The organism is Streptomyces sp. NPDC054796 (genome assembly GCF_053611545.1).
In genome coordinates, this window is record NZ_JBSHAO010000001.1 from 1 (window position 1) to 57,085 (window position 57,085).

Genomic DNA, 57,085 nt, shown 5'->3' on the forward strand with positions numbered 1-57,085 from the left:
GGTGGCGACGAGTGCCGGGAGAAAGCAAGCAACGAAACCCGCACTTGTCGCCGCCCGAGGAGACACCCCGGCGCGGCACCGACCCCCACCACACACGGGCCCCATAACCACGACCGGCACCATGAATCACGCGGCGCAAGCCGCGAACAACCGCAACCACACGCCGCGCCGAAGCCACCGGCCCGCACCGGGCCCGCCCCCGCCAGGCGACGACGCCAAATGTTGTGGGCAATCGTCCCGCAAGGCGGGACGGGTGGGCACAACCCGTGCCACCGGCCCGCCACACGCGCACGCAACCCCAAGAGGCACCAGCCAAGGCGCACCCCAACAAGAGCCGGGCACCCCGTGTGGCGGTCAACCTCGCACCCCGTGAAGCGGTGCAGCCCGGTGAAGGGGGAACCCTGTGTTTCCTTCCGCACCCCGCGAAGGGGACCCGCGTGTCCTGGCGGAAGTGTCGTATTGATGACGATAGTTTGCGGTTTCCATGGAACCGCTGATCACGCTGCGCGGCGTCAACAAGCACTACGGAAGGCTCCATGTCCTCCAGGACATCGACCTCACCGTCGGCCGCGGAGAAGTGGTGGTCGTCATCGGCCCCTCCGGCTCCGGAAAGTCGACGCTCTGCCGCACCATCAACCGGCTGGAGACCGTCGAGTCCGGCACCATCACGCTCTCGGGCCAGCCGCTCCCCGCGGAGGGGAAGGCGCTGGCGCGGCTGCGCAGCGAGGTCGGCATGGTCTTCCAGTCCTTCAATCTCTTCGCGCACAAGACGGTCCTCGCCAACGTCATGCTCGCGCCGCTCAAGGTGCGCAAGAAGCGCAAGGACGAGGCCGAGCGCAGGGCGCGGGAGCTGCTGGAGCGGGTCGGGCTCGCGGCGCACGCCGACAAGTACCCGGCGCAGCTCTCGGGCGGCCAGCAGCAGCGCGTCGCCATCGCCCGCGCCCTGGCCATGGACCCGCAGGCGCTGCTCTTCGACGAGCCCACCTCCGCGCTCGACCCGGAGATGATCAGCGAGGTCCTGGAGGTCATGCGGCAGCTCGCGGAGGACGGCATGACGATGGTCGTCGTCACGCACGAGATGGGGTTCGCGCGTTCCGCGGCGCACCGCGTGGTCTTCATGGCCGAGGGCCGGATCGTCGAGGACCGCACGCCTGAGGAGTTCTTCACGGCGCCGGAGAGCGACCGTGCCAAAGACTTCCTGTCCAAGATCCTCAAGCACTGAGAGGGCGAACCGTGCGACGACGACCGCGCCGTACCGTCCGTACGCCATCCGCCGCCGCGCGGGCCTCGCGCGCCATGGCCGGGCTGTGCGCGCTGGTGCTGCTGGCGCTGCTCGCGACCGCGTGCGGGCGCTCTGGCAGCCCTCCCGCGCGGGGCCCGCAGCCGCCGCGACCGCCCTCCTACACGGTCGACGAGGGCTTCACGCTGCCCGCCTCGGACACCTGGAAGCGGGCCAGGCAGCGCGGGTATCTGACGGTGGGCGCCAAGGAGGACCAGCCGGGGATGGGGGAGATGAACCCCGCGACGGGCGCCTACTCCGGCTTCGACATCGAGATCGCCAGGATGCTCGCCGCCTCCCTCGGCTTCGACCCGGACAAGGGCGTGCGCTTCAAGGCCATCGCCTCGGCCAACCGCGAGACGGCGCTCCAGAACGGCCAGATCGACTACTACGTCGGCACGTACACCATCAACGACGGCCGCAAGAAGCTCGTGGGCTTCTCAGGGCCGTACTACATCGCGGGCCAGAAGCTGCTGGTGCGCGCGGACGAGAAGCGGATCACGGGCCCCGAGTCCATGGCGGGCCGGAAGATCTGCTCGGCCGTCGGCTCCACCCCGTACCAGCGGATCGTCGCGGACTACCCGAAGGCGAAGCCCGTCGCGTACGACAGCTACGCGATCTGCGTCGACAACCTCCTCAACGAGCAGGTGGACGCCGTCACCACCGACGACACCATCCTGCTCGGCTACGCGGCCAAGGACCCCGACGGGCTGAAGGTCGTGGGCAAGCCCTTCTCCGAGGAGCCCTACGGCATCGGCGTCCCCAAGCCGGACAAGGCGCTGGCCCGCGCGCTCGACGACGCGCTGGAGGAGCGGGAGAGGAACGGCGACTGGAAGAGGGCATACGACGCCACGCTGGCGCTCTCCGGTGAACCGGCGCCCAGGCCGCCCGCCATCGACCGCTCGCTGACGAGCTGAAAGGGGGGACGGCCGAAGCCATGAACGGACTCGACGTACTCACCGACAACTTCTCGCTCTACGGCGAGGGGTTCCTCGGCACGCTGAGGCTGACCGTCTACGCCTCGCTCCTCGCGCTCGCGGTCGGGGTGGTGATGGCGGGCTGCCGGGTCGCGCCCGTCGCGGCGCTGCGGGCGCTGGGCACCGCGTGGGTGACGGTGCTGCGCAACACCCCGCTGACGCTGCTGTTCTTCGCGATGCTGCTGGGGCTGCCGCGCTTCGGGGTGGCGCTGCCCTTCGAGGTCTTCGCCGTGCTGGCCCTGGGCTGCTACACGTCGGCCTTCATCTGCGAGGCGGTCCGCTCCGGCATCGGCACGGTGCCTGTGGGGCAGGGCGAGGCGGCGCGCAGTCTGGGGATGACGTTCGGCCAGACGCTGGCCACGGTGATCCTGCCGCAGGCGTTCCGCACCGTCATCCCGCCGATCGGCTCCACGCTCATCGCGCTGGCCAAGAACTCCGCCATCGCGGGGTCCTTCAGCGTCGTCGAACTGCTGAGCACGTACAAGACGCTCAACGAGAACGGCTACAGCATCATCTGGAGCTTCGTCTGGATCGCGCTGGGCTATCTCGTCCTGACCCTGTCCATCAGTGCGCTCTTCAACGCGCTGGAGAAGCGCTACGGAGTCGCCCGGTGAGCCCGCACGGTACGTCGAAGGCCGCTTCGCAGGCCACGCCCACTGCCCTCTACGACATCCCCGGGCCCAGGGCCCGCGTCCGGCACCGGGGCTACGGGGTCGTCGCCACGCTGCTGCTGGCAGCGCTGGCGGCCTGGCTGATTCATCTCCTTGTCGACACCGGCCAGTTCGAGGCGGCCAAGTGGCGGCCCTTCGCCTACGAGGGCATCCAGGAGCTGCTGCTGCGGGGGCTGGGCAGCACGCTCAAGGCGTTCGCGCTGGCCGCCGTGCTCTCGCTCGCGCTCGGCGCGGTGCTGGCGGCGGGGCGGCTCTCGGAGCACCGGCCTGTGCGCTGGGTGGCGACGCTCCTCGTGGAGTTCTTCCGCGCCATGCCGGTGCTGGTCATGATCTTCTTCGTGTTCGTGGCGCTCCAGGTCCAGCCGCTGCCCGCGCTCGTCGCCGGTCTGACGCTCTACAACGGCTCCGTGCTCGCGGAGGTCTTCCGCACCGGAGTGGTCTCCGTGGACAAGGGCCAGCGGGAGGCGGCCTACGCGCTGGGGATGCGCAAGACGCAGGTGATGACGTCCGTGCTCGTGCCGCAGGCCGTGCGCGCCATGCTGCCGACGATCATCAGCCAGCTCGTCGTCGCGCTCAAGGACACCTCGCTCGGCTACCTGATCACCTTCGAGGAGTTCCTGCACGCGGGCAAGCTCATCGCGATCAACCTCGACTACGCCATGCCGTTCATCCCCGTCGTCATCGTCATCTCGGCGATCTACATCGGGCTGTGCATGCTGCTGTCCTGGTTCGCGCAGTGGGTCGCGCGGCGTGAGCGGCGCAGCGTCAAGACCGAGGCCGTCGAGGTCAACAGGGCGGAGGCGGGCTCCACGATGCCCGGCTCGCGGGCCTGAGTCTCATGGCCATGGCCTGATCGGTGCCGGTGCGTCGCCGGGAATTCCGTTGGTGTGCCGGGCGCCCGGTTGCCAGGCTTGGGGCATGACCTCCCAGACCGACGAGACGCACGGGCACGCCTGGCTCGGCAGGCCCATCGACGCACGCCCGCTGTTCGCCCCGGAGCACGCGGCGCTGATGGCCACGCTCAGGAAGCTGCGCCCCGCCGACTGGCGCAGGGAGGCCGTGCCGGGCTGGACCGTCGCCGATGTGGCAGCGCACCTGCTCGGCGACTTCTACGGTCGCCTCGGCCGCCGCGACGGCCACGACGGCGGGCTCGCCTTCGCGCCGGGCGAGACGCTGGAGGCGTTCGTCCACCGCGCCAACCACGAGTGGGTCGAAGCGCACCGCCGGGTCAGCCCGGCCGCGCTCACCGACACCCTGGAGCTGGTCGGCGGCCAGGTCGCCCGGAACTTCGAGGCCGCCGAACCGGACGAACCGTCGCTGGGCGTGTCCTGGGCCGGTGCGGACCCGGCCCCCATGTGGCTCGACAGCGCACGGGAGTTCACCGAGCACTGGACACACCGTCAGCAGATCCGCCACGCCGTCGGCCAGGGCACCGATCCCGGTCCGCGGCCCCTGTCGGTGGTCCTGGACACCTTCCTGCGGGCACTGCCGCACACCCTGTGCGATACCCACGCGCCCGTCGGCACCCAGGTCAGGGTGGACGTCGAGGGCCCGGCCGGTGGTGCTTGGACCGTCACCGCGACCGAGGGCCGCTGGTCTCTGGCCGAACCCGGGGCCGGGCCGCCCGCGGCGCGTGTCGTGCTGGACGCGGAGACCGCCTGGCGGCTGTGCACCCGGGGGATCGGCCCGGCCTCGGCCCTCGCCCGTGCCCGCGTCGACGGTGACCGTCAACTCGCCGCGGCGGTCTGCGAGATCGTGTCCATCGTCTACTGATCCGGCCGTCGCCCTCTGGCCCGCCGTCAGCCGACCGCGCGGTGGCCGCCCCTGCGGGAGCCGTTCGCGGGCGGGGGAGTGGGCTGCGGTGAGGTGGCGGCGCGGGTGACGTCGTCGACGAGTTCCACCACGTCGGGCCCGTACGCCTGCGAGTTGACGACCTTCAGCAGGAGGCAGAACGTGCCGGTGGGCCCGTACTTGCGGCCCAGGCGGGCGTGGTGGCGGGCGAGATAGCGGGCCGCTGCCTGGTTGGTGATCCCGCTCTGGCCGCACAGCAGGAACACGGGCCGCGGGGTGTCCCCGTCCTGCTGGCCCGCGGTGAGGCGGGCGAGCAGAACGTACTCGGTGATGCCCTTGTCCATCCGGTAGCGCTCGCTGCCGATGGTGAACGCGGCACGGTCGGGCCCCGGTTCCGGATCCGGGTTGACGCTCACCCCCGGCAGCAGCGACCGCAGATGCGCCAGCGTGCGGCGGTTGGACGCCGGGCCGCCGAGGCAGAACTCGGTGCGCTCGCCGAAGCCCTGCTGCGCGGTCTCGTGCGAGATGATGTTCGCGTGCGCGCGGCAGTCCTTGATGAGCGCGGACAGCTCCAGCAGCGCGTACACGTCGCGCCGGTGCACGGCGAGTTCGGCCGTGGCCGGGTCGCGGTTGACGATCAGCAGGCACTCGGAGTTGTCGGGCAGCCCGAAGAACCGCTGCGTGCGCCGTAGCCGGCGTCGCCACAGGTACGTACGCGCGAACCAGCCGAGCGCCGTGGTGACGGCCGCCGCGAGCACGCCGAGCACGATCTCCCGCAGGTAGTCATCCATGGGGCGGCAGCGTACAGGCGTACGACGGAAGCGGAACGCCGAGTTACTGACGTGTGCAGAACACGCGGGCTAGGCTGCGCTGACGCTCGTCGACAGGAGGCACTCATGCGGCGCACGCACCGCCGGTCAGCCCGGTTCCTGGCCCTGTTCACCGCGGCGGTCGCGGTGGGCGCGCTGACAGCGGGCGCGCCGCCGCCGGACCGCTCCGACGATGAGACGGCCGCCGGGTCCCCCGAGAAGACGCCGGTCGCCGTCGGCGAGGGCGGCGCCGTCTCCAGCGTCGACCCCGACGCCTCGGCCGCGGGCATCGAGGTGCTGCGCGAGGGCGGCAACGCGGTGGACGCTGCCGTCGCGACGGCTGCGGCACTTGGCGTCACCGAGCCGTACTCGGCGGGCGTCGGAGGCGGCGGCTACTTCGTCTACTACGACGCGGCCAGCCGCCAGATCCGCACGCTCGACGGCCGCGAGAAGGCGCCGCTGAGCGCCGACAAGAACCTCTTCCGCGAGGACGGCAAGGCCATACCCTTCGCGGAGGCCGTCACCAGCGGACTGTCCGTCGGTACCCCGGGCACGGCCGCCACCTGGCAGAAAGCCCTCGACTCCTGGGGCAACCGCTCCCTCGCGCAGGTGCTGTCCCCCGCCGAGAAGCTGGCGCGCGGCGGCTTCGAGGTCGACGAGACCTTCCGCAAGCAGACCGCCGACAACGAGGACCGCTTCCGCGACTTCCCCGCCTCCGCGAAGCTCTTCCTCCCCGGCGGCGAACTGCCGGAGGTCGGCTCGACCCTCCGCAACCCCGACCTCGCCGCCACCTACCGCACCCTCGGCCGCAAGGGCGCCGACGCGCTGTACGAGGGCGCCATGGCACGCGACGTGGTGAACACCGTGCGCAAGCCTCCCGTCGCCGACGACGCGGAGCGCACGGTGCGGTCCGGCGATCTGACGGCCGACGACCTGCGGACGTACACCGTCCGCCAGCAGGAGCCGACCAGCACCGACTACCGCGAGTACGAGGTCTACGGCATGGCCCCGTCCTCCTCGGGCGGCACCAGCGTGGCCGAGGCGCTCAACATCCTGGAGGGCACGGACCTCGGCGGCATCAGCGAGAAGGAGTACCTGCACCGCTACATCGAGGCCAGCCGCCTCGCCTTCGCCGACCGCGGCCGGTGGGTGGGCGACCCCACCCAGGAGGACGTGCCCACCAAGGGCCTGCTCTCCCAGGAGTTCGCCGACTCGCGCGCCTGCCTGATCCAGGACGACAAGGCCCTGACCAGCCCCGTCGCACCCGGCGACCCCAGCGATCCGCGCCCCTGCGAGGCCGGTGACAAGGCGGCCCCGACGACGTACGAGGGAGACAGCACCACCCACCTGACGGCCTCCGACAAGTGGGGCAACGTCGTCGCCTACACGCTCACCATCGAGCAGACCGGCGGCAGCGGCATCACCGTGCCCGGCAGGGGCTTCCTCCTCAACAACGAGCTGACGGACTTCTCCTTCGAGCCCGCCGACCCCGCGGTCCACGACCCCAACCTGCCGGGGCCCGCGAAGCGTCCGCGCTCCTCGATGTCCCCGACGATCGTGCTGGAGGAGGGCAAGCCGGTGCTGGCCCTCGGCTCGCCCGGCGGCGCCACCATCATCACGACCGTCCTCCAGACCCTCATCAACCACCTGGACAGGAAACTCCCCCTGGTGGACTCCATCGCAGCGCCCCGCGCCAGCCAGCGCAACGCGGCCCAGACCGAACTGGAACCGGGCCTGTGGAACCGCACCGCACTGCGGGGCCAGCTGGAGGCGCTGGGCCACTCCTTCAAGCAGAATCCCGAGATCGGCGCCGCGACGGGCATCCAGCGACTGCCCGACGGGCGCTGGCTCGCGGCGGCGGAGAAGACGCGCAGGGGAGGGGGCGCGGCGATGGTCGTGAACCCGTGAGCCTCTGCGGCGGCGGCGCGGGGGCCCACGTCAGCCCGCCTGGCCCGGCGAGATGCTCCGCGACTACTGGCGCGACGCCGAGGAACGCTGACTGAACGTTCAGACAGGCCGCCGCGCGGTGGGCGTCTGCCTCGGCCTGTCCCTGGGCAGCGCATCGATGCGCTACGGGTACAGGAAAGGAGTACGTAGCCTCGCCGTAACACCCCGCGTAACACGGCTGGTGTCCAATGCGCGCATGGCTGACATGCCCGCGGCGGCGCACCGCCTACCGCAAGCGGTCGGCGCGTTCACCGCCGAACTGCGCTGGCTGACCGCACTGCTCCACCCCGGCGAGGGCTGGTACGGCGTCTTCGTCGGCAACGATCCGGCGGGCATGCGGGAGTGCCTGGAAGGGCGGGAGATCCCGCCGTGGGACGTGGTCGTCTCGCTGATCCAGGACCTCGTGGGGCGGCACGGCCAGGAGGCGGGCGCGCGTGCGGGGGAGCGGTTGCGGGCGCGGTACGCGGACTCCGTCGCCGCGTACGACGATCTGGCGGGCGGCGAGCCGGTACTGCGCGAGCGCCTCGACGCCGCGCGCCGCGAGCGCGACGAGGCGGCACGGCGCGTGCGTGACCTCGTCGCGCTCCCCGGGGGCTCCGGCACGGACCTCGCGTGGGCCCGCGACCACCACGCTCGCGCGAGCGCCCGCTGTACGGAACTGACCGCCCGCCTCGCGGCGTCGCGTACCCGTGCGGCGGGCGCGGCGGGCGCGGCGGGTGCGGCCCCGCCCGGAGCCCAGGCGGCGCCGGTCGACGGCCAGGGCCCCCGGCACGAGCACTCCTCCGACGAGGGCGCCGGGCTCGGGCACGATCACGGAGACGGGCACGGTTCCGGGGCCGGTGCGGGGGCGGCGTCCGGCAAGCGGGACAAGTGGCGGGGGCGGCCCAGGGGTTCACGGTTCGCCGGGGTCGTCGAGGAGGGAGCAGAGGGGGCCGACGACGCGCCCGTGCCCAGCCTCGTGCCGCCCGGTGCGCCCGGCGTCGTGGAGCGTGCCCCGCGCGGAGCACGTTTCGCCGGAGCCGTGGACGTGGACGGGGCTGAGGGCGCGGACGAGGCGCCCGCCGCGTACGGCGGACCCGGTGCGGACGAGGAGGAGTGGGCGCGGGCGCGCGGCGCGGCGGCCGGCGCCGTCGCGCGCATGGCGCGGCTGCGCGAGGCGGGGCGGCCCGGCGAGACGCACGTCGTGCTGTGCGAGGCGGCGGCCTGGCCCGCGCTCCATCTCGCCGCCATGGCACGGGAGTTGGCGGACGCGGGCCTGGACGCCGACGTGGCGACCCTGCTGTGGGAGGCCGCCTCGCTGCCCCCGGCAGCGCTCGCCGCCGCAGCCGACGCGCTCGCGGCGACGGGCCGTGCCGAGGACTGCGCGCAGTTGCTGCGCCAGGGCGTCGCGCGCCCCGTCGAAGAGGTGTCGGCCACCGCGCTCGCCCTGCACGGCGCCGGCCGCGGCGACGAGGCGGCCCAGTTGCTGTCGGCGCTCGTCCGCGCCCGTACCCCCGTCGAGGTGGCCGCGGCAGCGCACGCGGACCCCGCGACGCTCGTCCCCTCCCTCCTCGACGCAGCGCGTGCCGTCTCCCCGCACCACTACCGATCCGTCGCCAACGCGCTGCGCGGCACGGGCCTCCCCGGCGTGCCGGAGCCCGGCAAGGGCTGACGGGAACGGGCTGGCCCGCCCCCCCCGGCCGGGAGCCGGTCTCAGTCCCCGAACGGCACCGTCAGCGTGGACGGGGCGTCGGCCGGAGAGGAGAAGGAGAGCCGCGCGTCGGACGGGTTGTGGTCGATGTAGAGGGGGTCGGCGCCGTCGATGACGAGGGCGAGCCGGTGCCCGGCGGGCACGTCGTACGCCGTCGAGAACAGCTCCGCGTCCACGGTGAAGGGCTCGCCCGGCGTCTTCCCGTGGAAGGTGAAGGGCGCGTTGGTCACCAGCTTGCCCGTGCCGAGGGGGCCCACGTCGTAGAGGTAGGCCACGCCCGTGCCGCTCGACGCCTTGCTGGTCACGGTCGTGTGCAGGGTGGCCGTGCCCCGCACGCGCCGCGTCTCCTCGTACCGCTCGGACTGCCAGACCGCAGCCCGCGAGCGCGGCAGCAGCGGCATCGAGGCGGTCGGCGGGAGCTTGAGGAACTGGTCGAGCGCGTTGCTCAGGAGGACGAGGCCGCCGTTGGCGCCGGAGTCGTGCCCGTCGATGTTCCGGGTGTCCTTGAGCGGGATCCTCTCGTGCGTCGCGGGCACGTCCTGCCAGCTCGCGTAGCCCTCGTAGCCGCCCGTGGAGCGGGACTTGAGCTGGACGGGTGCCTCGCGGTCGATGCCGTTGTCCTCGCCCCGCAGGTAGTGGTCGAACCAGCGGCGGGTGTTCGTCCAGGTGTCGTTCGGCAGTCCGAGGAGCCCCGTGGCCTCGGCCGTCGCGTGGTCGCCGGGCCGGAACTCCAGCCGCTTGGGGCCCTTGAGCTTCTCGTAGAAGTCCGCGTACTGGTTGGGCGGGAAGATCGTGTCGCCCCAGGCGTTGCCCATCATGATGGCGGCGCCGTTGGCGTTGATCCGGTCGAGGTAGGTGGCGGGGGAGCGCTTCGCGCCCCAGTCGATCATCTCCTGTTCCTTGTCGAGGTTCGAGCCGAGGAAGTTCTTCAGGATCTCCCGCAGTTCGGCGCTCGGCCGCCCCGTCAGCTCGCCCGCGCCGCCCAGCAGCGCCGCCGCCTGGGAGTGCTGCGTACGGCCGCTGTAGATGGAGTCGATCAGATCGGCCCAGCCGCTGAGCGCCGCGACGGCCTTGATCCGCTTGTCGTGCCCCGCTGCCAGCAGCCCGATGCCCGCTCCGTAGGAGACCCCGGCCATGCCGACCTTGTCCGGGTCGGCCGGTGTGTTCGCCAGGGCCCAGTCGATGACCTTGGAGGCGTCGGCGATGTCCTCGGGGCCCGCCGTCTCGATCTCGCCGCCCGACTGCCAGAAGCCGCGCGAGTTGTACGTGACCACGACGTAGCCGGAGTCCGCCAGCTTCTTGGCCTGCGCCAGGTACTCGACCTGCGGGGTGGCCCAGCTCGTGGGCAGCACGATGACGGGGTGGCGCGCGCCCTTCGCCGCTCCGGAGGGTGTGAGGACGTTCGCGGCCAGCTTGGTGCCGCCGTCGCCCTCGATCTCGACGAACCGCAGCCCCTCGGCGGCGGCTTGGGACGAGGCGGCCGGGGCGGCCGGTTCCGCGTGCGCCGCCGGTGCGGCGACGAGCGAACCGGTGGCCAGCAGCCCGGCGGCGAGCGCACCAGCGGCGGTGCGGTGTCCGGGGGTGCGAGGGGCAGGGGTGTGAGGGGCGGGGGAAGCCATCATGAGCTGCTCCAGAACGTCGGCGTTGCCGGAGGACGGGAAGTGACTGGAGAGTAAGCTCGCGGGCTTACCCGTAGTAACCCGTCGGTAGGTTACGTACGGGTAACGAAGCGCCGTGAGGAGCACCCCTCGGCGGAAACGAGATCGATCCGGCGACGTTACGCCGATGGTCTTGCCACGGTGCGTGACGGGATTTACGGTCACATCCTCACGTGGATCTACGCGTGTCGAACAGGCAGCCGCCCCCGTGAAGGAGCCGCTCATGCCCGACGTCGTACGTGCCGCACTGGTGCAGGCCACCTGGACGGGCGACACCGAGTCAATGATCGCGAAGCATGAGGAGCACGCCCGCGAGGCGGCCCGCCAGGGCGCGCGGATCATCGGCTTCCAGGAAGTGTTCAACGCCCCGTACTTCTGCCAGGTACAGGACCCCGAGCACTACAAGTGGGCGGAACCCGTGCCCGACGGGCCGACGGTGCGGCGGATGAGCGAACTGGCCCGGGAGACCGGGATGGTGCTGGTCGTCCCCGTCTTCGAGGTCGAGCAGTCGGGGTTCTACTACAACACCGCCGCCGTCATCGACGCGGACGGCTCGGTGCTCGGCACGTACCGCAAGCACCACATCCCCCAGGTCAAGGGCTTCTGGGAGAAGTTCTACTTCAAGCCGGGCAACCTGGGCTGGCCCGTCTTCGACACCGCCGTCGGCAAGATCGGCGTCTACATCTGCTACGACCGCCACTTCCCCGAGGGCTGGCGCGAACTCGGCCTCGCCGGCGCCCAGATCGTCTACAACCCCTCCGCCACCTCGCGCGGCCTCTCCGCCTACCTCTGGCAGTTGGAGCAGCCCGCCGCCGCCGTCGCCAACGAGTACTTCGTCGCCGCCATCAACCGCGTCGGCGCCGAGGAGTACGGCGACAACGACTTCTACGGCACCAGCTACTTCGTCGATCCACGCGGCCAGTTCGTCGGTGACGTCGCCAGCGACAAGGAGGAGGAACTCGTCGTCCGCGATCTCGACCTCTCCCTGATCGACGAGGTGCGCCGGCAGTGGGCCTTCTACCGCGACCGGCGGCCCGACGCGTACGGAGGGCTGGTGCACCCCTGATGAGCGGCGCGCGGAGCGAGCACCACGACCCGGGTGAGCTGCTGGAGCGGCACCGCGCTGTGCTGCCCGACTGGCTCGCCCTCTACTATCAGCGGCCCATCGAGATCACCCACGGCGAGGGCCGCCACGTCTGGGACGCCGAGGGCAACCGCTATCTCGACTTCTTCGGCGGCATCCTCACCACCATGACCGCGCACGCGCTGCCCGAGGTCACCAAGGCGGTCGCCGAGCAGGCCGCGCGTATCCTGCACACCTCCACCCTCTATCTCGACCGCCCCATGGTGGAGCTGGCCGAACGGATCGCGTGCCTCTCCGGAATCCCGGACGCGCGCGTCTTCTTCACCACCTCCGGCACCGAGGCGAACGACACGGCGCTGATGCTGGCCACCGCCTACCGCGGCTCCAACCAGATCCTGGCCATGCGCAACAGCTACCACGGCCGCTCCTTCTCCGCCGTCGGCATCACGGGCAACCGCGCCTGGTCCCCGACCAGCCTCTCGCCGCTCCAGACGCTGTACGTGCACGGCTCGGTCCGCACCCGGGGCCCGTTCGCCGGGCTCGACGACGCCGCGTTCACCGCCGCCTGCGTCGAGGACCTGGAGGACGTGCTCGGGCAGGCCAGATGCGGGGTGGCCGCGCTGATCGCGGAGCCCGTGCAGGGGGTCGGCGGCTTCACCTCGCCGCCCGACGGCCTGTTCGGCGCGTTCCGCGAGGTGCTGCAACGGCACGGCATCCTCTGGATCAGCGACGAGGTGCAGACGGGCTGGGGCAGGACGGGCGACCACTTCTGGGGCTGGCAGGCACACGCGCAGGCGGGCCCGCCGGACATCCTCACCTTCGCCAAGGGGCTGGGCAACGGCATGTCGATCGGCGGGGTCGTCGCCCGCGCCGAGGTCATGAACTGCCTTGACGCCAACTCCCTCTCCACCTTCGGCGGCAGCCCCGTCACCATGGCGGCTGGCAACGCGAACCTCGCCTACGCGCTGGAGCACGATCTCCAGGGCAACGCGCGCCGCGTGGGCGGCCTGCTGCTGGAGCGGTTGCGGGCGGTGGCGGCGGGGCTCGGGATCGTACGGGAGGTGCGCGGCCGTGGCCTGATGATCGGGCTCGAACTCGTCCTCCCCGGCACGGACACGCCCTCGCCCGAAGCCGCATCCCTCGTCCTCGAAGCGGCCCGCGAGGGCGGGCTGCTCATAGGCAAGGGCGGCGGCCACTCCACGGCCAGCGTGCTGCGGATCGCGCCGCCGCTGACCCTCACGGTGGCCGAGGCGGAAGAGGGCGCGGCCATCCTCGGACGCGCCCTGCGCGCGGCGGAGCTGGACCTGTCCACGGCGCGGTGACTTCCGCGGTGACTTGCGCGGTGACTCGCGCGGCGACGGCGTACGCGCCCGCCGGGGTGCGGCGGAGAGCAGGGGCGCTGTGCCCCGTACGGACACGAAGGCACGAAGGGACGTAACGGAATGACGCGTACGCGGACAGCGATCCGGGGCGGGCTCGTGATCACGGCCGCCGACGAACTGCACGCGGACGTCCTCATCGAGGACGGCCGCATCGCCGCGCTCGCCGCACACGGCAGCGACGCCGCCGCGTGGGAGACGGAACGGAGCCTGGATGCCACGGGCAAGTACGTCATCCCGGGCGGCGTGGACGCGCACACCCACATGGACTTCCCGTTCGGCGGGACCTTCTCCTCCGACGACTTCGCGACGGGCACCAAGGCGGCGGCCTGGGGCGGCACCACCACCATCGTCGACTTCGCCGTGCAGACCAAGGGCCACCCGCTCCGTGAAGGGCTGGACCACTGGCACGCCAAGGCCGACGCGCAGTGCTCCGTCGACTACGCCTTCCACATGATCCTCTCCGACGTGAACGAGGGCACGCTCAAGGAGATGGACCTGCTGGTGGAGGAGGGCATCACCTCCTTCAAACTCTTCATGGCCTACCCCGGCGTCTTCTACAGCGACGACGGCCAGATCCTCCGCGCCATGCAGCGCACCGCCGCCAACGGCGGGCTGATCATGATGCACGCGGAGAACGGCATCGCCATCGACGTCCTCGTCGAACAGGCCCTCGCTGCCGGCCGCACGGACCCGCGCCACCACGGCGAGGTCCGCAGGGCCCTGCTGGAGGCCGAGGCCACCCATCGGGCCATCCAGTTGGCGCGGGTGGCGGGTTCGCCGCTGTACGTCGTGCACGTCTCGGCCGAGGAGGCCGTCGCCGAACTGTCCCAGGCCAGGCGGCTGGGCCTGCCCGTCTTCGGTGAGACCTGCCCGCAGTACCTCTTCCTGTCGACGGACAACCTCGCCGAGCCGGACTTCGAGGGCGCCAAGTACGTGTGCTCGACGCCGTTGCGCCCGCGCGAGCACCAGGCCGCGCTGTGGCGTGGCCTGCGCACCAACGACCTCCAGGTGGTCTCCACCGACCACTGCCCGTTCTGCTTCAGCGGCCAGAAGGAGCTGGGGCGCGGCGACTTCTCGAAGATCCCCAACGGGATGCCCGGCGTCGAGCACCGCATGGACCTGCTCCACCAGGCGGTGCTGGAGGGGCACATCGGCAGGCGCCGCTGGATCGAGATCGCGTGCGCGACCCCGGCGCGGATGTTCGGCCTCTACCCGAAGAAGGGCACCATCGCGCCCGGCGCCGACGCCGACATCGTCGTCTACGACCCGCACGCCGAGCAGACGCTGTCGGCCGAGACGCACCACATGAACGTCGACTACTCCGCCTACGAGGGCAAGCGGATCACCGGGCAGGTCGAGACGGTGCTCTCGCGCGGCGAGACGGTCATCGACCGCCGCACGTACACGGGGCGCGCGGGGCACGGCCAGTACGTTCCGCGCGGAACCTGCCAGCTCCTGGGCTGAGGACTCAAGGACCCAAGGACTCAAGGGGGACCACCATGGACTTCGGACTCGTGCTCCAGACCGACCCGCCAGGGGCGAGGACCGTCGGCCTGATGCGCCGCGCGGAGCGCAACGGCTTCCGCTACGGCTGGACCTTCGACTCGGCGGTGCTGTGGCAGGAGCCGTACGTCATCCACAGCCGCATCCTGGAGCACACCGAGAAGCTCGTCGTCGGTCCCATGGTGACCAACCCGGGCACCAGGGCGTGGGAGGTCACCGCCTCCACCTTCGCCACGCTCAACGAGATGTACGGCAACCGCACCGTGTGCGGCATCGGGCGCGGCGACTCCGCGATGCGCGTGGCGGGGCGCAAGCCGAACACGCTGGCCACCCTGGGGCAGGCCATGCGGGTCATCCGCGACCTCGCCGAGGGCAGGGAGACCGAGCTGGACGGCACCGCCCTGCGCATCCCCTGGGTACGCGACGGGCGGCTGCCCGTCTGGATGGCCGCCTACGGGCCCAGGGCGCTGGCCCTCGCGGGCGCGGAGGCGGACGGCTTCATCCTCCAGCTGGCCGACCCCTACCTCACCGAGTGGATGGTCAAGGCGGTGCGCGACGCGGCGGCCGACGCGGGCCGCGACCCCGCCGAGGTCGCCATCTGCGTCGCCGCGCCCGCCTACGTCTGCGGCGACACCCCCGAGGCGCTGGCCCACGCCCGCGAGCAGTGCCGCTGGTTCGGCGGGATGGTCGGCAACCACGTCGCGGATCTCGTCACGCGCTACGGCGAGCACTCGGACCTGGTGCCCGACGCGCTCACCTCCTACATCAAGGCCCGCCAGGGCTACGACTACGCGCACCACGGACGCACGGGGAACCCGGACACGGCCTTCGTGCCCGACGAGATCGTGGACCGCTTCTGCCTCGTCGGCCCGGCCTCCGCGCACATCGAGCGGCTGCGCACACTCCGGGACCTGGGCGTGGACCAGTTCGCGCTGTACGCGATGCACGACGCGGTGGAGGCGGTGATCGACGCGTACGGCACGGACGTCGTTCCGGTGCTGGAAGGCGACGCCTGACGAGGGGTCAACTAGCGCGATACGGGCTGGAGTTGGGGCGGGGGCGCCCGTACACTCGTCGCCAGTGCTGCCCGGCCACGGAGGCCGGTGCTCCCTAGCGGGGGGAGAAAGGTGCGTGCCCGATGGGCATCGTGCTGATATCGGCGGTCGCTTCCGCCCTCTACGCCGGAACCGTCTCGTTCCTGGCCCTCACGGCGACCTTCGCACGGCGGGGGGAACTGCGCCGAGAGGCCCGTTCCACCCTCGCGGTCATCGTCCCGGGGCGCGCGGCGGAGCCGCGGCAGGAGTCAGTCACCCCGTGACCCCGGCCCCTCGGCAGGGGCATGCAGTGCGGCCCGCGCCTCCCTCGCGAAGGCGCGGGCCGCGTCGCGTACGGGTGCGAGCAGTGCCCGTACATGCGTTGCCGGCTCCTCCTCGGGCCACTGCGTCGCCGCCCAGTACAGCCGCCATACGTCGTCCTCCGTGAGCGCGCCCGTCGTGAGCGCCGTGTGCATGGAGCCCTCGGCCGCCCGGTCCAGCGCGGCGTGCAGCGCGGCCACCGACTCATCTGAGGGCACCTCTTCGGCGTCCTCGCCGGGGCCCGGCCTCGTCCGGAACGCGAACGGGTCGTCGGGGCGCCGCCACAGCTCCCGCGCCCTGCCGCGCCAGCCCTCGGGCAGGCGCCGTGACGCCGACTGGACGGCGCGGAGGTCCCGCTCGATCGCCAGGCCCAGCTCCATGGTGCCGGGCGACTCGACGAGCGCGGACACCTTGCCGGCGGCGAGCAGGAGGCTCGCGTAGCCGCTGCCGCGCTCGCGGACCGCGATGGCCTCGTTCACCACGCGTGCGCCCAGCGCGGCCAGTTCCTCGGGTCCTTCGAGTTCGAGGTCGGCGTGCGCGGCGCGCGCCTTGTCGAAAGCGCGCAGATAGGGCTCGGTCTCGGACGAGGGATCCATGACGTAGGTGTGCACCGCGTCGGCGAGGGTGTGCGCGCTGCGCAGGAACGCGGCGTACACGGGGCGCCTGGCGGCGAGGGCCTGCCCGGCCGTCGCGGCCCTGACCTGCTCGCGGGCCGAGTCGAGCGCCGCACGGTAGGCGGCGACCGCCTGGGCCTGCTGCGCCGCCGCCTGTTTCTCGCTCGCCCGCGCCGTGGTGCGCGCGGCGAGCAGGGTGGCCCCGCTGCCGAGGCAGAGACCGAGGAGACCGGCGACCGCGCCGATGAGGTCGGAGGACATGCCCCGATCATCCCGCCCGCGCCGTACTCCCGGGCGGGAACGCCCTGTTCCGGTGGGTGGTGGGCGGTGTCCGGCGGCGGGCTGGTCCGGGCGAGGTGCGCGGATGCCGCCGGGGGTGCGCGCGGCCCCCGGCGGTGTGTGCGCCGGTCAGCTCAGCCGGGTGTCGGCGTAGACGAACATCGCGTCGCGCTGGTAGACCGCGAGACCGTCGGCGATCTTGTCGTAGTTCGCGCGGATGGTGGGGTCGTCGACGTAGGTCTGCCCCAGTCCCTTGTACGCGGTCGCGTCCGGCGTCCAGTAACGGCAGATGCCCTGGTAGTGGTCGTCCAGTTCGGCCTGCACGGCGGGATCGGTGACGGGCTTGCCCGCCACCATGAACTCCGCGAAGCGGACCAACTGCGCCGTCACCTCCCGCTGCCACCGCTCCTGGTCCTCGACGGTCATCGCCTCGACGGCCTGCCGGGACTCCTCCCACGCCCGTGGCCACCGCTCGCGCACCTCGGCCTCGCCGGGGTAGGGCTCGAAGCCGTCGAACAGGTTCTCCGGCCTGTTGATCTTCGCCATGTCGTTGTCGTCCCTGCTTTCCTCCAGTTCGGCGATGGTGCGGCCCACCGTGCGGACGAGCGTGTCCAGCCGGTTCCGTTCCGCCAGCAGCCGCTGGTGGTGCTCACGGAGCACGGTCACCTCGTCGGCCTGCCGCTCCAGAACCGTCCGGATCTCCCGCAGCCCCAGGCCCAGTTCCCGCATCAGCAGGATCTGCTGCAAGCGCAGCAGTTCCGCCTCCTCGTAGTAGCGGTGCCCGCTGCTCGCGGTCCGCGCGGGTGGCAGCAGGCCGATGTCGTCGTAGTGCCGCAGTGTCCGTGACGTCACCCCGGACATCCGGGCCACGTCGGCGATCGACCACGCCATGGTCCGCCTCCCCTCGCCGGGCCGGTCTTTCCGGCCACACGGAGGACCGTAGAAGTTGACGTTACGGAAGCCGCAAGCCCGAACCCGAACCGGAACCCGAACCGGCGCCGGGCGACGGCGACCGGGTCCCGTCCGCCTCCCGCGTAGCCGCGTACTCCGCCAGGAGCGGTTCGAGACGGGCCACCATGAAGTGGTAGTACGCGCTCATTCCGTCCAGCCGCTCCCGTCGCACCGCCGACATCCCGGCGCCCCGCTCGCGCGCGTCGTCGGCCAGGTCGCGCAGGCGCGCTGTCGAGTCGACGACGTGCTGGAGGCACCCGGCCCACGCGTCGTCCCGCCAGCGGTAGACGAAGTGCCGCTGCCCCGCCTCCTTGTAGCGCTCCACCGTGCCGTGGGCGATGAGCAGCCGGGTGATCTCGGAGACCGATCCCTTGCTCGCGCCGAGGGCGTCCTGGAGCCGGGCCAGGGTCATGGGCCGCTCGCTCAGCATCAGCAGCCCCGCCGCCCGGCCCGCCATCCGCGGCCAGCCCATCGCCCGCCCGATGTGCAGGCCGAACTCCTCGACGAGCGCGTCATGGACGTCGGCTTCCTCGGCGTTCTCGGGCTGCTCGGCTTCGGGGGACACGGGAGCCTCCGAGAAATCAGTTGAATCTGAACGTTCGGTCTTGACTGAATGTACGCCTCGGCGGAGAGTCCCCGGAAGACTCCGCAGAACCGCAGCACCCCACAGGGACCCGCCTCGCGGCAGGGCCCGGTCACCCTACGGCGGGAGAGCAAGGAATGACGAGCATCGGCTGGGACCTCATCGTGGTGGGCGCCGGATCCGCCGGTGCCGCGCTCGCGGCGCGTTCCGCGGCGAAGGGGAAGCGGGTCCTGCTGCTCGAAGCGGGCCCCGACTACCGCTCGGCCCGCATGCACGAGGCGTGGCGCTCGCCGAACCCGGCGGTCGCGCTGCTGGATCCGACGGCGGCTGCCGGACTGCTCTGGGAGGACCTGAACTCCTCGCGTACGGAGGCGCAGCCCCAGGCCCCGTACTGGCGCGGGCGCGGAGCCGGGGGCAGTTCGTCGGTCAACGGGCAGATCGCGATCCGGCCCCCGATGGCGGACTTCGAGGACTGGGCAGGACAGGGCTGCACCGGATGGTCGCCCGAGGAGGTGCTGCCGTACTTCGCGAAGCTGGAGGACGACGAGGAGTTCGGCGACGAGACGTACCACGGCCGCGGCGGGCCGACGCCCGTCCACCGGATGCCGCGCCGCGCGTGGGGCGGAGTGGACACGGCGCTGGCCGAGGCCGCTCTCGCCGCCGGGCACGCCTGGGCCCCCGACGTCAACGCGCCCGGCGCCACCGGCGTCTCGCCGTACCCGGTCAACTCGCGCGACGGACGCCGGGTGTCGGTCAACGACGCCTACCTGGAGCCCGCACGGGACCTGAGCACCCTCACCGTCAGGGGAGACGCGCTGGTCGACCGGGTGCTGTTCGAGGGGGACCGGGCGGTCGGGGTCAGGGTGGTGGGGGCCGGGGGACAGGTGGTGACGGAGCACGCGGAGACGGTCGTCCTCAGCGCCGGTGTCATCCACTCCCCGGCGATCCTCATGCGCTCCGGCATCGGCCCCGCCGACGACCTGCGCGCACTCGGCATCGATGTGCGCCACGCGCTTCCGGTGGGGCGGGGGATGCAGGACCATCCGATGGCGATGGTGTCCCTCCCGCTGACGGAGCGCGCTGCCATCACCTCGCCGCACGACCGGCACACCAACGTCTGCGTCCGCTGGACCAGCGCCCCCGGAGCCCCGCACAACGACCTGATGTTCGTGTCCCTCAACCAGAACGTGCTGGCCATGGCCACCGCCTCCACCAGCACCGCCTCCGGCGCGTACGGCGTCTGGCTCAACCTGAACCACTCGCGCGGCACGCTGACGCTGACATCGGCCGACCCCGTCGCACAGCCGCTGGTGCGGCAGCGGATGCTGTCCGACGAACGCGACCGCGCACTGCTGCGCCAGGGCGTGCGGGCGCTGGCCGAGCTGGCGCTGCGGCCGGAGACCGGGGCCGTCACGGAGGGACCGGGGTCGGTCGAGACGGCGAACGAGGCGCTGTTCTCCGTGCTGGAGAGCGACGACCGCCTCGACGCGCACCTGCTGGCCACGGTCATGGACGCACAGCACGGCACCAGCACCTGCCGGATGGGCGCGGCCGGGGCGCCGGACACGGTCGTGGACGACGAGTGCCGGGTCCTCGGCGTCGACGGGCTGCGCGTCGTCGATGCTTCCGTGTTCCCGTCGGTGCCCCGCGCCAACACCAACCTGGCCACGATCATGGCGGGCGAGCTGATGGCGGACCGCATCGCCTGACCGCGTCGACGGACCGCCGTACATCCACCACCCACCCCCGCACCACCCCACCACCCACCGGGAAGGGACCCCAGATGCCGACGGACCCCAAGCGCGAGATCGAGCGCCGGATCAGGGGCGCGGAAGAGGCCCTGGTGGCCCTGTCCCACCGCGTCCACGGCCATCCGGAACTGGCCTTCGAGGAGGTCAGGGCCAGCGCCTGGGTCGCGGAGGAGCTGAGCGGCGCCGGGTTCGACGTCGAGCACGGCTGCTACGGGCTGCCCACAGCCGTCCGCGCCCGCGCGGGCTCGGGGCCGGTGCACGTCGCCGTCTGCGCGGAGTACGACGCGCTGCCGGACATCGGCCACGCCTGCGGGCACAACGTCATCGCCGCCGCGGCGGTGGGCGCGGGCCTCGGACTCGCCGCGCTCGCCGACGACCTCGGCCTCACGGTCACCGTGCTCGGGACACCGGCCGAGGAGGGCGGCGGCGGCAAGGTCCTGATGCTGGAGCGCGGCGCCTTCGACGGGCTGGACGCCGCGATGATGGTGCACCCGGCCGCCGTCGAGATGGCGGCCATGCCCGGCTCGGCCGTCTCCCGGTTCGACGTGACCTACCGGGGCACCCCCGCGCACGCGGGCGCCTATCCCGAGCGCGGGGTCAACGCGGCCGACGCCATGACCGTCGCGCAGGTGGCCATCGGGCTGCTGCGGCAGCAGACGACGGGCACCGACCGCATCCAGGGCATCGTCACCGAGGCGGGCAGTGCGTCGAACGTCATCCCGGACGTCAGCCGGGGCCACTGGAACGTCCGCACCGAGACCCTGGAGGCGCTCGCACCGCTCACGGAGCGGGTACGGCGCTGCTTCGAGGCCGGGGCCCTCGCCACCGGCTGCGAACTCTCGACGGTCCCGGCCGGGCCCGACTACGCCGACATGCGCCCCGACCCCGGGCTGCTGGCGCTGTACCGGGCCAACGCCGAGGCCCTGGGCCGGAGCTTCCCCGAACTGCCCGGCGGCGCGGCAGTCGGAGCCGCCACCGACATGGGCAACGTCTCCCACGCCGTGCCCGCCATCCATCCGATGCTGGGCCTCGACTGCGCGCCCGCCGTCAACCACCAGCCCGAGTTCACGGCCGCGTGCGTGACCCCGGCCGCCGACCGTGCCGTCGTCGAGGGCGCCCTCGCGATGGCGTGGACGGCCGCCGACCTCGCCGCGCGGCCGGTGACGAGGGAGTGACCGGCCGTCAGGCGAAATAGGATTCGAGCGTGCCGCGCCGTCTGACGTCGAGCGTCGCGCAGTGGAACGAGCCGCCGAAGGGCGCGTAGTGCAGCAGATCGCACGGGATCGGCTCGAAGCCCCACTTCTCCAGCGCGCGCAGCATGCCGGTGTGGTGCCGCTCCGCGATCACCTGTTTCTCGTCGACCATGAGCACGTTCATGCTGAGCCACTTGCCGCACATCGACGTCGTCCTGAGCAGGCGTTCCTGGATCGGCTCGGGCTCGGGCGCCGTCAGGATGTCCCACGAGTCCAGGACGGCGGGCAGCCGGTCGACGTCGACGTATTCGGGATTGATCAGCGCCTTGCCGGGTGCGAGGGGGAGGAACGTCGTGTCGATGTGCATGGGCGTACGGCAGCGGCTCTCGATCTCGTGGATGCGGTAGCCGGGCCCGAGATGGCGGCGCAGCCACTCGATTCCCATGCCGTTGGTGACATTGCTCCGTGTGACGAAGAGATCGCGTCCGGCGCGGACGAAATCCGCCGCGTCAAAGACCGGTTCGAACTCCGTGAGGATGTAGCGCACGGGCTCGCCGGGCTCCGGGAGGGAGAAATCCGGGTCGAACAGCGCGTCGGTGAGCTGCGGTCTGGGCGCCGCCGTCCAGCGTGCCCCGCGCCGGAAATAGTCCTTGAGGATCTCGCGATAGGAGTGGGTCTCGAAATACCGGCACGGCCACGCCATCGGGGTCTCGATGATCTCGTCACCGATCACGAGCATGCTGTCCCGTGGGCAGGTGTTGCAGAATCCCCGCGACGACCAGTCGGGCGTCTTGAAGCCCCGCGAGTGATCGACCGCGTCCGGGCGGGTGACGGTGACGCCGAGGGAGCGCAGTAGCTCGATGAACTGGTCGAGTTCGCGCTGCGCGGGCTCGATCAGCCTGCGCGGATACTTGTGACCTGCGGCGAGCCCCTGCAAGCGCGCTGCCCACGCCGGGATGTTGCTGGCCACGACGGGGTGGTCGGAGGGAATCGTCGCGCCTTCCAGACGTCCGACGATGATCTCTTCCAGCGGATCCCACTCGTTGTGCGAAGAGACGGGTGAGGCGGGCGGAGCAGACGTCTCCGCGGCATCGTCCCTCGATACCGAGGGATCCGACGTCACGCGAAATCCCCGTGCGCGGAATCGGAACCGGAATGGGAACCGGAATCGGGACCGGGGCCGGGTGCTTCACCGGCTGTCACCGTCGGAATACCGGGACTCCGTTCCGTCACCCTGCCCACCCGCTTCCGGATCAAGAATTCACGGTCCGCGACTCGCCGAAGGGAACAGTCGGCCGAATTCACCACTCGGCTCAGGTTAATTCAACCGGGTCACGCGTCAATGACCGTAACGCCCCGACCAGCTCGCGGGTACCACGAATGGACCGCCCCACGCGCCTTCCCGCGCGCCTCCCCACACGCTTTCCCGCGCGGAGCTGTCGCCTCCGCCCGGCGGGGAACGCGATGCTGGAACCGTCGGAGGCAGCGGCACGACGCCGGAGGGCGCGATGGGACACGGCACCGAAGCCTCCGCCACCGAACTGCCCTTCCCCGCCGCCGCCTTCGACACCGTGGTCTGCGCCCTGGCCCTGTGCTGCATCCCCGACGACCGCGCCGCCCTCGCCGAGATGCACCGGGTGCTGAGACCGGACGGCACACTGCTGCTCCTGGACCACGTCGTCGGCGGCAACGTCGCCGTCCGCGCGTGCCAGCGCCTCCTCGACCCGGTCATGGTCAGGCGCGTCGGCGACCACCAGATGCGGCGCCCGCTGCACCTGCTGCGCGAGGCCGGGTTCACCGTGACCGCCCGTGAGCGCTACAGCCTCGGCGTGATCGAACGCCTCTCGGCGGTCAAGGACGGCGCGGGGCCGTTGCGCGGACGCTGACGGCGCCGGACCGCTCCGCTGACGCTGACGTCGCCGCCCGACGTTTCGGCGCGCCCGGACCGGCCACCCGCCCGGTGCCCCACACGACCCTGACGACCCGACGACAGAGCAGGTGAGGTGCGTGAACACACGGACGACGGAGACGGCCGAGGCACCCCGGAACCCGAACGGTCATGGACCACTGCCCACGCTGAGCCCGGGGGAGGCCGCGGCCGTCGTGGGCGACGTGCTGCTGCCGGTGCTGGCGGGCGGCGTCGTCGTGCGGCGCCCGCGGATGATGTCGCTCGTCGAGCGGACGGGCTGGGACCGGCGCGGCATCGAGAAGGCCCGCGCCCTGCGCAACCGGTACGGCCCCGACCCGCTCCCGTTCTCCGTGCGCGGCCACCGGTACGCGCTCGTGCTGGAACCCGAGGACGCGCACCGGGTGCTGTCCGAGACCCCCGAGACGTTCACACCGGCGACGCCGGAGAAGCGGGGAGCACTGGCACAGTTCCAGCCGCACGGCCTCCTCATCTCGGACTCCGGCGAGCGCGCCGCGCGCAGGAGCCTCGCCGAGGACGTCCTCGACACGCCGCAGCCCCTGCACCGCATGGCCGAGCCGCTGACGGCGACCGTGCGGGAGGAGGCCCGGCGCCTGCTGGCCGAGAGCGAACGTACGGGCCAGCTCACCTGGGACGAGTTCAACGCGGCCTGGTGGCGCACCGTACGCCGGATCGTGCTCGGCGACGCGGCACGCGACGACGAGACCCTCACAGCCCAGCTCCAGCGGCTGCGGGCCGCCGCCAACTGGTCCGTGCTCAGCCCCCGGCGCAAGGAGCTGCGCACGGCGTTCCTCCGGCGCGTGCGGTCGTACGTCGAGACCGCCGCCGCACCCGGCTCCCAGGGGGAGACGGGCGGCCTCACCTCGCTCGTGGCCCGCACCCCCGCAGCGGAAGGTGTCGATCCGGCGGGGCAGATCCCGCACTGGCTGTTCGCCTACGACGCCGCCGGCATGGCGACCATGCGCGCGCTCGCGCTGCTCGCCACCCACCCCGAACAGGCGACCGCTGCCCGCGAGGAGGCCCGCGCCCACGACCTCGCGGGCCCGCGCGAGCTGCCGTATCTGCGCGGCTGCGCGCTGGAGTCCGTACGGCTGTGGCCGACCACCCCGCTCATCCTCCGGGAGAGCAACGAGGAGACCACGTGGCGGGGCGGCACCGTCCCGGCACACACCACGTTCGCCCTCTACACCCCCTACCTGCACCGTGGGGAGCCAGCGAAGTCGTACGGCGACAGCTTCGCGCCGCACCTCTGGACCGACGAGACCGCCCACGAGGCGCGCGCCAATCCGGCGCTGCTGCCCTTCAGCTCGGGCGCGGCCGGGTGCCCGGGGGAGAACCTCGTGCTGCTCACCACCAGCACCTTCCTGGAGGAACTGCTCTCGCACCACGCCTACACCCTGGCCTCCCACCCGGAGCTGCGCCCCACGGCCCCGGTCCCCGCCACGCTCGACCACTTCGCGCTGCGCTTCCGCGTGCACCGCGACGGCTGACGGGCGCGGGCTGACGGGCGACGGCTGACGGGGGGCGCCGGGCCCCCGGGGTTCACGGCACGCGTGCCGTCCACTCCTCGCTGGTGAACTTGGTGCGGGCGAGTTCCTGGGCGCGTGCCATCTCCTCGTCCGTCACGGAGCCCGTCGTCAGGCCGTAGCGGGCGCGGAACGAGCCGATCATGCGGTCGATGACCTCGGCGCGGGGCAGCCCCGTCTGGCGGCGCAGCGGGTCCACGCGCTTCTTGGCGCTCTTGGTGCCCTTGTCCGACATCTTCTCCTTGCCGATGCGGAGCACGTCCAGCATCTTGTCGGCGTCGATGTCGTAGGACATGGTCACGTGGTGCAGAACGGCGCCGCTGCCCGAGGCGAGGCGCTTCTGGGCCGCGCCCGCGATCTTGCCGTCCTTGGAGGCGATGTCGTTGAGCGGCTGGTACCACGCCTTGATACCCATGTCGGCGAGCGCGGTGAGGACCCAGTCGTCGAGGTAGGCGTAGCTGTCGGCGAAGGACAGCCCGTGGACGAGGGCGTCCGGGACGCTGAGCGAGTACGTGATGGTGTTGCCGGGCTCCACGAACATCGCGCCCCCGCCGCTGACCCGGCGCACCACGGAGACGCCGTGGCGGCGGGCGCCCTCCGCGTCCACCTCGTTGCTCAGGGACTGGAAGCTGCCGATGATCACGGCAGGCGACGCCCACTCCCACACCCGCAGCGTCGGCGGACGCCGCCCCGCCGCGACCTCCTCCGTCAGCACCTGGTCCAGCGCCATGTGCAGCTCGGGCGGCTGGGGCGGCTCGTGGACGAGCTGCCAGTCGTAGTCCGTCCAGTCGGTGGCCTCGGCGACCGCGCGGCGTACCGCGATGCCCACCGCGCCCGCCGAGAAGCCGAACATCACCGTGCCCTCGGGGAGCGTGGCCTCGACGCGGGCCGCGAGCTGGGCCGCGTCCGCGTCGGCGGGCGCGCCCTCCAGCGCTTGGTCGATGGCGTGCAGCGCCTCGTCGGGCTCCAGGAAGAAGTCACCGGCGACGCGCACGTCGCGCAGGACACCGCCCCGGACGTCGCAGTCGACGACGACGAGCTTGCCGCCTGGAACCTTGTACTCGCCGTGCACGGCCACCGCTCCTCTTGCGCTCATCCCGTACGGGTCCGTCGACCCGTACGAAATGAGCCTAATGCGGGCGCCCGCGCGACGGTCACCCGGCCGTGCCGCGCCGGGTCGGCGTCGGCGCCGCCATCGGTGTCGGCGCCGGTGTCGGCGTCTCGCGCAGCGCCTCACGCGGTCGGCAGGCGGGGCACAGCTCGATGATCGGCTCGTGGAGCGCGAGCAGGGCCTCGTCGTGGCTGACGGGGTGCCCGTCGGTGATCCAGCAGTCGTCGAGGTGGAGCGTGGCCCGCCCCTCGGGCACGCGCATGGGCTGGAGCCGGAAGCGGGGCTCTTCGGCGTCGGTGCCGGTACCGGCGCTGACACCGGTACCAGGGCGGTCGCCGGGATCGGTCGCCGCGCGTTCGATCGCGCTGCCGACCTTCTCGGCCTGGAGCCGCAGATAGGTGCCGATCGTCTCGTGCTCGGCGAGCCGGTGCCGAAGCCAGTCCGCGATGGCGTGGAGACGGGGCAGATCAGGCGGCAGCTCGGACATGTGTTCGAGTGTACGAGGTGGCGGGGCCTCCGCAAGAATCCGTTGGCGAACCAGGGCGACCGCTGCTACGTTTCCAGCGGCCGTGCCGGAGAACGAGGAGGTGGTACCCGTGAACGTATCGACATGGGTGCTCCCCTCCGGGGTCACGGTCGGGCGATAGGTCGTCGTCCGGGAGCGCCGTTCCGTGCACTCCCGAAAGGCACGACCATGCATTTCACTTCCGAACAGCACCTCGACGACGGTGTGCTGGAGCGCGAATTCACCCTCGGCGAGGTCCCCGGCATCCTGTGGACGCCTGAATCCGCGTCCGCGCCGGTATCGCCGATCATCCTGCTCGGCCCCCCTCCTGTCGGGCTGCGCAAGGAGTACCCCCGGCTGGTGCGACGGGCCCGGCATGCCGCGGCGGACGGCTTCGCCACGGCCACCATCGAACTCCCCGGAAAGGGCGACCGGCCCCGTCTGCCCGGCACCGAGCGGGCCGTCGCCGACCTGCGCCGGGCCATGGCGGCCGGCGAGCCGGTGAGTGACGAGATCATCGACGCCCTCATCCTCCCCCTGGTCGACAAGGCGGTCCCGGAATGGCAGGCCGCCCTGGACGCCCTCCTGTCGCTGCCCGGGATCGGCGGCCCGGTCGGCTACTCGGGGGGAGTGATCTCCATCGGCACCCGGCTGGCGGTGATCGAGCCGCGCATCTCGGCCGCCGTTCTGTTCGCCGGGAGTTTCATCCCTCGCGTCATATTCGAGGAGGCCCGACAGGTGACCGTTCCGCTGCACGTCCTGCTGCAATGGGACGACGAGGGCAACGACCGGCAGGCCGCCCTCGACCTGTTCCACGCCTTCGGCTCCAGGGAAAAGACCCTGAACGCCAACATGGGCGGACACACCGGCGTACCCCAGCACGCGGGGGATGCGGCGGGCCAGTTCTTCACCAGGCACCTCAAGTGAGACCGGGCCGTCGGGCCACCATCGGCACACGGTAGGTGCTGTCGGCCGGGATGCTGCTCATCGGGACAACAGGCCCCGCACGTCGTCGAGGTACTTCCGCGCGCGGAAATTCCTCGCGGCGGCGGGGCGTTGGGGAGGGTGCGGCCCTACGGCGCCGCGTACCTCCACCTCACACGAAGGGCTCCGACCGTGGCGGCTGGTCTCTCGGACGACCTGAAGAAGTATCTCGACGACTCGCGGGCCTTCGCGACGGTGGCGACGCTCCTGCCCGACGGGCGTCCCCATCTCACCGTCGTGTGGATCGTGCGCGACGGCGACGACCTGCTGTTCTCCACGACGGTCGACCGGGTGCAGGGGAAGAACGTCGCGCGCGATCCCCGGGTGACCGTGCTGGTCAACCCGCCCGAGAACCCGTACACCTATGCCGAGGTCCGGGGCACGGCCACCGTCACGCCGGACACCTCCGGCGAACTGCTGAACAGGCTGGCCCGCAAGTACACAGGCCAGGACTACGCCACGTTCAACCCGGCCTCGAAGGACGACGGCGAGCGGATCGTCGTGCGCGTCACCCCGGACAAGGTCACCGGCAGGTTCTGACCGGCGCTTTTACGGGGCGGGGCGCGGTCCGAGTGGTCCGGGTGGTCCGGCGGGGCGGGGGAGTCCCGCCCCGCCCGCGCCGAAGGCGTCAGGCCGCGAAGCCGCCGTCCACCGCGAGGGAGGCGCCGGTGATGTACCGGCCGCCGTCACCCGCGAGGTGGGCCACGGTGGCGGCGATCTCGTCGGCGGTGCCGTAGCGGCCGAGCGCCGTGAACCCGGCCTGCGTCCCGGCGCCCTCGCCGTCGGCGGGGTTCATGTCGGTGTCGACGGGACCCGGCGTGATCACGTTGACCGTGATGCCGCGCGGCCCCAGCTCCCGCGCGAGCGCCTTCGTCATGCCGGTGACGGCCGCCTTGCTGGTGGCGTACAGCGACATCCCCGGGAAGGCGACGCGCTCCGCGACGCAGCTCCCGACGCTGATGACGCGCCCGCCCTCGGCGAGGTGCGGCACCGCAGCCTGGGTCGTGAGGTACGGCGCCCTTACGTTGACGGACAGCACCCGGTCCAGGTCCTCCAGCGGCACCGACTCGACGGGGCCGACGGCGCCCGTGCCCGCGTTGTTGACGAGGATGTCGAGCCGCCCGAACTCGGCGACCGCGTCCTCCACGGCGGCCCGTACGGCCGCCGCGTCCGTGCTCTCGGCGCGCAGCGCGAGGGCTCTGCTGCCGAGCGCCTTGACGCGGGCGACGATGTCGGCCGCCTTCGCGGCGTTCGTCGCGTACGTGAGGGCGACGTCGGCGCCCTCCTCGGCGAGCCGGAGCGCGGTGGCGGCGCCGATGCCACGGCTGCCGCCGGTCACCAGCGCGACCTTGCCGCGCAGCGGACGGGCGGCCTCGACGACGGAGGTGGCGGTGGCGGCGGGGGTCCGGTCGGTGTTCATGGTCTGCTCGCTCTCCTCGGTGCCGGCGCGCGGGCCGCGCCCGGTCACGTCGTCGATCCTTGTCGGGCGGGACGGGGGGATCCGGCGGGATTCGGACGTGGCGTTGGGGGAGGGGCGGGGTTGGCGCCGCGGCTCGCGCTTGTCGTGAATAGTGCACTGGCTGGTACATTGCATTGGCCTGCCCGGGTCCCGAGCAGTATCCGGGGCCCGGCGGCAGGGAGACACGAGAAGCGCGGCAGGCGCCACAGGCGCGGGAAGAGGCGGACGGACATGGCGACAGAGCCGGAGACACGGAACGGGCCGTCGGCCGGAACCGGTGTGCGGGACACCGGGAGCTGGCTCGCGGCGGCTTCCATCAGCCCCGAGGTGGCCGAGCTGCGCCCCGACTACCGCGCGCTGCTCATCACCGTCGAGGGCCTGCGTCCGGGCCCAGGCGACGAGTCCAGCGAGCGCCTGCTCGCCGCCGCAGAGGAGGGCGCAGCCGACCCGGAGAGCCACCCGCACATCGCCGCCTGGCACGAGGCGTTCCGCTCCTTCGGCGCCAAGCCCAAGCGCATCCGGCCCAGCGTGGACGCGCTGCTGCGCCGGGTGCCGGACGGGCTGCCGCGCGTGGACCGGCTCACGGACATCTACAACGCCGTCTCCGTCGCCCACGTGCTCCCGCTCGGCGGCGAGGACCTGGACCACTACACGGGCCCGCTCCGCCTCGTGCGCGCCGACGGCACCGAATCCTTCGAGGTCACCTCGGGCGGCGAGACGGTGGTGGAGCACCCCAGGGCGGGCGAGGTCGTCTGGCGCGACGACGCGGGGGTCACCTGCCGCCGCTGGAACTGGCGCCAGTGCGTACGCACCCGGCTCACCCACGACACGACCCGCGCCGTCTTCATCCTCGACGCACTCGGCCCGATGGACGACGCGGCGCTGACCGCCGCCGGCGACGCGCTCACCGAGGCGCTCGTGGCCACCTCCCCGGACGCCGTCACCGCGTCGCGGCTGCTGCGGGCGGCCTGACGGCGTCTGCTGCTGCGCTGCCATCCCGCCAGCGCAGCCATCGGCGGTCCGGTCCCGGCCTGTACGGGGGTGTTGCGCGGGACGGCTGCCCTCCCAGGTGGGCGCCGTAGGGTCCCGCGCTGATTTTTGTGCCGCAGCACGGGGCGCGGGGCGCTGCGCTGGGCGGTGCGCCGTTTTCGGGTGCGGCTGCGTGGCTTCGGCGCGGCGTGTGGTGCGGGTGCGATGCGGCTGGCGCCGCGTGATTCTGGGTTTCCGCCGTGGTTGTGGGCGCGTGGGTGGGGGGTGTCCGGTGCCGGGGTGGGGTGTCTCCTCGGCGTGAAGCTTTCGTTGTCGCCTCTCGGCCGGTGACTTTCTCGACCTGCGGGGACACCCCACCCCGTCCCCGTCCCGCCGGTGGCCCGCTTCCGCTCCGGGTCGGCTGAGCCCGGCCACACCCCCGGCGCGGGACCTACGGTCCCCACTCCCCGGGCCGACCGTCCCGCGCAACTCCCCCTGTCGGGGGTGCGCAGCCCGGGGGTGCCCCTTTGGGGTTTCGTTGGCGTGCTGCGGGCCGGTGGTGGGGTTGTGCCCACCCTCCCCCAGCTACCGCTGGGAGGTGCCCCCTCGCCCTGCAGAACGGGTGCCCACAACGGTTGGAGCGGACCGGAGGTTGGCCACCGGGTGGGAGGTGGTGCGGTGGGGTGTCCCCGCAAGTGGTGGCGACGAGTGCCGGGAGAAACCCGACAACGAGACCCGCACTTGTCGCCGCCCGAGGAGACGCCCCGGCGCGGCGCCGCCCCCCACCACACAGCAATCCCACACGGCCACCGGCGCGAGCCACGAATCACGCGGCGCCAGCCGCGTACTACCGGTCCATACGCCGCGCCGGAGCCACCGGGCCGCACCCGGAAACGGCGCCAAGCCACCCCCACTGCGTGCCACGGCACAAAAATCAGCGCGGGACCCTACAGTGCGCACCACACTGGCCAACCGTCCCGCGCAACACCCCCGACGAACCGGCAACCCCCGTTTCCTTCCGCCCCCCGCGAAGGGGACGGCGCCGACCGCCCCCCGTCGTGCTTCCATGGAGACATGATCGACGATGAGCTGATCGCACAGGTCGAGAAGGCCGTCCGCAAGGCCACGGCCGACGAGGTGATGCCGCGCTGGCGGCAGCTCGGGGACGACGAGGTCGTCCAGAAGAGCGGGCCGCACGATCTGGTCACCGTGGCCGATCAGCGGGCCGAGGAGCATCTGACGCACGCGCTGTCCGAGCTGCTGCCGGGCTCCGTCGTCGTCGGCGAGGAGGCCGTGCACGCCAAGCCCGCCACGTACGAGGCGCTGCACGGCGACGCGCCCGTCTGGATCGTCGACCCGGTCGACGGCACCCGCCAGTTCGTGCGCGGCGAAGAGGGCTTCTGCACGCTCGTGGCGCTCGCCCGCTTCGGCGAGGTGCTGGCCTCCTGGACCTACGCGCCCGCGCTCGACGTGATGGCGACGGCACGGCGCCGCGGCGGCGCGCTGCTCGACGGCGAGGCACTGCGCTCCGGCTCGCCCGAGCCAGGCGCCCCGCTCCGGGTGGCCACCTCCCACCCGGACTTCACCACGGAGGAGCAGAAGCGGGCGCTGCTCGGCCTCCGCACGGAGGGTGTCGAGCCCCGCCCCTGCGGCTCGGCCGGGCTCGAATATCTGGCGGTGGCGCGCGGCGAACTCGACGCCGTCGCCTTCAGCTGGGAGGCGGCCTGGGACCACGCGGCCGGGCTGCTGCTCGTCGCAGAGGCGGGCGGCGCGAGCGCGACGGTGGCGGACGAGCCGTTCCGGCTCGCGGGCGGCAACGCGCTGCCCTTCACCGCGGCGCGGGACGCCGCCACGGCCCGGCGTATGGTGGGGCTGCTGCGCGCGGGCCGCTGACGCGCCCGTGCGGCGGCGCCCGCGGCCGGAATCCGGACCGGAATCCGGACCGGAACCGGAACCGGCCCGTGCCGCCGTGCGCGTGACGGGGGCGGCTGACGCCGCCGACCTCAAGGACGAGGGGCGAGGGGAGAGCCGACAGTGCCATCGATCCGTGACGCGGTCGTCGTCGGAGCCGGGCCGAACGGGCTGACAGCGGCCGTCGAACTCGCCCGCCGCGGCTTCTCCGTCGAGCTGTTCGAAGCCCGCGACGCCGTGGGCGGCGGCGCCCGCACGGAGGAACTGACCCTCCCCGGCTTCCGGCACGACCCCTGCTCCGCCGTGCACCCCACGGGCGCGGGCTCGCCCGCCTTCCGCGACATGCCCCTGGAGCGGTACGGGCTGGAGTGGCTGCACCCCGAACTCCCCATGGCCCAGCCCTTCCCCGACGGCAGCGCGGCCGTGCTCGCGCGCTCCGTCGGCGAGACGGCGATGTCGCTGGGGCCGCGCGACGCGGGAACGTACCGCCGCCTCGTCGAGCCCTTCACCGGGAAGTGGGACACCCTCGCCGCCGACTTCCTCGGCATCGGCTCGGCCCTCAACGGCCGCTTCCCCACCGACCCCGTGCTGCTCGCCCGCTTCGGGCTGACGGGGCTGCGCCCGCTGAGCTGGGTCAACCGCCGCTTCCGCGACGCGAAGGCCCCCGCGCTGCTGGCGGGCCTCGCCGGACACGTCATCGCACCGCTGTCCACGCCCGCCGTGACGGCGCCCGCGCTGGTCTTCGCGCTCGCCGCGCACGCCAACGGCTGGCCGCTGCCGCGCGGCGGTTCCCAGGCCATCTCGGACGCGCTCGCCGGGTACTTCCGCGCGCTGGGCGGTGTCATCCACACCGGTACCGAGGTGAAGCGCCTCGACGAACTGCCGCCGGCGCGCGCCTACGTCTTCGACACCTCACCGACCGCGCTCGCGCGCATCGCGGGACTCGGCAACGCGTACGCGAACTACCGGTACGGCGCCTCCGTCTTCAAGATCGACTACGCGCTGGACGGGCCCGTCCCCTGGACCAGCGAGGAGGCGCGCCGCGCTGGCACCGTGCACGTCGGGCCGACGGCGCGCGACATCGACACGGCCATGCGCGAAGCGGTGGGCGGCCGTGCCCCTGGCCGGCCCTTCCTGATCACGGCCCAGCCGTCGCTGGTGGACGGTTCGCGCGCGCCCAAGGGCAAGCACGTCTTCTGGGCGTACGGACACGTGCCCAACGGCTGGGAGGGCGACGCGACGGAGGCCGTCGAGCGCCAACTGGAGCGGTTCGCGCCCGGGTTCCGCGATCTGGTGCTGGCCCGCGCGACGGCGGGCCCGCCCGAACTCGCGGCGCGCAACGCGAACTATGTGGGCGGCGACATCGCGTGCGGGTCGCCGCAGTCGCTGCAACTGGTGCTGCGCCCGAAGCTCACGCGAGTGCCGTACGAGACGGCGCACCCGGCCGTGTATCTGTGCTCCTCGGCGACGCCGCCGGGTGCGGGGGTGCACGGGATGGGCGGCCACCACGCGGCCCGCGCGGTCTGGCGCCGTCTGCGCCAGCGCCGCTGACCGCTGCCACTGGGCGGCACCGGGCGCGATGTCCATGTGCCCTTCGACGCCTGACCGGCTGACCGCCTGGCCGCCTGCTCCCCCCTGACCGCCGGATCTCTGGGCGGGGCTCGGGGCGCGGGGGCTCGGGCGGGGGCGCTCATCACATCAACCGACTGCCCGGGGCTGTGCGGACCGTCCTCCTTGAGGGCGCCGGGAGGCGGTTTTCCGCGGAGAGCGCCGGGAGAGACCTGGGACCACGAGGAACACCGCGGGCCCTTCCCGCGTCGCCGCCAGATGTGCACGCCGTCACGCGTCCCCTGTGACCCGTCCGCCGTCCCTGGCCGAGCGCGTCCCGTGTTCCTGAGCTTCCGGACAGGAGGGGGATTCCCATGTCCATATCCCGGCCGCAGCCCTTCCCGTACGAGATCGCCGGACTGGCCACCCTCGTACCCGAGCCCGTGCCCATCGAGGAATGGGCCGAGAAGATGAAAGTCCCGCACCGGCACCGGCCGGGCGAGCACCTGACCGGTGAGGAGATGCGGAACATCCTCGGGATCAGGGCGAAGAGCTGGGACCCGGAAGTGCTCGGCGACATCGACGGCATGGTCGGCCTGGGCGGGGAGGCCCTGCGCTCCGCGGGGGTGGCCCCGTCCGAGGTGGGCGCTTTCATCGCGCTTCCCTGCACCCCGTACGAAGTCATGCTCGACCAGGACGCGTTCAAGATCAGCCGCCGCCTGGGGCTGGACGACACCCTGGTGCCCCTCCAGATGACCGCCGGGTGCGCCGGTCTGGCACGGGCCGCCGCCGTCGCCTCCCAACTGGACGTCGACGCCGTCCTCATCCTCACGTACAGCGTGCCCAGCGTCCTGGCCGGATCGCCGGAGGGGCACCTGAACGACCTCTACCGGTTCAACACCCGGCACCCGGACAGCGACACGATGTGGGCGACCGCCGGCACCTTCTCCGACAGCGCCAGCGCCCTGGTCCTCAAGCGCACCCGTGACGACGGGACGGGCACAGACACCGGTACCGGCACCGTCCTGTACTCGCGCGACACGGACACATTCGGTGAGAACCCCCTCGTGCGCCACTACGCGGGCGGCCTCAACCATCCGCCGGGCACGGCGTCGAGCGAGGAGCTGTCCTGCTTCGGGCTGGACGGCCCGGCCCTCGCGGACTTCTACGCCCGCGCCATGATGCTCAACCACCGCGACCTGTCCGCGTCCCTGCCCGGATACGAGGACACCGTGGCGCGCGTCTACACCCATCAGGCGAGCCCGGCCCTCGTCGAGTCCTTCCGCGACGCCGCAGGGCTGGACCCGGACAAGGCCCCGTCGAACGCCCGGGAGTTCGGCAACCTCATCACCACCGCCACCACCAAGATGCTCCACGACGACCTGCACACGGGGCGCGTCGCCAACGGGGACCTCGTCTGCCTCTCCGTGGTCGGAGCCGGTCCTGAGCGCGGCGCGCTCATCGCCCGGGTCGAGATCCCCCACCGCGTTCCCCCGCGCCAGAACCGGGAGCGAGCGGAAGGACAGCCCGTATGACCAGCCCCATGTCCGGTCCCATGTCCGGCCCCGCCGAGACCGTGACGGCCTTCGTCCAGCACATGATCACCGCGGACGTCGACCGTGCACTGGCCCACTACGAACCCGGCCCCGACACGTACTCCCTCATCGAGGGACCCTCCACCTCCCTCCACGGGGACCGGCGCCTGCGCGAGGGCTGGGAGGGCTGGTTCGCGAGCGGGCTGCGGCTGCTCGACGTCACCTGGGCCGAGGGCCCCTTCGAGCAGCGCAGCGGCGACATCGCCTGGATCACCGGGGCCGTCGACGCCCGCGTCAGGACCCCCGGCACCGAACTGCCCGTCCGCTTCGGCGTCACCTGGATCCTGCGCCGCACGGACGACCGGTGGGCCATCGCACACGACCACTACTCCATCCCCGCCGCCGACCCCTACGGCGTCGGCGAATGGGCCCACCCGGGACAGTCATGATCCGCTCTGGCCTGCCCGGCGCGGACGCCTCGCGCGAGCACGCCGTCGTCATCGGCGGCTCCTTCGCCGGGCTGCTCGCCGCCCGCGTCCTCACCGGGCATTTCACCCGGGTGACCCTGCTCGACCGCGCGGCCCTCACCGAGGGCGCCACCCGCTCGACGTCGCCCCAGCACCAGCATCTGCACATCCTCTGGGACGCGGGCGCACGCGTCGCCGAGGAACTGTTCCCCGGCCTCGGGAGAGCCCTCGGCGAAGCCGGTGCCGTCGAGGCCCGGGTCCCCAGGGACATCCGTTGGCTGGGGCCCGCCGCCTGGCTACGGGCCGTCAGCGCCACGCGGCTGCTCACCTGCTCGCGAGCCCTCCTCGACTCCACTGTCCGTGCACGGCTCCAGGGCGTCACGATCCTCCAGGGGCACCGCGTCACCGGGCTGCTGACCAGCGGATACCGCGTGCGCGGAGTCCGCTGGGCGGCCCGCGACGGCGGGCCCGGCGAGGAGCTGGCGGCCGGTCTCGTGGTGGACGCCACGGGCCGTACGTCGCACGCGCCCCGCTGGTTCGAGGCGGCGGACCTCCCGGCGCCCGCCGAGCAGGTCATCGACCCCGGCCTCACCTACGCCACGTGCGCCTTCACCGTTCCGGCCGGGCCCCGCCCCCCGTGGCGAGGGGTCTTCCTCCCGCCCTCCCCGCACGGCTGCCGGCGCGGCGGGGCCATGTACCTCCAGGAGGGCGACCGCTGGCTGTGCAGCCTCACCGCCTTCCGCGACGACACTCCGCCCCGCACTCACGAGGACTTCCTCGACTTCACCAGGAGCCTGCGCAGCCCCGACCTCCACGACGCCATCCGTGAAGCGCGGCCCCTCACCCGGGTCATCAGCTACCGCGGCACGGCCAACCGCCGACGCCGCTTCGACCGGATGCCCGCGACGCTCCACGGCTTCGCCGCCGTGGGTGACGCCGCCTGTAGCTTCAATCCCCTGTACGCGCAGGGCCTCACCGTCTCCGCTTTGCAGGCCGCTGCCCTCGACCGTCACCTACGGAACACGACGGGCGTCATCGCGACCCGCCCCGTCCAACGCCGCCTCGCCGCCTGCGCCACCACCGCGTGGGCCGTCGCCGCCGCAGAGGACCAGCGCTACGAGGGGACGACCGGCGACGTCGGCGGCCGGTGGCTCGGCGCCCGCCAGCGCTACGTGTGGCGCGTCGCCCAGGCTGCCTCGCGCAGCCCACGGGCCTGCGCGCACCTGGTACGGGTCCTGTCCCTCGCCAAATCCCCGGCCCACCTCCTCCACCCCGGCGTCGCCCTGCCGGCACTGGCACGCCGCCCGCCGGGGTGAACCGCCGCGCGCGAACGTCGGTCAGGGGCGGAGCCGGGTCGAGCCGCCGCCGTGGAGGGCGTCGCCGACCATCGCGCGGACCGCGTCCCGCAGCCCGTGCAGCGGATGGTGCCGGGGCGGCCCGGCGCCGGGATCCTCGCGCAGCTCCTTGAGCAGCGCCCAGCACAGCGCCAGCATCACCAGCACGAAGGGCAGCGCCACCAGGATCGTGCCGGACTTGAGGGATTCGAGGCCGCCCGCGAGCAGCAGCACGGCGGCGACGGCCGACATCAGCACGCCCCACGTGACGACCAGCCACGTACGCGGATGCAGCGCGCCCCTGCTCGTCAGAGAACCCATCACCAGGGAGGCCGAGTCGGCGCTGGTGATGAAGTACATCATCACCAGCAGGATCGCCAGCACCGAGGTCACGGACTGGAACGGCAGCGCCTCCAGCGTGGCGAAGAGGGACTTCTCCGCGTTGTCCGCCTCGCCCGCCAGGTCGGCGCGGCCCGTCGAATCCAGCCTGATCGCCGTACCGCCCATCACACAGAACCACACCGCCGAAGCGCCGCTGGGCACCAGCAGCACGCCCAGCAGGAACTCGCGGACGGTGCGGCCCCGCGAGATACGGGCCAGGAACGTGCCGACGAACGGGGCCCACGACAGCCACCACGCCCAGTAGAAGATCGTCCAGGTGCCGAGCCAGTCGCCGTGCCCGAAGGCGCCGGTGCGGGACGAGGTGACCAGGAGTTCCTGGAGGTACGGGCCGACCGTCGCCGGGATCGAGTCGAGCAGGAAGACCGTCGGGCCCGCGACGAAGACGAAGACCATCAGCAGCGCGGCGAGCACGATGTTGATGCTGCTCAGCCACTTGACGCCCTTGTGCAGCCCGGAGAACGCCGAGACGACGAACGCGGCGCCCAGCACGACGATGACCAGCAGCTCGACGGTGGTCGTGTGCGGGACGCCCACCGAGAGATGCAGCCCCTCCGCGACCTGGAGCGCGCCCAGACCCAGACTGGTGGCCGTGCCGAAGACGGTCGCGAAGACCGCCAGCAGATCGATGACCCGGCCCTGCCAGCCGTCCGCGCGCCGCTGCCCGATGAGGGACACGAACACGGAACTGACACGGTTGCCGCGCCCCTTGCGGAACGTGGCGTAGGCGAGGGCGAGCCCGCCCATCCCGTAGATGGCCCAGGGATGGAGCGTCCAGTGGAACAGCGCGTACTCCAGCCCCGTCTGCGCGGCGGCCCCCGAGCGGGGCGCGACGTCGCCGAAGGGCGGCGGATCCGCGTAGTGCTGGAGCGGCTCGCCCACCCCGTAGAACATCAGGCCGATGCCCATGCCCGTGCTGAACATCATCGCGATCCAGGCGAGGTTGTCGAACTCCGGCTCCTCGTCGTCCTTGCCGAGCCGCAGCCGCCCGAAGCGGCCGAGCGCCAGCATGAGGCACAGCACGAGGAAGACGTTCGCGGCGATCATGAACAGCCAACTGAAGTTGCCGAGCACCCAGTTCAGCGCGCCGTCGGTGAACGAGTCGAAGGAGCCCTTGCCGAGCGCCGCCCACAGCACGACGCCCGCGACGACGAGGACACCGAGGGTCACCACGGCCTTGTCCGGGGGCGGGTCGACGGGCGGGCCTTCGCCGGAGGTGCCGGTACCGTCACCGGGCGTGCCGGGGCCGTCCTGCCCGGGCGGCTCCGGGAAGGTGGTCGTATCGGTGCTCATGCCGCCCCACTATGGTGCGATTCCCGCTGTTTTCTGATGGTGCCGCGCCGTGGACCGGGACCTCGCCGGACGGTGCGCCGTAGTCGGCGGGCGGGGGCTGCGGATAGGGTCGCAGCGGCGCGACTGCCTGTTCGAACGCAAGAGAGACCCAGGGGCAGAACCATGACAACGACGGCGCGCGTGCTGATTGCCGCGGACAAGTTCAAGGGATCGCTGACGGCCGTCGAGGTCGCCGAGCGTGTCACGGCCGGTATCAGGAGAGCCCGGCCCGAGGCCCAGATCGAGGCCCTGCCCGTCGCCGACGGAGGCGACGGCACCGTGGCCGCAGCCGTCGCGGGCGGCTTCGAGCGCAGAGAGGTGGAGGTCACCGGACCGCTCGGCGCGTCGGTCACCGCCGCGTTCGCACTGCACGGCGACACCGCCGTGGTCGAGATGGCGGAGGCGTCCGGCCTCCAGCTCATGCCGCCCGGCGTCTTCGCGCCGCTGACGGCCACCACGTACGGATCGGGCGAAGTGCTGCTCGCCGCGGTCGAGGCGGGGGCGCGCACCATCGTCTTCGGCGTCGGCGGCTCGGCGACGACGGACGGCGGCGCGGGCATGCTCGAAGCGCTCGGGGCACGCTTCCTCGACCGGGACGGCGACCCCGTGCCGCACGGCGGCGGCCCGCTCATCGAGATGGTCTCCGCCGACCTCTCCGGGCTGGACGAGCGGCTGAAGAACGTCGAGATCGTCCTCGCCAGCGACGTCGACAACCCGCTGACGGGGCCGAAGGGCGCCCCGGCGGTCTACGGACCCCAGAAGGGGGCCAGCGAGGAGGACGTGGCCGTCCTCGACACGGCGCTCACCCACTTCACGCAGGTGCTGGCCGAGGCGGTCGGGCCCAGCGCGACGGAGGCGGCGCGGGCGCCCGGCGCGGGCGCTGCGGGGGGCATCGGGTACGGGGCGCTGGTCGGCCTGCGCGCCTCTTTCCGGCCCGGCATCGAGGTGCTGCTCGACGTCCTGGGCTTCGCCCCTGCCCTGGACCGCGCGGACCTCGTGATCACGGGCGAGGGCTCGCTCGACGAGCAGACGCTGCACGGCAAGGCTCCGGCGGGGGTCGCGGCGGCGGCGCGCAAGGCGGGCAAGCAGGTCGTCGCGGTGTGCGGCAGGCTCGCGATCGACGAGCCCGCGCTCAAGGGGGCGGGCATCGAGAAGGCGTACCCCCTCACCGATCTCGAACCCGACACGTCCCGCTGCATCGCCAACGCGGGCCCGCTCCTGGAATCCACAGCAGCACGCCTGGCTGCGGCTTACCTCTGAAACGAAGGGTTCCCCCTTCACCGGGTTGTGCCCCTTCACGGGGTACGGGGTTGACCGCTTCACGGGGTGCTTCTCTCCTGTGAGGGTGCGCCTGTTCTGGTTGCTTCTTGGGGGTTCGTTCGCGTGTTGGGGGCCGGTGGCACGGGTTGTGCCCGCCCTCCCCCCGGCCCGCAGCCGCACACCCGGGAACGCGCACCCCGTGAAGCGGGCACCGGACTGGGGTTGGACGCTCACGCACCCGGAACCGGGTAGGGGGCCACCGGCGGGACGGGGACGTGGCGGGGTGTCCCCGCAGGTCGAGAAAGTCACCGGCGGGAAGCCGACAACGAGACCTTCACGCCGAGGAGACACCCCGGCGCGGCACCGGACACCCCGCACCCACGTACCCCACACGGCCACCGGCAGGCACCAGGAATCACGCGGCGCAAGCCGCGACGCACCGTCACCACACGCCGCGCCGAAGCCACACACCCGCACCTGGAAACGGCGCATCGCCCCACGCAGGGACCCGCCCAGGCGTGCTGCGGCACAAAAATCAGCGCGGGACCCTACGGTGCCCACCTGGGAGGGCAGCCGTCCCGCGCAACACCCCCGTGAAGCGGGAACCCACCGTTTCCTTCCGCCCCCCCCCGCGAAGGGGCCCCGTTGTGCCGTCGCACAGGCCGGGCGTCCGTCGGGTGGTCGGGGGCAGCGAACCTGGGGGATGCCGTGGACGGGGGCTTCCGCCGGTGCTGAGGTGAGCGCCGAGCACCGGTGGAAGGAGGGCCGATGGCGGCCGCTTCACTGGAGGTCCGGGAGGTGTCCGTCGGCTATGGGCCGGTACGGGCGCTGAGCGAGGTCTCCCTGGACGTGCCCGAGGGAGCCGTGGTCGCCGTACTGGGCGGCAACGGCGCGGGCAAGTCCACATTGCTGCGGGCCGTTTCCCGCACGCTGCGTTTTCACGGCGGAGCGATCCGCTCGGGCACCCTCGCCTTCGGCGGGCGACGCCTGGACGGTCTCCCGCCCGACCAGGTGGTCGCCGCGGGAGTGGTGCAGGTGCCCGAGGGGCGGCAGATCTTCGCCCGCATGACCGTGGCGGACAACTTACGTGCCGGAGCGCGCGGCCGTCGCGGCGCGGCAACGGCGGAGGCGCTGGCCCGGGTGCACGCGCTCTTCCCCGTACTGGCCGAGCGGTCCCGCCAGCGCGCGGGCCTGCTCTCGGGCGGCGAACAGCAGATGCTCGCGCTCGGCCGCGCCCTGATGGCGCGGCCCAGGCTGCTGTTGCTGGACGAGCCCACCCTGGGACTCGCCCCGCTCGCCGCGGCCCGGATCGCCCAGACCATCCGGGAGATCAACGCGCAGGGCACCTCGGTCCTGCTCGTCGAGCAGAACGCGGCAGTCGCGCTCAGGCTGGCGTCCTCGGCGTGTGTGCTGGAGGTCGGCGAGGTGACGCTGCGGGGTCCGGCCGACGAGCTGGCCGCGTCGGACGAGGTACGGCGCCGCTATCTCGGGATCGCCGACGAGGAGCCCCCGCAGGCCCCGGCAGCCGGTCTCGACGCGCCCGCCGGAGCCCCGCGCCCCGTGCCCGTCCTGCGCAGGTGGTCCGCGTGACGGGGCGGCAGGGCGGTACGGAGCACTCCCGCGTACCGGCGCCCGAGCGGCCGGCGCATTCCGCGAGCGCGAGGCCCGTACCGTCCTCGCGACCCGCACCCGTCGCACCCTCCCCGGCCTCGGAGCCCCTCGTGCCGCCGCTGGCCGTACGGGGTCTCACCGTCCGCTTCGCCGGGCTGACGGCGCTGGACGGGGTCTCGTTCACCGTCGAGCCGGGGAGCGTGCACGCGGTCATCGGGCCGAACGGCGCGGGCAAGTCCACCTGCCTCAACGTGCTCTCGGGCCTCTACCGGGCGGCCGAGGGCAGCGTCCGCCTCGGGGACGCCGAGCTGACGGGGCTCGCACCGCACCGCATCGCGGGGCTCGGCGTGGCCCGTACGTTCCAGAACCTCGCGCTGTCCCCGCACATCACCGTCGCGGACACGCTGCTGCTGGGCCGCCACCGGCTCACCCGCGCGGGTTTCCTGGCCAGCGGGCTGCGGCTGCCGTCGGCGGCCCGCGAGGCGGCGCGGCACCGCGCGCGCGTCGAGGAGATCGCGGAGTTCACGGGCCTGGACCGGTATCTGGACCAGCCTGCCGCCACGCTGCCGTACGGGCTCCAGAAGCTGGCCGAGCTGGCGCGGGCGCTGTGCATGGAGCCGCGGTTGCTGCTGCTGGACGAGCCGGTCGCGGGGATGACGGCGGACGAGCGCCGCCGCACGGCCGCGGTGATCGCGGGCGTACGCGACAGCCTCGGCATCTCCCTCGTCCTCGTCGAGCACGACATGGGCATGGTGATGCGGCTCGCCGACGCCGTCACGGTGCTCGACTTCGGCCGCCGCATCGCCGACGGGCACCCCGACGACGTGCGCCGCGACCCCGCCGTCATCCGCGCCTACCTCGGCGAAGCGTCCACGGACGACGAAGAGGCCCAGGGCGACGGCGAAGACAGCGGGACCCCTGACAAGAGCAACCGCACCGGCACGCAGGAGGCCCCGTGACCACCTTCACCGAACTCCTGTTGGGCGGGCTCTCGATGGGCGCCGTCTACGCGCTCATCGCGCTCGGCTTCGTCGTCATCTACAAGGCGACCGAGGTCGTCAACTTCGCCCACGCCTCCCTCCTCCTGGCGGGCGGCTATCTGACGGCGGTCCTCCAGGACGACCTGGGCTTCTGGGCGGCGCTGGCCGTCGGCGTCACGGGCGCGGCGGTGCTCGGAGCGGGCGTCGAGTTCCTGGTGCTGCGCCGCTACCGGGGCCGGGACCAGAGCCTGATCGCCATCGTCACCATCGGCGTCGACATCCTGCTCATCACCGACCTGACCCGGCGCATCGGCTCCCATGTCTACGGCCTCGGCGACCCGTGGGGCGACCGCGTGCTCTCCCTGGGCCCCGTCACTCTCCCGCAGACCCGCGTCGCCGCCTTCGTCGTCGCCGCGCTGCTCATCACCGCGTTCCTGCTCGCGTTCCGCTTCACGCCCTGGGGCGTGGCCATGCGCGCCGCTGCCGAACGCCCCGAGACGGCGGCGCTGATGGGCATCAGGCTGGGCCGGGTCTCCGCCTCCGCGTGGGCGGTGGCGGGCGGGCTGGCCGCCGTCGCGGCGCTGTTCCTCACCGTCTTCCCCACACCGGGACTGGAGCGCGGCACCTCGCTGGCCGCCTTCAAGGCGTTTCCAGCGGCCATCCTCGGCGGCCTCGACTCGACGACGGGGGCCCTGGCGGGCGGGCTCATCGTCGGTGTGACGGAGGCGCTGGTGACCGGCTACCAGAGCGATCTGACCTTCCTCGGCCGCGGCATCGGCGGACTGGCCCCCTACGTGGTCATGGTCCTGGTGCTCCTCGTCCGCCCGGCCGGGCTCTTCGGTACGAGGGAGCTGACCCGTGTCTGACCGCCCGCGCCGCACCGCGCACGCCTCACCGTCGGCGGAGAACCGTGCCCCGCGTCTTGCGGACCGCCTCCCGTACTCGCCGACGCGTCTCATCGGCGGCGCCCTCGCGGCGGTGCTCCTCCTCGCCCTCCCCTTCTATCTCGACCGCTTCTGGCTCCAGGCCGGGCTCTTCGCCATGGCCGCTTCGATCGGCGCCATCGGCCTCACCATGCTCACCGGATCCACGGGGCAGCTCTCCCTGGGGCACGCGTTCTTCCTCGCGGTCGGCGCGTACGGCTACTGCGCCTTCGCGGGCGTCGGGGGTACGGAGAGCGGCCACGAGCTGACCGGGCTCGGGGCGCCTCCGTGGCTGGCCGTGGTGCTCGCCGTGCTGCTCGCGGGCGCGGCGGGCGGGCTGTTCAGCCCCATCGCGGGGCGGCTGCACGGCCCGTACCTGGGCATCGCGACGCTCGCGCTGATCTTCATCGGTCAGCATGTCCTCTTCAACGCAGGCGATCTGACCGGCGGTTACAACGGACGCGAGGTGCCGCGGCTCTCGCTCTTCGGGTTCACCTTCGACGACAGTCCGGTCGTGGTGGCCTCGGTGCCCTTCGAGTCGTCAGAGAAGCTCTGGTACGCGGGCCTGGTCCTGCTCGCCCTGTGCGCGCTGTTCGCCCGGGGCGTGCTGCGCGGACGCCCCGGCAGGGCCATGAACGCGATCCGCGACCACCGGGTGGCCGCCGGGGTGATGGGGGTGCCCGTCGCCCGCTACCGCGGCGCCGTCTTCGTGCTCTCGTCCATGTACGCGGGCCTGGCCGGGGTCCTGCTGGCCCTGGTCTTCCAGCGTACGGTGCCCGACTACTTCGGGTTCGTCCTGTCACTCGAATACCTGGCGATGATCGTGGTGGGCGGGCTCGGCTCGGTCACAGGCGCCGTCCTCGGCGCCTCCTTCATCGCCCTGCTGCCCCAACTGCTCACCCGTTACAGCGATGTCCTGCCCCTCGTCTCCGCGCCCGGCACGGGCGGGGTCGCGCCGGGCGAGATGTCCCGCTATCTCTACGGCGCCGCCGTAGTCGCGGTGGTCCTCTTCCTGCCAGGCGGCCTCGTCCGGCTCGCCGTCCACCGTTCGCCGCACGCCACTGACGGAGGGTCCCCTTCATGACGACGCACACCCGTACACGTACCCGTACCCGCGCGGTCACCCGCACCGCGCTCGCCGCCGCGCTCGCGCTCCTCGCCGCCTCCGCGTGCAGCGGCAAGTCCACGGCGGGAGGGGGCGACGGCCAGGACGCGCAGGGCGTCAAGACGGGCGCCGGGGTCACGGAGGAGACCATCACCCTCGGCGCCCTCACCGACATGACGGGCGTCTACGCCTCGCTCGGCAAGAGCGTCACCCAGGCGCAGCAGCTCTACATCAAGCAGACCAACAAGGACGGCGGCATCTGCGGCCGCAAGCTCGACCTCACCGTCCGCGACCACGGCTACGACGCGGGCAAGGCCATCCCCGCCTACACCGAGCTGGAGCCCGAGGTCCTGGGCTTTGTCCAGTTCCTCGGCTCGCCCTTCGTCAGCGCGGCCAAGAGCCGCATCGAGAAGGAGGACAAGGTCCTGGTCATCCCGATGGCCTGGTCCGCCTCCCTGCTGGGCGACGAGCACATCCGCGTCATCGGCGCGACCTACGACGTGGAGACCGCCAACGCCGTCGACTTCCTGGTGAAGGAGAAGGGCCTGAAGAAGGGCGACAAGGTCGGCCACGTCTACTTCGAGGGCGACTACGGCGAGAACGCGCTGGAGGGCGCCGAGGAGGCGGCCAAGAAGCACGGGCTCACCCTCGTCAAGCAGAAGATCAAGCCGACGGACGAGGACATGTCGGCCCAGGTCTCCGCGTTCGACAAGGCGGGCGTCAAGGCGGCCCTCGTCAGCGCGGGGCCTCGGCAGGCCGCGTCGCTGGTGGGGCTGGCGGCGGCGAGCGGGCTCAAGATACCGATCGCCGGCAACAACTCGGCCTTCGCGCCGCAGTTGCTCAAGACCCAGGCGGGCAAGGCCCTCCAGGGCGACTACTACGTCGCCGCCTCCACCCTGCCGATCGGCTCCGAGGAGCCGGGGCCGAGCAAGCTGGCCCGTGCGTACGCCGCGGAGTACCCCAAGGCCGTTCTCGACAACGGCGTGATCGCGGGCTACAACGCCACCGCGGTCTACGTCCAGGCCCTCAAGAAGGCGTGCGAGGCCAAGGACCTCACCCGCGAGGGCGTCACCAAGGCCCTGCTGTCCCTGCGCGCCTACGGCAACGGCTTCGGCATCACCCACGACTTCTCGAACCCGGACGAGCCCTCCACCCGCGAGAGCTACATCCTCAAGCCGGACGAAAAGGCAAAGGGCGGCCTGGTGGTGGTCCGCGACGCGCAGTCCGCCGGCTGAAACCCAGGGTTCCCCCTTCACCGGGTCGCACCCCCACACGGGGCACGAGGCTGACCGCCTCACGGGGTGCCCGGCCTCTCGGGGGCGCGCCCGCCCACAACCCCAACAGGAACCCGGAATCACGCGGCGCAAGCCGCGACGCAACGCGACCACACGCCGCGCCGTAGCCACGCAGCCGCACCCGGAAACGGCGAACCCCACAACGCAGGGGACCCCGCCCAGGCGTGCTGCGGCACAAAAATCAGCGCGGGACCCTGCGGAACCCGCCACACCGGCCAACCGTCCCGCGCAACACCCCTCAGAAACGCCAAAGGCCCCCGAGCAGAAGCTCGGGGGCCCACGGCGTTGCCGTCTGTTCGGGGGCTCAGCCCTGCGCGGCAGTCCGTGCCTCGCGGCGGTTGTCGCGGAACGTGTTGACCCGTCGCGCCGTCGCGAACAGCGGGATCACCGCGCCGAGGACGACCTGAAGCGCGCACCCCGTCTGGAGCAGCAGCTCACCGCCGGGCGCGTCGAACGCCCAGGCCGCCAGCAGCCCCATGCTCGCCACGATCCAGCCCAGCATGGCGACAGCGAGGCTGCCCCGCGGCTTCGGGTACTCGACCCGGCTCACCATCAGCCAGGCCACACCGATGATGGCCAGCAGCGTCGGCAGGAAGGGAAGTTCCAGCAGCACGATCGAGACGACCGTCAGTGCCCCGAACGGACTCGGCATCCCCTGGAAGATGCCGTCTCTCAGCGTGACGCACGAGAATCGCGCGAGCCGCAGCACCACAGCCAGCAGCACCACCACCGCGGCCACCAGCGAGACCCGCTGGTTCGCGTCGTTGGCGACCATGCCCCACACGCTCACGAAGTACGCGGGCGCCAGGCCGAAGCTGATGAGGTCCGAGAGGTTGTCCAGCTCGGCGCCCATCGCGGAGCTGCGCAGCTTGCGGGCCACGAGGCCGTCGAAGAGGTCGAAGACCGACGCGAGCAGCATCAGCACGACGGCGGTCGCGGCGCTGTGCCGCGCCATGCCGCCGTCCTCGCTGCCGGTGAGGTGCGGGATCAGCACGCCGGTGGTGGTGAAGTACACCGCCATGAAGCCGCACGTCGCGTTGCCCAGCGTCAGCGTGTCCGCTATCGAGAGCCGCGTCGACAGCGGCATCTCGTCGTCGTCCTCGTCGGTCTCCGGGACCCACGAAGCCTGTGTATCGGGATCAATCACGGTCAATTCGAGTCACCCCCGCGGTCGTGGTCTGGCCGACCTCGACGGCGGCCTCGACTCCCTCCGGCAGATAGATGTCCACCCGGGAGCCGAAGCGGATCAGCCCGATGCGCTCGCCCTGTTCCACCTTGGCACCCTGCGCCACGTAAGGAACGATCCGGCGCGCCACGGCACCGGCGATCTGAACCATCTCGATGTCGCCCAGTTCCGTGTCGAAGTGCCAGACGACGCGCTCGTTGTTCTCGCTCTCCTTGTTGAACGCGGGCACGAAGCCCCCGGGGATGTGCTCCACGGACGTCACCGAGCCCGCCAGGGGCGCGCGGTTGACGTGGACGTTCAACGGGCTCATGAAGATCGCGACGCGGGTGCGCCCGTCCTTCCACGGCATGATGCTCTGCACCACGCCGTCGGCGGGAGAGATGACGCGGCCCTGCGTGATCTCGCGCTCCGGGTCGCGGAAGAACCACAGCATGCCCGCCGCGAGCGCGGTGGCAGGCACGGCGACCGCTGCCGCCTTGCCCGAGCGGCGGGCCCGGAGCAGGCTGACGGCGGCCGTGGCCACTGTCGGGAGGAGCCACGGCGACGCCCCGCGTGCGAGGCGGACGCGACCGCTGGGTGCAGAGGATGGGCTGTGGGGCATGGATGACCTTCGTAGCGGAGGGAGCCGCGTATTCGACGGGGGGACGGCGGCTTTCCGGGATGCTATCGGTTACTGGTGGCAACTGGGCAAGCCAGAGCGCCAGTCAGTGTGCGAAGTCCCAGATCGGGGTGTGATCTTGATCCCCAAGAAAACACCCCGAAAAAGGACATTCACCCCTGGAAGCGGTACTCCTCCAGCAGGCGGCGGCCCACGATCATTTTCTGGATCTCGGCGGTTCCTTCGCCGATCAAGAGCATCGGCGCCTCTCGGTAGAGCCGCTCGATCTCGTACTCCTTGCTGAAACCGTACCCGCCGTGGATACGGAACGCGTCCTCCACTACCTCCTTGCAGTACTCGGAGGCGAGATATTTGGCCATACCCGCCTCAAGGTCATTGCGCTGCCCGGAGTCCTTCTTGCGGGCTGCGCCCACCATGAGCGCGTGCGCGGCCTCGACCTTGGTACCCATTTCGGCCAGCTTGAACTGGATGGCCTGGTGCTGGGCGATCGGCTTTCCGAAAGTGTGGCGTTGCTGTGCGTAGTCGATGCCCAATTCGAAGGCACGCTGCGCCACACCGCAACCACGCGCCGCGACATTCACCCGGCCGACCTCCACGCCGTCCATCATCTGATAGAAGCCGCGGCCGGTCTCTCCGCCGAGCACGCGGTCGGCCGGAATTCGCAGGTCCTGCATGATGAGCTCGGTAGTGTCGACGCCCTTGTAGCCCATCTTGTCGATCTTCCCGGGGATGGTCAGGCCCGGCTTGACCTCGCCGAATCCCGGCTCCTTCTCCACCAGGAAGGTCGTCATGGACTTGTGCGGGGCCGTGCCCTCCGGGTGGCCCTCGTCGGTGCGGCACAGCACCGCGACGAGCGTCGAGGAGCCGCCGTTCGTCAGCCACATCTTCTGTCCGTTGAGCAGAAAATCGTCGCCGTCGCGCACGCCCTTGGAAGAGATGGCCGACACGTCGGAGCCGAGCGCGGGTTCCGACATCGAGAAGGCGCCCCGGATCTCGCCGGCCGCCATCCGCGGCAGGAAATAGTCCTTCTGCTCCCGCGTTCCGTGCTGCTTGAGCATGTAGGCCACGATGAAGTGCGTGTTGATGATGCCCGACACGCTCATCCAGCCGCGGGCGATCTCCTCCACGCACAGCGCGTAAGTGAGCAGCGACTCCCCGAGGCCGCCGTACTCCTCCGGGATCATCAGGCCGAAGATCCCGAGTTCCTTCAGTCCTTCGACTATCTCCGCGGGGTACTCGTCCTTGTGCTCCAGCTCCGTGGCGACAGGCAGGATCTCCTTGTCGACGAAACTACGGACGGTGGAGAGGATTTCCCGCTGGATCTCCGTCAGCCCGTCGGTCTGCGCGAGACGTCCCATCTCACTTCTCTCCCTTCCGCGCGGCCGGAGCCTCACGAAGCTCCGGGCGGCCCGGCTGTTCTCCGCCGCGCTCCTTGATGTACGCCTCCGTGGGCACCATCACCTTGCGCCGGAAGACGCACACCAGGGTGCCGTCCTGGTTGTAGCCCTTGGTCTCCACGTGCACGACACCCCGGTCGCTCTTGGACCGCGACGGCGTCTTGTCCAGCACCGTCGTCTCGCCGTAGATCGTGTCCCCGTGGAAGGTGGGGGCCACGTGCTTGAGCGACTCCACCTCCAGGTTGGCGATGGCCTTGCCCGAGACGTCCGGCACGGACATGCCCAGCAGCAGCGAGTAGACGTAGTTGCCGACGACGACGTTCTTGCCGAAGTCCGTCGTCCGCTCCGCGTAGTTGCTGTCCATGTGGAGCGGGTGGTGGTTCATGGTGAGGAGGCAGAAGAGGTGGTCGTCGTACTCGGTGACCGTCTTGCCCGGCCAGTGCTTGTAGACGTCACCGACCGTGAACTCCTCGTAGGTGCGGCCGAACTGCATGATCACGCCTCCGGGGGCTCGAACGTCGTGGTGCGGCGCATGCCCGCCGCGCGGCCCTTGCCCGAGATGACCAGGGCCATCTTGCGGCTGGCCTCGTCGATCATCTCGTCGCCGAGCATCGCCGAGCCCTTCTTGCCGCCCTTCTCGGAGGTGAAGTACTCGTACGCGTCGAGGATCATCTCGGCGTGGTCGTAGTCCTCCTGGGAGGGCGAGAAGATCTCGTTCGACGCCTCGACCTGGCCCGGGTGCAGCACCCACTTGCCGTCGAAGCCGAGCGCGGCGGCGCGCTGGGCGACCTCGCGGTAGCCGTCGACGTTCTTGATCTGGAGGTAGGGCCCGTCGATCGCCTGGAGGTCGTGCGTACGGGCCGCCATCAGGATCCGCATCAGGATGTAGTGGTAGGCGTCCGCCGGGTAGCCGGGCGGCTGCTCGCCCACGACCAGGGACTTCATGTTGATGGACGCCATGAAGTCCGCGGGGCCGAAGATGATGGTCTCCACGCGCGGCGAGGCGGCGGCGATGGCGTCGACGTTGACCAGGCCCTTGGCGTTCTCGATCTGGGCCTCGATGCCGATCCGGCCGACCTCGTAGCCCATCGTGGTCTCGATCTGGGTCAGCAGCATGTCCAGTGCCTGCACCTGCTGCGCGTCCTGCACCTTCGGCAGCATGATGCAGTCCAGGTTGGCGCCCGCGCCCTCCACGACCGTGATCACGTCGCGGTACGTCCAGTGCGTCGTCCAGTCGTTGACCCGCACGACCCGGGTCTTGCCGGTCCAGTCGCCCTCGTTGAGGAACTTGACGATGGTGTGCCGTGCGTCGGGCTTCGCCAGCGGTGCGCAGGCGTCCTCCAGGTCGAGGAACACCTGGTCGGCGGGGAGGCCCTGGGCCTTCTCCAGGAAGCGCGGATTGCTCCCGGGTACGGCGAGACAGGACCGCCGCGGACGGAGACGGTTGACGGGGCTCATGCGGGGACCTCCAGGGGGTCGAGCTGGTTCGCTGTGCGGATCTCGTCGACGATACGGCCGATGATCTCCGTGATGCCGAAGTCCTTCGGGGTGAAGACCGCCGCGACTCCGGCGGCCCTGAGCGCTTCGGCGTCGGCCGACGGGATGATGCCGCCGACGATCACGGGCATGTCGGTGACGCCCGTGCGCCGCAGCCGCGCCAGCACGTCCGGCACCAGCTCGGCGTGCGAGCCGGAGAGGATGGACAGGCCGACGCAGTGCACGTCCTCGGCGACGGCCGCCGAGACGATCTGTTCCGGGGTGAGCCTGATCCCCTGGTAGATCACCTCGAAGCCCGCGTCGCGGGCCCGTACGGCGATCTGCTCGGCTCCGTTGCTGTGCCCGTCGAGGCCGGGCTTGCCCACCAGCAGCCGGAGCTTGCCGACGCCGAGGTCGGCCGCCGTCGCGTCGACCTTCCTGCGCACCCCGTCCAGGACCGAGCCCTCCTCGACGGGTACGGCGACGGGCGCGCTGCTCACGCCCGTAGGGGCCCGGAACTCGCCGAACACCTCGCGCAGCGCGCCCGCCCACTCGCCGGTGGTCACGCCCGCGCGGGCGCACTCCAGGGTGGCCTCCATCAGGTTGGCGTCGGTGGCGGCTGCCTCCTTCAGCAACTGGAGCGCCTGCGCCGAGCGCGGGTGCACATACGGCTCGTCGCGCGTGGCACGCCACCGCCCGATGGCCTCCACGACCTGCTTCTCCGTCGCCGGGTCCACGGTCTGGATGACCGTGTCCAGGTCGGCGGTGAGCGGGTTCGGCTCCGTCGACTCGTAGCAGTTGACGCCGACGATCTTCTCGTCGCCCGACTCGATACGGCCGCGCCGCTCCGCGTGCGAGGCGACGAGCTGGGACTTGAGGTAGCCGGACTCGACGGCCGCCATGGCGCCGCCCATCTCCTCGATGCGCCGCATCTCGGTGAGGGACTCGTCGATCAGCTCCTCCACCTTCTTCTCGACGACGTGGGAGCCCGCGAAGATGTCCTCGTACTCCAGCAGATCGCTCTCGTGCGCCAGCACCTGCTGGATGCGCAGCGACCACTGCTGGTCCCAGGGCCGGGGGAGGCCCAGGGCCTCGTTCCAGGCGGGCAGCTGGACGGCGCGGGCGCGCGCGTCCTTGGACAGGGTCACGGCCAGCATCTCCAGCACGATGCGCTGCACGTTGTTCTCGGGCTGGGCCTCGGTCAGGCCGAGGGAGTTGACCTGCACGCCGTAGCGGAAGCGGCGCTGCTTGGGGTTCTCGATGCCGTACCGCTCGCGGGTGACCTTGTCCCAGATGCGGGTGAAGGCCCGCATCTTGCACATCTCCTCGACGAAGCGGACGCCCGCGTTCACGAAGAACGAGATGCGGGCCACCACGTCGCCCATCCGCTCCTGCGGCACCTGCCCGGAGTCGCGCACGGCGTCGAGGACGGCGACGGCCGTGCTCATCGCGTACGCGATCTCCTGGACGGGCGTCGCCCCGGCCTCCTGGAGGTGGTACGAGCAGATGTTGATCGGGTTCCACTTGGGGATGTGGCTGACGGCGTACGCGATCATGTCCGTGGTCAGGCGCAGGGACGGCACCGGCGGGAAGACGTGCGTCCCGCGGGAGAGGTACTCCTTGACGATGTCGTTCTGCGTCGTCCCCTGGAGTTGGGAGATGTCGGCACCCTGCTCCTCGGCGACCACCTGGTAGAGCGCCAGCAGCCACATGGCCGTGGCGTTGATGGTCATCGAGGTGTTCATCTGCTCCAGCGGGATGCCCTCGAACAGCCGCCGCATGTCACCCAGGTGGGAGACCGGGACCCCGACCCGGCCGACCTCGCCACGGGCGAGGATGTGGTCGGGGTCGTATCCGGTCTGCGTCGGCAGGTCGAACGCGACCGACAGACCGGTCTGTCCCTTGGCGAGGTTGCGCCGGTACAGCTCGTTGGACGCCTCGGCCGTGGAGTGCCCTGCGTAGGTCCGCATCAGCCACGGACGGTCCTTTTTCCTGTGTTCGCTCGCCTCCGGGCGCGCGCCCTTCGGCTCACTCACCCCGAGGGGTTCTGCTGGATCAGTCACGGACTGGCCTCACACGTTCCGGAAGAGGTTGATGCCGTCGATGTGCCGGGCCCGCTTCTCCTCGTCGCGCACGCCGAGTCCCTCCTCGGGGGCGAGCGCGAGGACGCCGACCTTGCCCTGGTGGAGGTTGCGGTGCACGTCGTAGGCGGCCTGCCCGGTCTCGTCCAGGCGGTACGTCTTCGACAGCGTCGGGTGGATCTTCCCCTTGGTGATCAGCCGGTTCGCCTCCCACGCCTCGCGGTAGTTCGCGAAGTGGGAGCCGACGATCCGCTTCAGCGACATCCACAGGTAGCGGTTGTCGTAGGAGTGGTCGTAGCCCGAGGTGGAGGCGCAGGTCACGATGGTGCCGCCCTTGCGGGTGACGTAGACGCTCGCGCCGAACGTCTCGCGGCCCGGGTGCTCGAAGACGATGTCCACGTCCTCGCCGCCGGTCAGCTCACGGATGCGCTTGCCGAAGCGCTTCCACTCCTTCGGGTCCTGGTGGTGCTCGTCCTTCCAGAACCGGTAGTCCTCGGCGTTCCGGTCGATGATCGCCTCCGCGCCCATCCGGCGGCAGATCTCCGCCTTCTGGTCGCTGGAGACCACGCAGATCGGGGTGGCGCCACCTGCCAGCGCGAACTGGGTCGCGTACGAGCCGAGGCCGCCGCTGGCGCCCCAGATCAGCACGTTGTCGCCCTGCTTCATGCCGGCGCCGTTGCGGGAGACGAGCTGTCGGTAGGCGGTGGAGTTGACCAGCCCGGGAGCCGCGGCCTCCTCCCAGCTCAGGTGGTCGGGCTTGGGCATGAGCTGGTTCGACTTGACCAGCGCGACCTCGGCGAGCCCGCCGAAGTTGGTCTCGAAGCCCCAGATGCGCTGCTCGGGGTCGAGCATCGTGTCGTTGTGCCCGTCCGCGCTCTCCAGCTCGACGGACAGGCAGTGCGCCACGACCTCGTCGCCCGGGCGCCAGGCGTTCACGCCCGGCCCGGTGCGCAGGACGACGCCCGCGAGGTCGGAGCCGATGACGTGGTACGGGAGGTCGTGCCGCTTGGTGAGCGGGGAGAGGCGGCCGTACCGCTCCAGGAACGCGAAGGTCGAGACGGGCTCGAAGATCGACGTCCACACGGAGTTGTAGTTGACCGAGGAGGCCATGACGGCCACCAGTGCCTCGCCCGGGCCCAGCTCGGGCACGGCGACGTCTTCGACGTGCAGCGACTTGCGCGGGTCCTTCTCCCGTGAGGGGAGGCCGTCGAACATCTCGGCCTCGTCCTTGTGCACGGTCACCGCGCGGTAGGACTCCGGGAGGGGGAGGTTCGCGAAGTCGTCTGCGGTCGTGTCCGACGCGAGGATCGCGTCGAGGATCTTGTTCACGGTAATGCCTCCGGCGAAGCGCTGATGAGGGAGAAACGCTTGAGGGGTCGTCGGTTGTGAGGCAGTGCCGTCGGTTCGGCTCAGTGGTGCGTGAGGGGCGGCGCCGGGTGGGGCGCCTTTTGAGGTTGCCTGTGACGCAGGCGTCCGGACGTACGCGGGGTAGAGCCGCTGGGACAGCGCCCGGACTACTTCACGGTATGACACCCAGTGCCAGCGCACAAGACACTGCGTGCCTTTTTCGTTCCGGCGGCACCCCCGCCCTGGTCACCGTCGGTTTTCCGGCCCGCAACCTTTTCCCGTCGCGGCAACCGGGTGCTCGGTGCGCTGGGCGGGGGCAACTTTTGTTCCGCCGCGACGGCGGCGCGCCAGGACGGCGGATTCCGGCGGTGCCCGTCGGGCCGGGGGCCCGGTGCGCTGGGCAGGGGCGGACCCTGCCGCGGGGGCCCGGCACCGCAGGTCCGGGGTGCGGGGTGCGGGCGCCTGCGACTGCACCCTTTTCCCGCCGCGATGGCGGCGCGCCACGACGGCGGATATCGGCGGTGCCGAACAGGCCGGACCCGGACAGGGATGAACGCGGCCACAACGCGTACCGGACCACAACGCGCGCCGGGTCACATGGCGCGGCCCGCGATGTGTCGGCGGCCCTGTGAGGCGTCAGCCGTGCTGGAGCGCCTGCTCGATCGTGCGCATGATCTCGCCGAGCGGCGCATCCGTGCGCGCGACAGTGACCAGCACCTCGTCCTCCCGCGACACCGTCGCGGTCGCGGACGCGGTGGCCGAGGACCCGTCCCCGGCGACGAGCCGGGACGCGCCGAGCCCCGTCCCGAACGTCTTGCGGACGATCGCGAAGGCGTGGTCCAACTGCGCCTCCACGTCCCCCACCGCACCCCCGCGCAGCCACCGCCGCAGCACATGATTGTGCGCGGTGACCACGGCGGACGCCGCGACCTCCGCGAGCAGCGGCTCGTCGAAGTCGCCGCCCCCGTCACGGTGCGCCGCCTCGTCGAAGTGCCCCAGCAGATAGCGGGTGAACAGCCGCTCGTACCGCGCGACGGAGGCGATCTCGCGCTCGCGCAGCGCGGGCACCTCGCGCGTCAGCTTGTACCGCTCCACGCTGCCCTTCGGCGAGGACGCGTACATCTTCATGACTTCCTTGATGCCGCGGCACACCGTGTCGAGCGGGTTCTCGTGCGCGGGCGCCGCCTCCAGCACGGCCTGGGCCCGTACGAGTGTGTCGTCGTGGTCCGGGAAGATCGCCTCTTCCTTGGAGCGGAAGTGCCGGAAGAACGTGCGCCGTGCCACACCGGCCTGCGCGGCGATCTCATCGACGGTCGTCGCTTCGTAACCCTTCGTCGCGAACAGCTCCATCGCCGCCGCCGCCAACTCACGGCGCATCTTCAGACGCTGGGACGACGCGGCATGCGAACGGGAAGGCTTCACGGGCTCCGACATGTGTGGAACGTTACATGCTGTGACGGACTCCAGGGACGGGCCGCCGTCGCCCGAGGGCTCCAGCAGCCCGCCCCACCGGGAGGCCCGCGTCACTGGCGCGCGTACTCGCGGAAGCCCCGCCCCGTCTTCCGGCCCAGACACCCCGCGGCCACGAGGTGCTCCAGCAGCGGCGCGGGCGCCAGCCCCGGGTCGCGGAACTCGCGGTGCAGCACCTGCTCGATGGCGAGGGACACGTCCAGCCCGACGACGTCGAGCAGTTCGAAGGGCCCCATGGGGTAGCCGCCGCCGAGCTTCATCGCGGCGTCGATGTCCTCCAGGCTGGCGTAGTGCTCCTGGACCATCTTCACGGCGTTGTTGAGGTACGGGAACAGCAGCGCGTTCACGATGAAGCCCGCGCGGTCGCCGCAGTCCACCGGGTGCTTGCGGACGGCCGCGCACACCTCGCGGACGGTGGCGTGCGCCTCGTCGCCGGTCAGCACCGTGCGCACGACCTCGACGAGCTTCATGGCGGGCGCCGGGTTGAAGAAGTGCATGCCGATGACGTCCTGCGGGCGCGAGGTCGCGCGGGCGCAGGCGACGACGGGGAGGGACGAGGTCGTGGTGGCCAGCACGGCGCCCGGCTTGCACACCTTGTCCAGGGTCGCGAAGAGCTGCCGCTTGACCTCCAGGTCCTCCGCGACCGCCTCGACGGCCAGATCCACCTCGGCCAGCGCCTCCAGGCTCCCGGCGGCCGTGATCCGGGCCAGCGCCGCGTCCCGGTCCTCCTGGCTCAGCCGCCCCTTCTTCACGGACCGGTCCAGGGAGGAGGCGACGCGCGCCTTCGCCTTCTCCGCCTTCGCCTCGCCGCGCGCCGCGAGGACGGTCGCGTAGCCCGCCTTCGCGAAGACCTCCGCGATGCCGCTGGCCATGGTGCCCGAGCCCGCGACGCCGACGGCGTGCACGGGGCGCGCGGAAGCGCCGGTGCCCGTCGCGTCGGGGCTCAGCGCGTCCGGGACCGTCACGGAGCTGCCGGGCGCCTCGTACGTGTAGAAGCCGCGCCCCGCCTTCCGCCCCGTCAGCCCGGCCTCGCTGAGCTGGCGCAGCACGGGCGCGGGCGCGTGCAGCCTGTCGTGGGACTCGGCGTACATCGCGTCCAGGACGGTGCGGGCCGTGTCCACGCCGATCAGGTCCAGCAGCGCGAGCGGGCCCATCGGCAGCCCGCAGCCCAGCTTCATCGCGGCGTCGATGTCCTCGCGGCTGGCGTAGCGCGACTCGTACATCGCCGCCGCCTGGTTGAGGTAGCCGAAGAGCAGCCCGTCGGCGACGAAGCCGGGGCGGTCGCCCACCGCGATGGGCTCCTTGCCCAGTTCCTGTGCGAGCGCCGTCACCGCCGCCACGGCTTCGGGCGAGGTCAGGACGGAGGAGACGACCTCGACGAGCTTCATGGCGGGCGCCGGGTTGAAGAAGTGCAGGCCCAGCACGCGCTCGGGGCGGTCGGAGTCGGCGGCCAGCCGCGTCACGGACAGCGCGTTGGTGCCGGTGGCGAGGATCGTGTCCGGCTTGACGACCGTGTCGAGGGTGGCGAAGACCTGGCACTTGGTGTCGTAGTCCTCGGGCACGACCTCGATCACGAGGTCTGCCTCGGCGGCGGCCTGGAGGTCGGGGAAGGTGCGGAAGCGCGCCAGCGCGTCCCGCCGCTCGGCCTCGGTCATCCGCTCGCGGCGCACGGCGCGGGCTGTGGAGGCTTCGAGCGCTGTGGCGGCGTTGCGCGCCGCCGCGTCGTCGGTGTCGATGCCGATGACCTCGCGGCCCGCGCGGGCCAGGATCTCGGAGATGCCGGTGCCCATGGTGCCGAGGCCGACGACAGC

The 57,085-nt window shown here is 71.9% G+C and carries 49 protein-coding genes (1 of these 49 cut by a window edge); 30 read left to right on the forward strand and 19 right to left on the reverse strand.

The features are described from left to right. Window positions 1–484: 484 nt before the first annotated feature. From ACWGJ2_RS00005 to ACWGJ2_RS00025, 5 genes are all read left to right on the forward strand, one after another. Window positions 485–1,222: an amino acid ABC transporter ATP-binding protein gene (locus ACWGJ2_RS00005; RefSeq protein WP_453343590.1), complete on the forward strand. Its 738-nt coding sequence runs from the start codon at window positions 485–487 to the stop codon at window positions 1,220–1,222. 74 nt (window positions 1,223–1,296) lie between these two features. Further along, window positions 1,297–2,196: a glutamate ABC transporter substrate-binding protein gene (locus tag ACWGJ2_RS00010; RefSeq protein ID WP_453343934.1), complete on the forward strand. Its 900-nt coding sequence runs from the start codon at window positions 1,297–1,299 to the stop codon at window positions 2,194–2,196. Between the two features lie 20 nt (window positions 2,197–2,216). Further along, on the forward strand, window positions 2,217–2,870 hold the full coding sequence (locus ACWGJ2_RS00015) for an amino acid ABC transporter permease (protein WP_453343591.1): 654 nt from the start codon (window positions 2,217–2,219) through the stop codon (window positions 2,868–2,870). Then, a complete protein-coding gene (locus ACWGJ2_RS00020; RefSeq protein ID WP_453343592.1) occupies window positions 2,867–3,760 on the forward strand; it encodes an amino acid ABC transporter permease in 894 nt (297 codons plus the stop codon). The genes ACWGJ2_RS00015 and ACWGJ2_RS00020 overlap by 4 nt, the downstream gene beginning before the upstream one ends. Window positions 3,761–3,845: 85 nt before the next feature. Further along, on the forward strand, window positions 3,846–4,700 hold the full coding sequence (locus ACWGJ2_RS00025; RefSeq protein WP_453343593.1) for a maleylpyruvate isomerase family mycothiol-dependent enzyme: 855 nt from the start codon (window positions 3,846–3,848) through the stop codon (window positions 4,698–4,700). A 26-nt stretch (window positions 4,701–4,726) separates the two neighbouring features. On the opposite strand, the gene ACWGJ2_RS00030 is transcribed toward ACWGJ2_RS00025, so the two are convergent. After that, on the reverse strand, window positions 4,727–5,509 hold the full coding sequence (locus tag ACWGJ2_RS00030; RefSeq protein ID WP_453343594.1) for a hypothetical protein: 783 nt from the start codon (window positions 5,507–5,509) through the stop codon (window positions 4,727–4,729). Between the two features lie 105 nt (window positions 5,510–5,614). On the opposite strand from ACWGJ2_RS00030, the gene ggt reads away from it, so the two are divergent. Beyond that, a complete protein-coding gene (gene ggt / locus ACWGJ2_RS00035; protein ID WP_453343595.1) occupies window positions 5,615–7,435 on the forward strand; it encodes a gamma-glutamyltransferase in 1,821 nt (606 codons plus the stop codon). A 235-nt stretch (window positions 7,436–7,670) separates the two neighbouring features. Further along, window positions 7,671–9,125, forward strand: coding sequence for a hypothetical protein (locus tag ACWGJ2_RS00040; protein ID WP_453343596.1), 1,455 nt, complete (start codon window positions 7,671–7,673; stop codon window positions 9,123–9,125). A gap of 41 nt (window positions 9,126–9,166) precedes the next feature. Here ACWGJ2_RS00040 and ACWGJ2_RS00045 read toward each other — a convergent pair whose 3' ends face one another. Continuing rightward, entirely contained in the window at window positions 9,167–10,786 is a 1,620-nt protein-coding gene (locus tag ACWGJ2_RS00045) for a CocE/NonD family hydrolase (protein ID WP_453343597.1), read from the reverse strand. Between the two features lie 259 nt (window positions 10,787–11,045). Here ACWGJ2_RS00045 and ACWGJ2_RS00050 point away from each other — a divergent pair, with 259 nt between their 5' ends. From ACWGJ2_RS00050 to ACWGJ2_RS00070, 5 genes are all read left to right on the forward strand, one after another. Next, on the forward strand, window positions 11,046–11,888 hold the full coding sequence (locus ACWGJ2_RS00050; protein ID WP_453343598.1) for a nitrilase-related carbon-nitrogen hydrolase: 843 nt from the start codon (window positions 11,046–11,048) through the stop codon (window positions 11,886–11,888). Then, entirely contained in the window at window positions 11,888–13,228 is a 1,341-nt protein-coding gene (locus ACWGJ2_RS00055; protein ID WP_453343599.1) for an aspartate aminotransferase family protein, read from the forward strand. The genes ACWGJ2_RS00050 and ACWGJ2_RS00055 overlap by 1 nt, the downstream gene beginning before the upstream one ends. Before the next feature lie 120 nt (window positions 13,229–13,348). Next, the gene (gene hydA, locus ACWGJ2_RS00060; RefSeq protein ID WP_453343600.1) at window positions 13,349–14,752 is read left to right on the forward strand and encodes a dihydropyrimidinase; all 1,404 of its coding nucleotides are present in this window, start codon (window positions 13,349–13,351) and stop codon (window positions 14,750–14,752) included. A gap of 35 nt (window positions 14,753–14,787) precedes the next feature. Next, entirely contained in the window at window positions 14,788–15,807 is a 1,020-nt protein-coding gene (locus ACWGJ2_RS00065; protein ID WP_453343601.1) for a TIGR03842 family LLM class F420-dependent oxidoreductase, read from the forward strand. Between the two features lie 122 nt (window positions 15,808–15,929). Beyond that, window positions 15,930–16,109 carry a hypothetical protein gene (locus tag ACWGJ2_RS00070; RefSeq protein WP_453343602.1) on the forward strand — a complete coding sequence of 60 codons (180 nt, stop codon included), beginning with the start codon at window positions 15,930–15,932 and terminating at the stop codon, window positions 16,107–16,109. On the opposite strand, the gene ACWGJ2_RS00075 is transcribed toward ACWGJ2_RS00070, so the two are convergent. From ACWGJ2_RS00075 to ACWGJ2_RS00085, 3 genes are all read right to left on the reverse strand, one after another. After that, on the reverse strand, window positions 16,095–17,021 hold the full coding sequence (locus ACWGJ2_RS00075) for a hypothetical protein (RefSeq protein ID WP_453343603.1): 927 nt from the start codon (window positions 17,019–17,021) through the stop codon (window positions 16,095–16,097). The two genes, ACWGJ2_RS00070 and ACWGJ2_RS00075, sit on opposite strands and share 15 nt — an antisense overlap. Window positions 17,022–17,168: 147 nt before the next feature. Beyond that, the gene (locus ACWGJ2_RS00080) at window positions 17,169–17,930 is read right to left on the reverse strand and encodes a MerR family transcriptional regulator (protein WP_453343604.1); all 762 of its coding nucleotides are present in this window, start codon (window positions 17,928–17,930) and stop codon (window positions 17,169–17,171) included. A 61-nt stretch (window positions 17,931–17,991) separates the two neighbouring features. Then, the gene (locus ACWGJ2_RS00085) at window positions 17,992–18,555 is read right to left on the reverse strand and encodes a GbsR/MarR family transcriptional regulator (RefSeq protein WP_453343605.1); all 564 of its coding nucleotides are present in this window, start codon (window positions 18,553–18,555) and stop codon (window positions 17,992–17,994) included. Window positions 18,556–18,710: 155 nt separating this feature from the next. Between ACWGJ2_RS00085 and ACWGJ2_RS00090 the strand changes: the two genes are divergently transcribed. Then, window positions 18,711–20,282, forward strand: a complete 1,572-nt coding sequence (locus ACWGJ2_RS00090; RefSeq protein ID WP_453343606.1) for a GMC family oxidoreductase — start codon at window positions 18,711–18,713, stop codon at window positions 20,280–20,282. 74 nt (window positions 20,283–20,356) lie between these two features. Beyond that, complete coding sequence (locus ACWGJ2_RS00095) at window positions 20,357–21,499, forward strand: M20 family metallopeptidase (RefSeq protein WP_453343607.1); 1,143 nt, start codon at window positions 20,357–20,359, stop codon at window positions 21,497–21,499. Between the two features lie 7 nt (window positions 21,500–21,506). On the opposite strand, the gene ACWGJ2_RS00100 is transcribed toward ACWGJ2_RS00095, so the two are convergent. Beyond that, window positions 21,507–22,640, reverse strand: a complete 1,134-nt coding sequence (locus ACWGJ2_RS00100; protein WP_453343608.1) for an amidinotransferase — start codon at window positions 22,638–22,640, stop codon at window positions 21,507–21,509. A gap of 385 nt (window positions 22,641–23,025) precedes the next feature. Here ACWGJ2_RS00100 and ACWGJ2_RS00105 point away from each other — a divergent pair, with 385 nt between their 5' ends. Both ACWGJ2_RS00105 and ACWGJ2_RS00110 read left to right on the forward strand, forming a co-directional pair. Continuing rightward, a complete protein-coding gene (locus ACWGJ2_RS00105; RefSeq protein ID WP_453343609.1) occupies window positions 23,026–23,403 on the forward strand; it encodes a class I SAM-dependent methyltransferase in 378 nt (125 codons plus the stop codon). A gap of 121 nt (window positions 23,404–23,524) precedes the next feature. After that, on the forward strand, window positions 23,525–24,934 hold the full coding sequence (locus ACWGJ2_RS00110) for a cytochrome P450 (protein ID WP_453343610.1): 1,410 nt from the start codon (window positions 23,525–23,527) through the stop codon (window positions 24,932–24,934). A gap of 52 nt (window positions 24,935–24,986) precedes the next feature. Here the strand turns inward: ACWGJ2_RS00110 and ACWGJ2_RS00115 are convergent, their stop codons facing one another. Both ACWGJ2_RS00115 and ACWGJ2_RS00120 read right to left on the reverse strand, forming a co-directional pair. Beyond that, complete coding sequence (locus tag ACWGJ2_RS00115; RefSeq protein ID WP_453343935.1) at window positions 24,987–26,042, reverse strand: lipoate--protein ligase family protein; 1,056 nt, start codon at window positions 26,040–26,042, stop codon at window positions 24,987–24,989. Between the two features lie 82 nt (window positions 26,043–26,124). Further along, the gene (locus tag ACWGJ2_RS00120; RefSeq protein WP_453343611.1) at window positions 26,125–26,568 is read right to left on the reverse strand and encodes a DUF6233 domain-containing protein; all 444 of its coding nucleotides are present in this window, start codon (window positions 26,566–26,568) and stop codon (window positions 26,125–26,127) included. A gap of 207 nt (window positions 26,569–26,775) precedes the next feature. On the opposite strand from ACWGJ2_RS00120, the gene ACWGJ2_RS00125 reads away from it, so the two are divergent. Together ACWGJ2_RS00125 and ACWGJ2_RS00130 are read left to right on the forward strand one after the other, a co-directional pair. Beyond that, window positions 26,776–27,513: an alpha/beta hydrolase gene (locus ACWGJ2_RS00125; protein ID WP_453343612.1), complete on the forward strand. Its 738-nt coding sequence runs from the start codon at window positions 26,776–26,778 to the stop codon at window positions 27,511–27,513. 189 nt (window positions 27,514–27,702) lie between these two features. Beyond that, complete coding sequence (locus tag ACWGJ2_RS00130) at window positions 27,703–28,110, forward strand: PPOX class F420-dependent oxidoreductase (RefSeq protein ID WP_453343613.1); 408 nt, start codon at window positions 27,703–27,705, stop codon at window positions 28,108–28,110. Window positions 28,111–28,198: 88 nt separating this feature from the next. Here ACWGJ2_RS00130 and ACWGJ2_RS00135 read toward each other — a convergent pair whose 3' ends face one another. After that, window positions 28,199–28,990: a 3-oxoacyl-ACP reductase family protein gene (locus ACWGJ2_RS00135; protein WP_453343936.1), complete on the reverse strand. Its 792-nt coding sequence runs from the start codon at window positions 28,988–28,990 to the stop codon at window positions 28,199–28,201. A gap of 270 nt (window positions 28,991–29,260) precedes the next feature. Here ACWGJ2_RS00135 and ACWGJ2_RS00140 point away from each other — a divergent pair, with 270 nt between their 5' ends. The 6 genes from ACWGJ2_RS00140 (at window position 29,261) to ACWGJ2_RS00165 (ending at window position 36,775) form a co-directional block, all read left to right on the forward strand. Then, window positions 29,261–30,001: a B3/B4 domain-containing protein gene (locus tag ACWGJ2_RS00140; protein WP_453343614.1), complete on the forward strand. Its 741-nt coding sequence runs from the start codon at window positions 29,261–29,263 to the stop codon at window positions 29,999–30,001. Between the two features lie 1,071 nt (window positions 30,002–31,072). Next, window positions 31,073–31,891 carry an inositol monophosphatase family protein gene (locus tag ACWGJ2_RS00145; protein WP_453343615.1) on the forward strand — a complete coding sequence of 273 codons (819 nt, stop codon included), beginning with the start codon at window positions 31,073–31,075 and terminating at the stop codon, window positions 31,889–31,891. Window positions 31,892–32,032: 141 nt separating this feature from the next. After that, on the forward strand, window positions 32,033–33,460 hold the full coding sequence (locus ACWGJ2_RS00150; RefSeq protein ID WP_453343616.1) for a phytoene desaturase family protein: 1,428 nt from the start codon (window positions 32,033–32,035) through the stop codon (window positions 33,458–33,460). Window positions 33,461–33,831: 371 nt separating this feature from the next. Continuing rightward, window positions 33,832–34,992, forward strand: coding sequence for a 3-oxoacyl-[acyl-carrier-protein] synthase III C-terminal domain-containing protein (locus ACWGJ2_RS00155; RefSeq protein ID WP_453343617.1), 1,161 nt, complete (start codon window positions 33,832–33,834; stop codon window positions 34,990–34,992). Next, window positions 34,989–35,441 carry a nuclear transport factor 2 family protein gene (locus tag ACWGJ2_RS00160; RefSeq protein WP_453343618.1) on the forward strand — a complete coding sequence of 151 codons (453 nt, stop codon included), beginning with the start codon at window positions 34,989–34,991 and terminating at the stop codon, window positions 35,439–35,441. The genes ACWGJ2_RS00155 and ACWGJ2_RS00160 overlap by 4 nt, the downstream gene beginning before the upstream one ends. Beyond that, window positions 35,438–36,775, forward strand: coding sequence for an NAD(P)/FAD-dependent oxidoreductase (locus ACWGJ2_RS00165; protein ID WP_453343619.1), 1,338 nt, complete (start codon window positions 35,438–35,440; stop codon window positions 36,773–36,775). Before ACWGJ2_RS00160 ends, ACWGJ2_RS00165 begins: the two co-directional genes overlap by 4 nt. A gap of 21 nt (window positions 36,776–36,796) precedes the next feature. Here the strand turns inward: ACWGJ2_RS00165 and ACWGJ2_RS00170 are convergent, their stop codons facing one another. Further along, window positions 36,797–38,485 (reverse strand): BCCT family transporter, encoded by a 1,689-nt coding sequence (locus ACWGJ2_RS00170; protein WP_453343620.1) that lies wholly within the window; start codon window positions 38,483–38,485, stop codon window positions 36,797–36,799. A 162-nt stretch (window positions 38,486–38,647) separates the two neighbouring features. Between ACWGJ2_RS00170 and ACWGJ2_RS00175 the strand changes: the two genes are divergently transcribed. The 6 genes from ACWGJ2_RS00175 (at window position 38,648) to ACWGJ2_RS00200 (ending at window position 45,638) form a co-directional block, all read left to right on the forward strand. Beyond that, on the forward strand, window positions 38,648–39,784 hold the full coding sequence (locus tag ACWGJ2_RS00175) for a glycerate kinase (protein ID WP_453343621.1): 1,137 nt from the start codon (window positions 38,648–38,650) through the stop codon (window positions 39,782–39,784). Window positions 39,785–40,552: 768 nt separating this feature from the next. Continuing rightward, window positions 40,553–41,374, forward strand: a complete 822-nt coding sequence (locus tag ACWGJ2_RS00180; RefSeq protein ID WP_453343622.1) for an ABC transporter ATP-binding protein — start codon at window positions 40,553–40,555, stop codon at window positions 41,372–41,374. 131 nt (window positions 41,375–41,505) lie between these two features. Next, complete coding sequence (locus ACWGJ2_RS00185; protein ID WP_453343937.1) at window positions 41,506–42,354, forward strand: ABC transporter ATP-binding protein; 849 nt, start codon at window positions 41,506–41,508, stop codon at window positions 42,352–42,354. Next, window positions 42,351–43,241 carry a branched-chain amino acid ABC transporter permease gene (locus tag ACWGJ2_RS00190; protein WP_453343623.1) on the forward strand — a complete coding sequence of 297 codons (891 nt, stop codon included), beginning with the start codon at window positions 42,351–42,353 and terminating at the stop codon, window positions 43,239–43,241. Before ACWGJ2_RS00185 ends, ACWGJ2_RS00190 begins: the two co-directional genes overlap by 4 nt. Then, window positions 43,234–44,382, forward strand: coding sequence for a branched-chain amino acid ABC transporter permease (locus tag ACWGJ2_RS00195; RefSeq protein ID WP_453343624.1), 1,149 nt, complete (start codon window positions 43,234–43,236; stop codon window positions 44,380–44,382). Before ACWGJ2_RS00190 ends, ACWGJ2_RS00195 begins: the two co-directional genes overlap by 8 nt. Further along, the gene (locus ACWGJ2_RS00200; RefSeq protein ID WP_453343625.1) at window positions 44,379–45,638 is read left to right on the forward strand and encodes an ABC transporter substrate-binding protein; all 1,260 of its coding nucleotides are present in this window, start codon (window positions 44,379–44,381) and stop codon (window positions 45,636–45,638) included. The genes ACWGJ2_RS00195 and ACWGJ2_RS00200 overlap by 4 nt, the downstream gene beginning before the upstream one ends. A 364-nt stretch (window positions 45,639–46,002) precedes the next feature. Here ACWGJ2_RS00200 and pssA read toward each other — a convergent pair whose 3' ends face one another. From pssA to ACWGJ2_RS00245, 9 genes are all read right to left on the reverse strand, one after another. After that, entirely contained in the window at window positions 46,003–46,851 is an 849-nt protein-coding gene (pssA, locus tag ACWGJ2_RS00205) for a CDP-diacylglycerol--serine O-phosphatidyltransferase (protein WP_453343626.1), read from the reverse strand. Further along, window positions 46,838–47,485, reverse strand: coding sequence for a phosphatidylserine decarboxylase (locus ACWGJ2_RS00210; RefSeq protein ID WP_453343627.1), 648 nt, complete (start codon window positions 47,483–47,485; stop codon window positions 46,838–46,840). The genes pssA and ACWGJ2_RS00210 overlap by 14 nt, the downstream gene beginning before the upstream one ends. A gap of 170 nt (window positions 47,486–47,655) precedes the next feature. Next, on the reverse strand, window positions 47,656–48,861 hold the full coding sequence (locus ACWGJ2_RS00215) for an acyl-CoA dehydrogenase family protein (RefSeq protein ID WP_453343628.1): 1,206 nt from the start codon (window positions 48,859–48,861) through the stop codon (window positions 47,656–47,658). 1 nt (window position 48,862) lies between these two features. Then, window positions 48,863–49,393 (reverse strand): MaoC family dehydratase, encoded by a 531-nt coding sequence (locus tag ACWGJ2_RS00220; protein ID WP_453343629.1) that lies wholly within the window; start codon window positions 49,391–49,393, stop codon window positions 48,863–48,865. Between the two features lie 2 nt (window positions 49,394–49,395). Beyond that, complete coding sequence (locus ACWGJ2_RS00225) at window positions 49,396–50,358, reverse strand: HpcH/HpaI aldolase/citrate lyase family protein (protein ID WP_453343630.1); 963 nt, start codon at window positions 50,356–50,358, stop codon at window positions 49,396–49,398. Further along, window positions 50,355–52,412 (reverse strand): protein meaA, encoded by a 2,058-nt coding sequence (locus ACWGJ2_RS00230; protein WP_453343631.1) that lies wholly within the window; start codon window positions 52,410–52,412, stop codon window positions 50,355–50,357. The genes ACWGJ2_RS00225 and ACWGJ2_RS00230 overlap by 4 nt, the downstream gene beginning before the upstream one ends. A gap of 36 nt (window positions 52,413–52,448) precedes the next feature. Next, a complete protein-coding gene (gene ccrA / locus ACWGJ2_RS00235) occupies window positions 52,449–53,786 on the reverse strand; it encodes a crotonyl-CoA carboxylase/reductase (protein WP_453343632.1) in 1,338 nt (445 codons plus the stop codon). Window positions 53,787–54,440: 654 nt separating this feature from the next. Further along, entirely contained in the window at window positions 54,441–55,238 is a 798-nt protein-coding gene (locus tag ACWGJ2_RS00240; protein WP_453343633.1) for a TetR family transcriptional regulator, read from the reverse strand. 89 nt (window positions 55,239–55,327) lie between these two features. Beyond that, on the reverse strand, window positions 55,328–57,085 hold the 3' portion of the coding sequence (locus tag ACWGJ2_RS00245; RefSeq protein ID WP_453343634.1) for a 3-hydroxyacyl-CoA dehydrogenase family protein. The gene runs 36 nt beyond the window's last position; the window shows 1,758 of its 1,794 coding nt (coding positions 37–1,794); the start codon falls outside the window, past its right edge; the stop codon is at window positions 55,328–55,330.

Bases quoted from the DNA above. Each gene is read 5' to 3' on its own strand.
- ACWGJ2_RS00005 (WP_453343590.1), top strand. From the start codon at position 485: ATGGAACCGCTGATCACGCTGCGCGGCGTCAACAAGCACTACGGAAGG.
- ACWGJ2_RS00010 (WP_453343934.1), top strand. From the start codon at position 1,297: ATGGCCGGGCTGTGCGCGCTGGTGCTGCTGGCGCTGCTCGCGACCGCG.
- ACWGJ2_RS00015 (WP_453343591.1), top strand. From the start codon at position 2,217: ATGAACGGACTCGACGTACTCACCGACAACTTCTCGCTCTACGGCGAG.
- ACWGJ2_RS00025 (WP_453343593.1), top strand. From the start codon at position 3,846: ATGACCTCCCAGACCGACGAGACGCACGGGCACGCCTGGCTCGGCAGG.
- ACWGJ2_RS00030 (WP_453343594.1), bottom strand. From the start codon at position 5,509: ATGGATGACTACCTGCGGGAGATCGTGCTCGGCGTGCTCGCGGCGGCC.
- ggt (WP_453343595.1), top strand. From the start codon at position 5,615: ATGCGGCGCACGCACCGCCGGTCAGCCCGGTTCCTGGCCCTGTTCACC.
- ACWGJ2_RS00040 (WP_453343596.1), top strand. From the start codon at position 7,671: ATGGCTGACATGCCCGCGGCGGCGCACCGCCTACCGCAAGCGGTCGGC.
- ACWGJ2_RS00045 (WP_453343597.1), bottom strand. From the start codon at position 10,786: ATGATGGCTTCCCCCGCCCCTCACACCCCTGCCCCTCGCACCCCCGGA.
- ACWGJ2_RS00050 (WP_453343598.1), top strand. From the start codon at position 11,046: ATGCCCGACGTCGTACGTGCCGCACTGGTGCAGGCCACCTGGACGGGC.
- ACWGJ2_RS00055 (WP_453343599.1), top strand. From the start codon at position 11,888: ATGAGCGGCGCGCGGAGCGAGCACCACGACCCGGGTGAGCTGCTGGAG.
- hydA (WP_453343600.1), top strand. From the start codon at position 13,349: ATGACGCGTACGCGGACAGCGATCCGGGGCGGGCTCGTGATCACGGCC.
- ACWGJ2_RS00065 (WP_453343601.1), top strand. From the start codon at position 14,788: ATGGACTTCGGACTCGTGCTCCAGACCGACCCGCCAGGGGCGAGGACC.
- ACWGJ2_RS00070 (WP_453343602.1), top strand. From the start codon at position 15,930: ATGGGCATCGTGCTGATATCGGCGGTCGCTTCCGCCCTCTACGCCGGA.
- ACWGJ2_RS00075 (WP_453343603.1), bottom strand. From the start codon at position 17,021: ATGTCCTCCGACCTCATCGGCGCGGTCGCCGGTCTCCTCGGTCTCTGC.
- ACWGJ2_RS00080 (WP_453343604.1), bottom strand. From the start codon at position 17,930: ATGGCGTGGTCGATCGCCGACGTGGCCCGGATGTCCGGGGTGACGTCA.
- ACWGJ2_RS00090 (WP_453343606.1), top strand. From the start codon at position 18,711: ATGACGAGCATCGGCTGGGACCTCATCGTGGTGGGCGCCGGATCCGCC.
- ACWGJ2_RS00095 (WP_453343607.1), top strand. From the start codon at position 20,357: ATGCCGACGGACCCCAAGCGCGAGATCGAGCGCCGGATCAGGGGCGCG.
- ACWGJ2_RS00105 (WP_453343609.1), top strand. From the start codon at position 23,026: ATGGGACACGGCACCGAAGCCTCCGCCACCGAACTGCCCTTCCCCGCC.
- ACWGJ2_RS00120 (WP_453343611.1), bottom strand. From the start codon at position 26,568: ATGTCCGAGCTGCCGCCTGATCTGCCCCGTCTCCACGCCATCGCGGAC.
- ACWGJ2_RS00125 (WP_453343612.1), top strand. From the start codon at position 26,776: ATGCATTTCACTTCCGAACAGCACCTCGACGACGGTGTGCTGGAGCGC.
- ACWGJ2_RS00135 (WP_453343936.1), bottom strand. From the start codon at position 28,990: ATGAACACCGACCGGACCCCCGCCGCCACCGCCACCTCCGTCGTCGAG.
- ACWGJ2_RS00140 (WP_453343614.1), top strand. From the start codon at position 29,261: ATGGCGACAGAGCCGGAGACACGGAACGGGCCGTCGGCCGGAACCGGT.
- ACWGJ2_RS00145 (WP_453343615.1), top strand. From the start codon at position 31,073: ATGATCGACGATGAGCTGATCGCACAGGTCGAGAAGGCCGTCCGCAAG.
- ACWGJ2_RS00155 (WP_453343617.1), top strand. From the start codon at position 33,832: ATGTCCATATCCCGGCCGCAGCCCTTCCCGTACGAGATCGCCGGACTG.
- ACWGJ2_RS00160 (WP_453343618.1), top strand. From the start codon at position 34,989: ATGACCAGCCCCATGTCCGGTCCCATGTCCGGCCCCGCCGAGACCGTG.
- ACWGJ2_RS00165 (WP_453343619.1), top strand. From the start codon at position 35,438: ATGATCCGCTCTGGCCTGCCCGGCGCGGACGCCTCGCGCGAGCACGCC.
- ACWGJ2_RS00170 (WP_453343620.1), bottom strand. From the start codon at position 38,485: ATGAGCACCGATACGACCACCTTCCCGGAGCCGCCCGGGCAGGACGGC.
- ACWGJ2_RS00175 (WP_453343621.1), top strand. From the start codon at position 38,648: ATGACAACGACGGCGCGCGTGCTGATTGCCGCGGACAAGTTCAAGGGA.
- ACWGJ2_RS00180 (WP_453343622.1), top strand. From the start codon at position 40,553: ATGGCGGCCGCTTCACTGGAGGTCCGGGAGGTGTCCGTCGGCTATGGG.
- ACWGJ2_RS00200 (WP_453343625.1), top strand. From the start codon at position 44,379: ATGACGACGCACACCCGTACACGTACCCGTACCCGCGCGGTCACCCGC.
- ACWGJ2_RS00210 (WP_453343627.1), bottom strand. From the start codon at position 47,485: ATGCCCCACAGCCCATCCTCTGCACCCAGCGGTCGCGTCCGCCTCGCA.
- ACWGJ2_RS00215 (WP_453343628.1), bottom strand. From the start codon at position 48,861: ATGGGACGTCTCGCGCAGACCGACGGGCTGACGGAGATCCAGCGGGAA.
- ACWGJ2_RS00220 (WP_453343629.1), bottom strand. From the start codon at position 49,393: ATGCAGTTCGGCCGCACCTACGAGGAGTTCACGGTCGGTGACGTCTAC.
- ACWGJ2_RS00225 (WP_453343630.1), bottom strand. From the start codon at position 50,358: ATGAGCCCCGTCAACCGTCTCCGTCCGCGGCGGTCCTGTCTCGCCGTA.
- ACWGJ2_RS00240 (WP_453343633.1), bottom strand. From the start codon at position 55,238: ATGTCGGAGCCCGTGAAGCCTTCCCGTTCGCATGCCGCGTCGTCCCAG.